Source organism: Psychromonas ossibalaenae ATCC BAA-1528, assembly GCF_000381745.1.
Classification (GTDB): Bacteria; Pseudomonadota; Gammaproteobacteria; order Enterobacterales; family Psychromonadaceae; genus Psychromonas; species Psychromonas ossibalaenae.
On record NZ_KB907005.1, the window covers coordinates 1 to 44,237 of the forward strand.

Here is a 44,237-nt window from a genome sequence, read left to right on the forward strand (position 1 = left end):
CATAAGGCGTACCGTTTGGAAGGATAATATCAAGTTGATTAACCAGTTGGCGCATTGAGTACTTGCGAAATAATGCCATGCCAATAACAGCCCAAACCATTTGTTCCATAGGGAGCTTACGTTTTCTTATCGTAGCCACGCCAGTTTGAGATAGTGAATCAGTAACTAACTCAGGTGCTAATAGCTCGTTAAGGCCAGTAAATTCAGTGAAGTGATTAAGTGATACCTGGGAAAGTGCTGTTGATAGTTGCATAAAAAAATCCGATGTTTTGTGAACATCGGATTTTGATCTTATTCAGTTAAAAATCAATAGATTTTTCTTAACTGATCGGCATTACGCATTGAGCGCTGTTTTTATTTATATGCGCTTATCGAAAAGTTAAAACTTATATTCAACACCTGCCATTAAATCTGTCTGTACGTAGACTTCGCCTTCTAGTTTTACCAGACACTGTCCCTCGCCGCAAAAAAGCGAATTGTTTGAATTAAGCACCGTACCATATATACGCAGATCACTGCGCAGCGCCCATTTGTCATTTAACTGATAACGAATGCCGCCGCTGATATTACCGGAAAGGGCTATTTCATTATCATATTTGCTTTCATCCGGAGTTAGAAATGTGGCGCCGAGACCTAAGCCGACACTACTTGAAAAGGCACTGTCAGGTTTTGTAAATAAAGCCCTGCCGCCAAAATGCAGATAGGTGGTATTAAGTTCCGCTGAACTATTATTTTCACCCGACACTTGTATATCCTGGCTGGCGTTAGAAAACAACAGCTCACCTTCTTTATTTCTGCTGTGGTGCCAGGTGAATGCTAATGTCTGCGCAAAATCGTCACTGGCCTTGACCGGCTCACCTGTTTGATTATCAGTAAGATCCGAACTTATCCGCCCTCCAAGGTAGAGGCTGACTGCAATATAATCATCAATGGGATCCGCAGAACTGCTGAAAGTTATGCTCAGTAAGATTATCAGGGTAAGGAATTTTCTAATAATGCGAATCATTTCATCCATAGTTTCGTCCGTTCATTAATTAGTACAAGTAAAGAACTTAATTAAAACTTAAATTTATTATGACAGTTTAGATATAAAAAGTTAGCGACTTAGTTAACAATTTGATATTTGTTTTATTTTTGTCGCCGTTCGTATTTTGAAAATATGTTTATAGATACTAGTCCAGGTTTTGAACTATGAAGCAGCTGAACGATAAAAAAGTAGTGAAAACGATCAGTCATCGAGTAAAAAATTGTAGCACCAAAGTACTATGGGGAATTTACGGACGGGTTTTTATTAGAAGATAGCAGAGCTGGATCATACTTTTAGGTAGAGTTTATTAAAATGCTGCTGAGCAGCATTGAATATTTTATTTTTTATTGCGGCCGAGCCACTTTCTGGCAACACTAAAACGCCAGAAAGCACGAAACAGCAAGTACCCTAATAGTGCACATGATAAGCCGAGAATAGAGCAGCCTAATAATAATGCGGGCGCAATGGTTTCAAGCATCTGAGCAAGCCACTCAAAGGACAGGTGAAAATGAAAATCAACTAACGGCTCCCCTAATAAAAAAGCGCCTAAACGGTAGGCCGCATAGAACAGCGGAGGCATGGTAATGGGGTTTGAAATCCACACTAAAGCGACAGATAAAGGCAGATTGACAGAAAAAACCATCGCTAGAACGGCGGCTAAGACCATCTGAAACGGGATCGGCATCCAGGCGCAGAATAATCCGACTGCGACGGCACCGGCAGCACTGCGCCTATTTAAATGCCATAAATTGGGATTATGTAAAGCTTCGCCGAAATGCTTGAGGTGAGGGTGTGCTTTTAATGTTTCCGGTTTAGGAGAAAAACGCTGAATGAATTTTTTTGGCATATAATTAAAATTTTATTTAGTGAGTTTGAATGACAATGCGTACCGTTTTGTGGTTATCGATTGCTGTTTTTATTTCAAGCTTATTCTGGCCGCAGCTTCTGAATTATCAGGGCATTATTGTTTGTCTGGTTATTTTTTTACTGCTGCTAACCATCCGCAGTATTCGTATTTTAGCGGTTATTCCATTATCTGCCTTATATTTCACATTCTATGCAAATTTAACTTTAACTGGAAGCCTGCCTTATCCTGTAAATGATATTAATTTGCCTCTATCTAACTCATCTTCATTACAAGAAACAGTTGACGGGCAAGACCATAACATAGTTGTGCAGGTCAGTTCATTAATAAGCCCCCAAAACCAGGGCTATTTTAGGGCTAACTTAATTGAACTTGATGGAAATCACTTAAATTATTCGCCAAGATTAGAGATGCGCTGGTATAAACCGTCAGTGGAGGTGAATGCCGGGCAGAAACACCGCTTTAGAGTCTCGTTTAAGCCTGTTTACGGGCGTGCCAACCCAGGCGGTTTTGACCGTCAGAAATGGTCTTTTTCTGAACATATTGCTTATCAGGTGACTATCAAAGAGCACCTGCAGGAAATATCTTCGGATTTATCCTTTCGCGGACGTTTTTATCAGAAAGTAAAACAGGTTAGCGAGCCGCTTACCCAGCAAGGCATTATTTTAGCACTCTCTTTTGCAGATAAGTCACTGATCACTATTGAGCAGAAAGCGCTAATCACAAAGCTTGGCATATCCCATCTGTTTGCTATCTCCGGCCTGCATATCGGCCTTTTATTCTCATTTGCTTACCTATTGGTACACTTTTTAGTAAATACTGCTTTACCAGGATCCTATCTGGGATGGATAAGCTGGCGCTTAGCGAGTGCGGGCGCATTGGGGGCCGCGCTGTTGTACGCTTATCTTGCTGGGTTCTCACTGCCGACGCAGCGTGCATTTCTGATGCTGTCATTTGCTGTGCTTATTTTATCCATGAAGCGTAAGTGTGCATTTTTTGATTTAATTGCCATGACCCTGTTTGTTATTTTATTATGGGATCCGCTAGCGGTACTGAGTTTAAGTCTGTGGTTGTCTTTTTCTGCCGTGTGCCTGATCGCTGCCGTTTTATGGCGCTTCCCGAAAGCTGGAAACGGACCGTTTAAAAGTAAGCGAAACAAGCTGCTGGATAATACCCTCGGCTACCTGAAGCTGTTGTGTATGATTCAGTTAGGTTTAACTTTGCTGATGATGCCGATACAGTTGTTTAGTTTTTCTGCTTTCAGTGTTTTAACGCCGGTGATTAACCTTATCGCAGTCCCGCTTTTTTCACTGTTGATTATTCCACTGACTTTATTGGGGACGCTGTTTTCTCTTTTCTCTGAGCCGGCTGCACTGTGGTTGTTTTATTGTGCAGATCAACTGATTACTTTTTTCTTTTTTATCTTTGGGCAGGGGGCTTCGGTATATCGGAGTTTTTCACTGCCGCAGTCAAATATGATTATCTTATTTGCTCTGCTGAGCATTGTTTTATCTATGCTTTATTTTCACGGAACGGTACAACGGCGGCTCAGCTTTGTTTGTGCGGTGTTAATGCTGAGTTTTGTTCTGCTTTATGAGTTGCGGACTGAGCGGAAAAATTCGATAAAATGGTTTGTTGAAGTTTTTGATGTCGGGCAGGGATTAGGCGTGCTGGTCAGGAGTGCAGGGCAGAGCTTATTGTATGACAGCGGCCCCCGTTACCCTTCTGGGTTTACAACGGCTTCCGTTGAAATTCAGCCTTATTTGAGTCTGTTAGGCATAAAGCACTTAGATTATTTTATTATCAGTCACAGTGATATTGACCATGCTGGTGGTTTTTCTGTTATTAATCGAGAGTTTAAACCTAAGCACATCCTGCTGGGTGAGCCGTTGTCTGAAAATGAACCGCTGCCGGGGAACAGTCGTCTCTGCCGGGCTGGACAAAAACGGCAGTTAGGCAGTCTGTCGATAGAAGTATTATCGCCGTTTCTAATCACTAAAAAGAATAATAATAACTCCTGTGTACTGCGCATCACGGACGGCTTCAATTCGCTTCTGTTAACCGGTGATATTGAAAAGAAACAAGAACTGTTATTAGTCCGGAAATACGGCGGCCGTTTGCAAAGTGATTTGTTACTGGCCCCGCATCACGGCAGTAAGCATTCCTCCAGTGAAACTTTTATCAAAGCGGTTGCCCCTCAACGGGTAATTTATAGTGCCGGTTTTATGAATCATTGGGGATTTCCTGCACAAGAGGTAAAACTGCGCTATAAAAAACAAGGGGTAATGTCTGTAAACAGCGGTTTAAATGGTTTTATTCGTTTTAATATAGAAAAACAGCACATTAACATGCAAACATATAGAGAAGATCTTGCCTCTTATTGGTATCATCATTCTTTGTCTCTCTCAACATACTAAACAGCTGGGTGATTAAGTTGTTTAATTATTAAAATAATTGGTATTTCCATGGAAAACAATGAACAAAGCAGCTGGCTGGTTTTTAAACGTTTAGTCGGTTATGTAAAAGAGTTTAAGTTAGGTTTATTCGGCGCCATTGTAGGCATGGTAGGTTATGCTGCTGTTGATACTGCTTTCGTATTTTCAATTCAACCGCTAATCGATAAAGGTTTAACCGGCGAAGATCCGAGTATTTTAACTTTTATGCCTATTTTTGTGGTGTTGATTGTTGCAGCTCGCGGGGTTGCCGCTTTTTTAAGTTCCTACTGTATGGCCTGGGTAGGTAATCACATTGTGATGAAATTACAGCGTCAGCTGTTTAACCAGTTAATGGCGCTGCCGATCAGCTTTTTTGATAAAACCAATACCGGCGACCTGCTTTCTAAAATCACCTATGATGCAAGTCAGGTGTCTAATGCCGCCAGTAATGCGCTGGTAAAAATATTCCGCGAAGGCGCAACGGCGATCGGTTTTATTGCCATGATGTTTTACCTTAGCTGGCAGTTGTCATTGGTGTTTTTTGTTATTGGGCCGATTGTTGCAGTTGCTATCAGTATTGTCAGCAGACGTTTCCGTAAAATAGGTAAAGGTATACAGGATGCCATGGGGCTGGTGACAACCTCTTCTGAGCAGATGCTTAAAGGCCATAAAGAAGTATTAATGTTCGGCGGCCAGGATGTTGAGAAAGAGAGATTTGAGCATGTCAGCAATACGGTCCGCTCACAGAATATGAAAATGACCAGTGCTAACGCGATCAGCGTGCCGGTTATTCAGACTATTGCTTCATTTGCTCTGGCATTTGTTCTTTACCTGGCGACTTTCCCGGAAATTATGGATACGCTGACACCGGGTAAATTTACGGTTATTATTACTTATATGATGATGCTGATGAAACCCTTAAAAGCAGTGACCCAGGTCAACGCAGAGATCCAGCGTGGTATCGCCGCCAGCAATAGTTTATTCAGTATTTTAGATATGACCATGGCGAAAGATGAGGGAACAAAAACCGTCAGTCGTGCACAAGGTGAGATAGAGTTAAAAGATATCGTATTTACTTATCCTGAAGCTGAAAAATCGGCTTTAAATAAAGTCAGCTTTAAGGTTGAGGCAGGACAAACCTTTGCTTTAGTCGGACGCTCGGGCAGCGGTAAGTCAACCATTGCTAATTTATTAACGCGTTTTTATGATATTGACAGCGGTGAAATAACCATGGACGGTGTGAATATTGAAGATTACACACTGGCCTCTCTGCGTAGCCAGGTTGCGATTGTTTCGCAGAATGTACATCTGTTTAACGATACCATTGCGAATAATATTGCTTATGCAAGTGAAGATAAATACAGCCGCAAAGATATTATTAAGGCTGCGGAAACGGCGCATGCGATGGAATTTATTAAACGTTTTCCTGAAGGTTTAGACACGGTTATCGGTGAAAACGGTACTATGCTGTCCGGCGGGCAGCGTCAGCGCCTTGCTATTGCACGGGCCTTACTGCGTGATGCGCCGATTTTGATTTTAGATGAAGCAACATCAGCACTTGATACCGAATCTGAACGTCATATTCAGGCTGCTCTTGATGAGCTGCAGAAAAACCGAACTTCACTGGTGATTGCACACCGCCTTTCAACCATTGAACATGCAGATCAGATTCTGGTTATTGATGACGGTAAGGTTGTTGAACGTGGCACACATAATGAACTACTGGCTAAAGAAGCGATTTATCACAGTTTAAACAAATTACAAGCTTCAGGAGAGTTGTAGTGGGCTTCTGGTATCGTCCGTTAACCTGGTGGTGTTGGTTTTTATATCCGTTGTCACTGCTGTTTTTGTGGATAAGCCGCATGCGCCGTCTGTTATTTAAAGCCGGTGTTCTTAAGAGCTTCCGCAGTGAACTGCCGGTGATTGTGGTGGGCAATATTTCTGTCGGCGGCAACGGCAAAACACCTTTTGTTCTCTGGTTATGTGAATTTTTAATTGAACAGGGTTATAAACCCGGCGTTATCAGTCGTGGTTACGGCGGTAAAAGTAGTGCTTATCCGCTTCTGGTTGATGATAACGTTAGTGGTAAAGAGGCCGGTGATGAGCCGCTGTTAATTTACAAACGACTCGGTATTCCTGTTGTGGTGGATCCGGTTCGTGCCGATGCGGCCGCATACTTAGCGAAGCACTGCTCAGTTGATATCATTATTACCGATGACGGCCTGCAGCATTATGCGCTGCAGCGTGATATTGAAATTGTTATTGTTGATGGTGTCCGCCGTTACGGCAATAATCATTTAATTCCTATGGGACCGTTAAGAGAGACATTATCGCGCTTAGACAGTGTTGATTTTGTAATTAATAACGGCGAACAGAAAAATGGTGAAATTACTATGCAGCTGCAGCCGGACACTTGTCTGCGTGTTGACGGCCAGTCGGGTCAATTAGATTTCGGCAGCAGAGTTAATGCCTGTGCCGCTATCGGTTATCCGCAGCGTTTTTTTAATACATTAACCCAGCAGCAGTTTGTTATTAACAACAGCGTCTCTTTTGCTGATCATCACGCTTTCAGCAGTGATGATTTTAAACAGTTCTCTGCACAGCTTCCGCTGCTGATGACAGAAAAAGACGCGGTTAAATGTAGTACTTTTGCTCAGCCTAACTGGTGGTATCTGCCGATAACAGCAGAGCTGCCGTCAGCTTTTAAAGATCAGTTGTTAAGTAAGATTAAGGAAAGAAAATGTTAGACGTTAAATTGTTAGATATTATTGCCTGTCCAGTATGCAAAGGCAAACTCGGTTACAAAAAAGAAACCAATGAACTTATCTGTAAACCAGATCACCTTGCCTATCCGGTTGTTGACGGTATTCCGGCACTGCTGCAGGTTAGGGCGCGTATTATTACGGCTGACGAGGAAATCTAACTATGTCTTTTATCGTTGTTATTCCTGCTCGTTATCATTCAACTCGTTTACCGGCAAAACCTCTGCTGGATATTCTTGGTAAAACCATGATTGAACGGGTTGCAGAGCAGGCATTAAAAAGTGGTGCCTCACGGGTGATTGTAGCAACTGATGATCAGCGCATTAGTGATGTTTTAACGAATGTAGCGAATATTGAAGTATGTATGACTTCAGCTGATCATGAGTCGGGAACTGACCGTTTAGCGGAAGTCTGCCGACAATATCATTTTTCTGAAAATGAAATAATTGTCAATGTGCAGGGGGATGAGCCCTTGATTCCACCGGCGGTGATCAGCCAGGTGGCGGCTAATCTGCATAATAATGACAATGCCAGTGTAGCAACACTCAGTGCGCCGATTACTGACTGTGCAGATGTTTTTAATACTAACGCTGTTAAAGTTGTTACCGACAAAAATAATATGGCGTTATACTTCAGCCGGGCAACGGTTCCATGGGATCGCGATAACTATACCGCTGAAAATCAGCAGCAGCAGTCTGTTGACCCAGGCAGTCTGCAGCGGCATATCGGTATTTATGCATATCGGGTTGATTTTCTTGCACAATATGCGCAGCTGTCCATTTCTCCATTAGAATCAATTGAAAAGCTTGAGCAATTACGCGTGTTATGGCACGGTTATAAAATTCATGTGCAGCAGGCCTGCGAAATACCGCCTGCCGGTATAGATACGCATGATGATCTGCTGCGTGTGATTGACCACTTATCGAATTAGGAAGAGTAATGAAAATTAAAGTATTACTTATTTTTTGCCTGAGTTTCATGTTGGCTGCCTGTGGTGATGACCGGCAGGATCGCATCGATGCGAATGTGAAAACAGCTGATTATCTACTGCAGAATTTAGGATCAAACCTCGACAGTAATTCTATACGTAATGCCATGATATTACGGGAATATGCAAAACTGCTCAGTGAAGAGAAACCGGAACTTAAATCCCTGCTGGGGCAGTTGAGCCGTGATGCGTCTAAAGACGGCCCTATGTTTCAGGGGCTGATGCAGCGTTTAAAAACGGTTAAAGAGCAGCCTCAGGTAATCGGTGATATTGAAGCGCAGTTGTTTGAAACGGAAAATCTCATTGAAGCTTCTGATCCGGCTCTATTTAATGATGCGCTTTCTGATCCAATTAATGTTATTGCAGATATGTCCGATGGTAAACTGGCACGTGTTAATGCAATTAGCAGGCAGCAGAGTTTGACGGCTAACGGCGCTGAAGATAATGGTGCCGGCAGTCAGTTAGTTGGTAATCCGGGTTACGGTCAATGGCAGACCAGCAGTACCGGTGCATCATTCTGGCAGTGGTACGGCATGTATGCGATGTTTTCTGCTTTGTCGCCCCGTCCTGTTTACTATGACCGCTGGTCGTCACGCCGTGACTATAGTTATTACAATGATTATGGACGCAACCGTTATACCTCGCCGCAGCAGGTAAAAACACAGGATAATCTGGCTAAAAAAACTAAGAAACAGTTTGCCGGTAAAGGCGGCTTCAAAAGCCCCTATGCAAAATCAAAAACAGGTGCAAGCCGTATGTCTACTTCTAGTCGTCAGGCTCAAAAAGCAGCGCCTTTTTCTGGTAAATCAAGTTATTCAAAAACAAAATCATCAAGCAGTTTCCGTAATAGTAAATCGACAACTTCACGCGGTATAAGCCGAGGAAAATAAGGTTTAAATATGAATGAATTAATAACAACGTTAGGGCATAACAGTGGTCTGATCGGGTATCTGCTGATCGATATGGCGGTGGCGATTCTTTTATTAGGCGGCATTCGTTATACCATGGGGTTTATTGGTAATGTTGATACCAAAGACGAACTGTCCAAAAAAGATAATTTTGCTTACGGTATCAGTCTGGCTGGTGGTGTAGCGGCTATGGGTATTGCGTTAAGCGGCGCTATTACCGGAGAGTTAGCCGGCTCATACACTATAGAATTAATAGGTATGCTTAGCTACGGCCTTGCTGGTTTAATTATGATTAAAGCCGGACGCTTTATTCATGATAAGTTTGCTCTGCCGGAATTTAATAAACATGAACAGATACTAAAGAGAAATATCTCAGTCGGTATCGTTGATGCCGCCTCGGTTATTGCGACGGCAATTGTGGTCCGTGCCGCTTTGATCTGGGTTGAGGGACTTGATATCAGTACCTTTATTGCACTGGCTTCTGCCTGGATTGTATCACAGATTATGCTGGTGATTATCACCCGTGTATTTGAGTGGCAGTACAGTCGTAATAACGGTGTAAGTTTTCAGGCTACATTGGAAGGCTGTCATACAGCTTTAGCTATTCGTTATTCAGGTTATCTGATTTCGACGGCAATGTCGGTGACTGCCGCTAGTTACTTTATCAGTTATGATGCTCAGAATTTATGGGTAGGTATCAGTCAGTGGGCTGTGATGAGTCTGATATTAATGGCTTCATTAACCCTGTTAACCACGCTGGCGAAATATATTGTGTTATGGGGAATTAACCGCAGAGAAGAGGTTGAAGACCAGCAGAATATCGGGATTGCAACAATTGAGCTAACTACCTCATTTTCAATTGCATTATTGCTGATGGCGTTAATGACATAACCCGAACAGGGTAAATTATCTGATAATAAAAAATAAAAAAACAAATTTAACAGGTCATCATTTGATGGCCTTTTTTTATGTTGTAAATAGAGAAAAGTAATGCGTGATCCGAAAAAACTGAAACTGCTGATTGATGACAGCCTGCTGATATTGATCATGGCGACTCTTGCCTGCTGCGGCATGATTTATGAGTATCTTCTTTCGCATTATTCTGCACGAATTCTGGGCAGTGTGGAAACAGTCATTTATGCAATTATCGGCATTATGATTGTCTCTATGGGATTAGGTGCATTTGCCGCTAAAAAAATAAAAGATGAGTTTCAAGGCTTTGTTATTTTAGAGCTAGTAGTGGCTTTTATCGGATGCAGCTCGACACTGTTTATTGCCTCCGTTATCGCTTTTAATCAGACTTTACCGCAGCTAATTGCAGAAACATATCAAATACCGATGGATGCTCTGCCGCAGGGCGGGTTTCTCGCGCAGCTTAACTGGCTGAGCACGCAGCTTCCCTATCTGTTTGCCTTTATATTAGGTTTTTTTATCGGTATGGAGATCCCGTTAATTGCGCGTATCAGAGAAGCCGTTTACGGACAGCATTTAGCCAATAATGCCGGCACAATTTACGGGGCTGATTATATTGGTGCAGGTGTCGGTGCGGCGATTTGGGTTTTAATTATGCTGCGCATTGAAATAAGCCAGGCGGCCGCCCTGACGGCAACGCTTAATCTTATTGCCGGTTTTATATTTTTGATGCGTTTTAGAAAGTATTTAAAACATGTTAAAACGTTATTATTAGGTCATGCACTGTTAGCAGTGCTGGTAGTGCTGGTTTTTCAATATGGCGGTCACTGGCAGAAACAGATGCAGAATATGCTTTATCTGGACAAAGTGGTTTACCAGACACAAACCCCTTATCAGAATCTGGTATTCACACAGCGTCATTTAGGCGGCGAAATGGAGCCTATTTATAACTTTTATATTAACGGCCGTCTGCAGTTTTCAAGTTTAGATGAACAGATTTACCATGAGTTTTTAGTACACCCGGCAATGCAGGCATCTGCCCGCCAGGACAATATTCTGATTATCGGGGGAGGAGACGGACTGGCACTGCGTGAAGTACTGAAGTGGCAGCCTAAGTCAGTGACCTTAGTGGATCTGGATCCGGATTTAGTCGCTTTGTTTAAAGACCCGCAAAATCAGCTTCCGGATTATTTGGCGGCTAAAGTTGAGCGCTTAACCGGCAATAGTTTTAATGATCCCAGGGTTAATGTGATTAATGATGATGCGTTTATTGCTATTGATAAATTACTGCAGAACAAGCAGACCTTTGATGCGGTTATTGTTGATCTGCCGGATCCGAGTCATCCGGATTTAAATAAACTATACAGTGTTAATTTTTATTACCGCCTGAATCATCTGTTAAACGGCGACGGAGTGATGGTGGTGCAGTCAACCTCGCCATTCCATGCGCAGAATGCCTTTATCTCTGTAGCAAAAACAATGCGGCAGGCTAAATTTACTCAGGTTGAACAGTACCATCAGAATGTTCCTTCCTTTGGTGAATGGGGATGGTCTATTGGCGTTAAAGGTGGTTCAAGTGCTAGTAAACGTTTACAACGCGTTGCAGATCTGGCGGTTGATACATCCTGGTTAACACCACCGTTATTACAAGGGGCATTTGTATTTAATAAAGGTTTTTATGACGATGCAGATAAAGTGAAGGCTAACTATTTAGGCTCAAATCAGCTTTACCAATATCATCAGAAAGCCTGGGAAAGAGAGACAGAGCTTTCACCTTAATATGAACTGTTGTTTATTATTTTTGTGATTGAAGTATATTCATGCTGAAATGGATTTAGATGCTTTTTGCTCTGCAATTGAGTAAAAAGCAAACTATGCAGGATGCGGATTCCTCTTAAGTTAAGGCCGTCTATTTATGCACATCAATGGTTATCAATAGATCCAGTCAATGGTAACAGCTGCTTCAGCGCCTGCTGCTGAAGCAGTAAAAATAAATTCCGCTGCCGAACCCGGAGTGCAGGTCAGTATTTCTGCACAGGCGATGCAGCTTGCTCAGACTGATAACTCATCGGTTACAAATACCAATATAAATAATAAGATTTCAGCCGTGCCTCTGCCCGGCTTGCCGGAAAATCCGCCAACGGGTGATAAACTGCAGCAGTATGCGCAGTTTAAAAAAGCACAGCTTCAGTATCAAGTTCATGTCGATATGGCGAATATGGTTACAGGTAACGGCGAGACTATCTCTGCCCCGACCGCTTATTATTTATCTAACAATGAAGATGCCCGAGAAACTGTTTTACAGCAGCTGGCAATGCAGCAGCAGGCGCAGAATATGCAGATTTATCAAGATACCATACAGTCAGCTGAAGAAAAGTAGTTTTATTGAGCTGTATCAGGAAAAGACAAATGTTTTTTTGAACTTGATCTCAAAACTGTCTATAATTTGCGCCCAACTTTATTGTAGCAATCGTATTCCGAAAATATTTTCGCATACGGCTGGTATTCGCGTTAATTAAGGAATTATAAGCAGTGTTTGAATTTCCCCAGTTCAGTAAGAACAGTGTCAAAAATGATGTGTTATCGGGTTTAACCGTAGCACTTGCATTGGTACCAGAAGCGGTTGCATTTGCATTTGTTGCCGGTGTTGATCCCATGGTCGGTTTGTATGCTGCCTTTATGGTGGGGTTAATTACCGCTGTTTTCGGCGGCCGTCCAGGTATGATTTCAGGTGCAACAGGTGCGATGGCTGTAGTCATGGTATCTTTAGTTTCCGATCACGGTGTGCAGTATCTGTTTGCCGCTGTACTACTGGCTGGTTTGATTCAGGTTATATGCGGGGTATTCCATCTTGGTAAATTTATCCGTATGGTACCGCATTCGGTAATGATCGGTTTTGTAAACGGTCTGGCTATCGTTATTTTCTTAGCGCAGCTTGGACAGTTCAAAGTAAAAAATGCTGCCGGTGAATTTGTATGGATGCAGGGCTCTGCACTATATATTATGCTTGGGTTAGTGCTGCTGACTATGGCTATTATTCATTTTCTGCCGAAATTAACCACTGCAGTGCCGTCAACACTGGCCGCAATTGTTGTTGTAACTCTGCTGGTTTATTTTGTGCCTGCATTAGACACGCGTACTGTTGTTGATTTCCTGCGTACTATGTCAGGTGATGAAACTGCGACCATCGCCGGTTCACTGCCTACCTTTGCTATTCCTGCCGTACCATTCTCATTAGAAACACTACAGATTATTTTACCTTACTCATTAATTCTTGCCGCGGTTGGGCTGATTGAATCTTTATTAACGCTGACAGTTGTTGATGAAATGACTGGTACACGTGGTCGTGCAAATAAAGAATGTATTGCCCAGGGCGCATCAAATATGGTTAACGGCGTATTCGGCGGTATGGGCGGCTGCGCCATGATAGGCCAGTCCATGATTAATATTAACTCCGGCGGTCGAGGCCGTTTATCAGGTATAACTGCCGCTTTAGCATTACTGGCGTTTATCCTGTTTGCGTCGGGTTTAATTGAAGTCGTACCGCTGGCCGCACTGGTTGGTGTTATGTTTATTGTTGTATTAGGTACATTTGAATGGGCTTCATTTAAAATGATGCGCAAGGTGCCTAAAAAAGATGCCTTTGTTATTGTACTGGTAAGCGTAGTAACCGTTCTAACTGATTTAGCGGTTGCTGTATTTGTTGGTGTGATTGTATCGGCATTAGTTTTTGCATGGGAACATGCTCGTCATATTCATGCTGTCACTGAATCAAGTGAAGATGAAAAAGAAAAAACTTATGCGATAACCGGTCCTCTTTTCTTTGGGTCTGTAAGTAATTTCTTAGAACTATTTGATGTGAAAAATGATCCCCGCCATGTGATTGTTGATTTTGCATCATCTCGTGTTGCGGATCATTCTGCAATCGAAGCGATTAGTGTATTAACTGACCGTTATGTTAAGGAAGGTAAAAAAGTACATGTTCGTCATTTAAGCCCAGACTGCCGTAAGCTGCTTCATAAAGCCGGCGTTCTGGTTGAAGTGAATATTATTGAAGATCCGTCTTACAAAGTTGCATCGGATAGGTTAGGTTAAATTGAGGGGCTGTTTCTGCAGGTTTAATTGTAGTACGGTCTGCTGATTGATCTGCTTAATAAAAAACAGGTCCCGGACCTGTTTTTTATTTGCTGGAAACTCTAATAGGGCGGTAAAGCGCATCACATTTAGGGCTGGGAGCATCTGTTTTTGCGTTCCAGACTGAATACCAGATGTGTTTATTACGCAGTGTTCTTTTTTTATTTTTCATTTTTATCTCTCTCTTTTGTTTGAGTATGCTGTAACTGTAAAGTTGGTTTATGACAATCAGATGACAAGACGAAAGACTTATTTCAGATGAACTTGCGAAAGAACAAAGAAAGAAAAAAATTACTGTAAGATAATTCCTATATTGTTAGTAGATTTACCACAATTTAAGCCGTTATTATCTGGGACAGATGATTATTTATGCATTTTATAGAATCTTTATGATCATTTAACCACATGTGCTGAAAAACAGGGTAAACTGCTTTTACTAGGTAACTTAAGTTTTTAAATAATAATAAATAATTAATTAAATAAGAGTTACCGCAGGATTAAAAGGCTGGATAGGTCATTCATAGAGTCTATTTTCAGCGTATAACAATTTGTATATTAACTATTGTCAATTTCTATAATTGGTCGAGGTAGCAAGTGATTAAAAAAATTGGTGTTTTAACAAGTGGTGGCGACGCGCCGGGTATGAACTCTGCTGTACGCGCAGTAGTGCGCTGCTGTATTGCGAATGATATCGAAGTTTACGGTATCTATGACGGATATGCAGGGCTTCACGCTGATAAAATTGAAAAATTAGAGCGTCACTCGGTGTCTGACATTATTAACCGTGGCGGTACTTTTTTAGGCAGTGCGCGTTTTCCTGAATTCAAGGAAGTCAGCGTACGTGAAGAAGCGATTAAAAACCTGGAAAAACACGGTATCGAAGCGCTTATCGTTATCGGTGGTGACGGTTCTTACATGGGTGCTAAAAAGCTGAGTGAAATGGGGTATCCGTGTATTGGTATTCCCGGCACAATTGATAATGATATTGCCGGTACAGACTACACTATTGGTTTCATGACTTGTTTGAATACAATTGTTGATGCCGTTGACCGTTTGCGTGATACATCTTCTTCGCATAACCGTATTTCAATTGTTGAAATCATGGGCCGTTACTGTGGTGATCTTACGCTTTGGGCGGCCATTGCCGGCGGCAGTGAGTACGTCATTGTACCGGAAGCTGAGTTTGATGAAAATGAACTGGTAAATCAGATTCAGCATGGTGAAGATAAAGGTAAAAAGCATGCCATTATTGCGATTACTGAGCATATCACCGATGTAAATGAATTGGCGAAACGTATTGAAGCTAAAACCGGCCGTGAAACACGTGCGACTATTTTAGGTCATATTCAGCGTGGTGGTGCACCAATGGCGTTTGACCGTATTTTAGCAAGCCGTATGGGGGCTTACGGTGTTGAGCTGCTTATGCAGGGAGAAATTGCCCGCTGTATCGGTATTCAGAATGGTGCAATGGTTCACCATGATATCATTGAATGTTTAGAAGATATGAAACGTCCGTTCCGTCAGGACTTATACGATTTATCTCACGCTTTATTCTAAAAGCTGACTGAGTATTAAATCTTTAAAGCCTACCCTCTGGTAGGCTTTTTGTTATTTAAAGGAAACATATAATGGCAGATAAAGCTTATCAACTACTGTTCAATGTTTGTGAAATCCCGGAAATAAAAAAAAATGCACGCGAGTGTAGTGAAATTATAGGGTTTATAACGTCGATTGCAGCTGCGCCTATTCAGATTGAAGTTGAACAGTGGATGCCGTTTTTATGGGCTGAAGATAGCGCGCCGTCATTTAGTGATGAGCAGATGGCGGTTGATTTTGCCGCTTCTACACTGCACTTCTATGAACACTGCTTAAGCTGTTATCAGCAGTCATTGCCTTTATCTCTGCCGACGGATCAATGGCTGGATGAGGGCCTGCAGGTCACAGCTCAAGGTCGTGTTTTTGCCGCTGGTTATCTATCGGCTTTTCAAAGTATCGAAGCGCTTTGGCAAAGTCTGAACCTTCAGCCCGGCAGTGAACCTGAGCAGCTGCTGCAGACCAGTCTGATGCTGCTGAGTAAACTTGCATCGCCTGACAGCGCTGACGCACAGATACAGCTGTTATTTTCGCAGCTGCCGGATATGCCTGAAATTGTCGATTCATTACCGGCACTGCTGGGTCGATTAGGGCACTTTTCAACTCAGGATATCGCTTATGCCTAAAATAGATAGCGCAGAGCTGTCGGTCTACAATGCTTATTTTTCTTTAGTTTTTGAAAACAGCGATTTTGTTGTTATCAATAAACAGGCTGATATCAACTTTCACAGCGAAGACGGTGAGTTTGGTGTGGTAGTGGCTGCAGAAAAAGCACTTGCCTGTAAACTTTATAGTGTGCACCGGCTTGATAAAATGACATCCGGCTTACTGCTGCTGGCTAAATCATCACAAACCGCCGCGCAGCTGGCTGCTTTATTTGCTGAGCGCCGGATTCACAAATATTATCTGGCTTTAAGTGATAAAAAACCGAAAAAGAAACAAGGTCTGATAAAAGGGGGCATGGAGAAGTCCCGGCGTTCAATGTGGAAACTGACCCAGAAAAAGGACAATGTTGCGATCACGCAGTTTTTCAGTTTTTTCTGCTCCGAAGGTATACGTTTATTTATTGTCAAACCGCATAGCGGCAAAACTCATCAGATTCGTGTGGCGCTTAAAAGTATCGGCAGCCCAGTCTGCGGCGATCCCTTATATGCAGAGAAGGCTGCTCAGGAGTCTTTGTATGACCGAGGCTATCTGCATGCCTACCAGCTTGATTTCAGCTTAAATAAGCAAAATTATTCGTTTCAGGCTTTACCGAAGCAGGGACAATTGTTTTTATCTGAGGCGTTTTTGTCAAAAATTCACAGCTTCGGCAGATTAGAAAAACTGCCCTGGCCGAAAACCTAGATTTTACTCACAATTTTTATTTTTGGTTTATAACTCAATAGGTTCATGAGTTTATTGAACATCATAAATGTCATATTCGTACTACACTTTCCTACAGCAGTTTGGTTCAATTTTTACCTTCTGCTGTAAATATGAGGAAGGTAAATGAAGCGCCGCTCTATCTTATTTCGAATTAATGTCATTCTCGGCTTGATCATACTGGTGATGATGTCATTTTCGATTGTGGTTATTTATGTCGGAGAGCAGGTTAACAAGTCGAGCAGTAAAGTCATTAACTATGATATGCCGGCTGCACTAAATACTCTCGCTATGCTTAGTGAATTAGGAAAAATGAATGCTAACCTGCTTGAATACGTAACAGGTGAGCGTGAAGAGCGGCAGGAGTACTATCGAAATTTTGATAAGCTTTTTCGTTTTAAAGAGCTTATTCCTGAAGACAGTGCGCAGAATAATACGATTAAGCAGGTGACTGAAATTATTCTGGCGCATAGAGAAGCTGCTGAGAAAGGTGTCTTTCTGGTTTATGATCCCAGTCTGGAAAAAAAAAGTGCTGAGCAGATTAATGATTTAATTGAGAATGTTGGTAAACCACTCGAAACTCTTTTAAGGCAGATGAAAAACGAAGAAATTTCTGATGCGGGTTCCGGTAGTAACTTTGTTGAGATTGTAAATGATGATCTGCCGGCTGTGCGTTACTACCTTGAGCTTGTTGATCTTGCGGGAGATATGTTAGCTGCTCTGGATCGTTTTATACTGGGACAGTTAGATGCCAAACGCAGTTTTTATACTGACGGCCTGCAGTTTGAATCCTACCTGTCCCTGATAAAACCGCTTGAGCAAAATCTGGATGAAATTATTCGTATCAATGAAATAGAGCGTTTATTTAATGAGCTAAAATCGCGCGGAGAGTTGGTTTTTGATATCTACAGTGCCCGCAGTAAAGTTAAAGCGATGCAGGCCATTGATGAATTAGAGCATCAGAGTTTTAGCGAAGCTGAGCTGATACTAGCAGCCTTATCTTCTGATGCCAGGCAGAATGTTAACGCCTCTATGAATGGTTTAGGTTTGCTGGCAAATAATTTGTCGTGGGTTTTAGGTCTGTCAACAGCCGTTATTATCATCTTAACGGTTTCAATTCTTTTTTATGTAGGGCGGACCGTTATTCTTCCGATTACTCATATAACGATTGCTATAGATAAGTTAAGAAAAGGCGAGCGGGACTTTAAAATGAAAGAGTTCAGCCGCAATGATGAGTTAACGGAGGTTTTAGACAGTTTAAAACAGTTTCAGACTGAACTGTCAGAGCTTGATGCGCTGCGTTTTCGTGAAAGTCAGATGAAAGATGCACTGCTCAGTGAAAAAATCACCGCTGAGCATGCGTTAGAGCAGTTAAAAGAAACCCAGTCGCAGCTTATTGCTACTGAAAAAATGGCTTCATTAGGCGCCCTGGTTGCCGGTGTCGCTCATGAGATAAATACGCCGCTGGGCATTAGTGTCACTATGTCGACTACACTGAATAGAAATCATCGGCGTTTTCTTGATAAGGTAAAATCGGGTGAATTAAAACGTTCTTCATTAGCGCATTTTGAAAACGAGAGTAAAGCGTCATTTAAGCTTCTGACGCTGTCTCTTGCACAGGCTTCTAATCTTATTAATAATTTTAAGCAGGTGGCAACGGATCAGACCAGCTCTAAACGCCGGGTGTTTAATGTATTAGAAACGTTTAATGAAATAATGTCTACACTGCATCACTGCATTAAACGCACCCATATTCAGTTTTTTGTAGAGGGGCCTGATGATATTGAAATGGACAGTTATCCGGGTCCTTTAGGGCAGGTGATCACTAATTTATTTAATAACGCCATGCTTCATGCCTTTGAGGGGCGTGATCAAGGTGAGGTCCATATCAGCTTCTCTATAGTATCCGAGCAGCTGCAGATACTGTTCTCCGATGACGGTATAGGGGTCAAAGAAGAGTTTATTGGTAAGCTTTTTGACCCGTTTTACACTACCAAACTGGGAAGAGGGGGCTCGGGACTCGGATTAAATATTGTCCATAATATTGTCCATAATATTATGGGCGGGGAAATCCGTGTGGAAAGTGAAATAGGGACTACATTTGAAATCAGGCTGCCTCTTATAGCACCAGCGAAAAAGGATGACATTTATGAATGATTTTATGATTAATATTATTGATGATGAGGATACGCAGGCATCTTCGCATGAAGAAGGCAAGGTATGGAAAATTGCCATTATTGATGATGAAGTTGGGGTGCATGATGTGACCCGTTTAGCGATGTCCGGTGCAAAAGTGCAGGGTATGAAATTAAATTTTATCAGTGCATATTCCGGCAAAGAAGGTTTTAAGCTTCTGCAGGATAACCCTGACTGTGCCGCTGTTCTGCTCGATGTGGTGATGGAAAGTTCCGATGCAGGCCTGCTGCTTGCGGATCGAATTCGCACTGAATTAAAATATGAAAACCTGCAGATTATTTTAAGAACGGGGCAGCCTGGATACTCACCCGAAGAAGAAATTATTAATCGTTACGAGATTAATGATTATAAAACAAAAAGTGAATTAACCCGAGATAAGCTGTATACCTCTATTGCTACTGCAATCCGTTCATACAGTCATTTAGTCGCATTAGATGAAAGTAAAGCAGGCTTGGAAAATGTCATAGGGGCGTCTGCCAGCTTGATGAAAGAGCGCTCTGTTCATAAATTTGCCAGTGGTGTATTACAGCAGATTAATGCGTTATTTCATTTGTCTGCACAGGGCATGTTCTGTGTTTCGCAGCGTCCTTTAAAAGGGCCGCACGACTTTGATCATACTAGGACTAAAACTAACTCCTTTTACGTGGTTGCCGCTTCTGATTTGTACAATCAGTATTATGGTAAAGATCTGCAGGAGATAACTGACAATGAGGCAAGTCGACTGGCTTTACAGGCATTAACGGAAAAGAGAAATATCGATAACGACAGGTTGTGCAGTATTTATTTATCAACCCCTTCCGGCTGGGAAGGGGTGGTGGTAATGGATGGTGCATTAAACTTAAATGATATTGATGAAGAATTATTAAAACTATTCTGCTTAAATGTGTCGCTTGGTTTAGAAAATGCTAAGTTTTTCACTCATCTTAACCATGCTGCTTTTTATGATGCGTTAACCGGTTTATATAACCGTGTCGGTTTTATTGATAATGCTGTTGACATTTATCGGCGCAGTAAGCATAAAATCACTCTGTTTATTATCGATATTGATTATTTTCATGAAATTATTGAAAGTCTTGGTTTTGAATTTGGGAATAAAGTGCTGAATGCGATGACCTCTGCTTTGAATCGGGGTTTTGCGTCCTCTGGTATTCTTAGTCGTCTGCATTCGGATGTTTTTGCGTTGTTACTACCCGATACTGACTGGGATTTTAGAGATTTGACCCGTGAATGCTCTAAACCTTTTTTACTGGAGGGCAATTCGCTCCGTTTAGGGGTCACGGTAGGGGAAGCTGAGTGTGATTTAGCGGTTGAAAGATTTGACGTGGAACAGCTGCTGCGTCATGCAGAGATTGCCTTAAAAGTTGCCAAAGAGCATCAGCGCGGTGTAGGGCAGATTTTTGAACCTAAGCTGGAAGATGATAAGCGTGCCCATTTAGATCTTTTAGCTGATCTGCGTAATGGTCTGGCTAAGCATGAGCTGTTTCTGCTGCTGCAGCCTAAGGTGTCGATGACCACTCAAGCAGTTGTCGGTTACGAAGCATTAATCCGCTGGAATCATCCGATAAAAGGCATTATTTCTCCTAATGCATTTATTCCTATTGCTGAACAGTCTGGTTTGTATTTTGATCTCGATATGTATGTGTTCCGCAAGTCTCTTGAGATGATTGAAAACTACCCGCAGATAACAAAACCTATCTCGGTTAATTTTTCAGCTAATTCATTACATCATTGTGATTTTATTGACGAACTGAAAGTGATTATTAATGAAACCGCTGCTGATTTAAGCCGGGTAGAGATAGAAATCACTGAGAATGCCTTAGTACGCAGCGATATGGCGATTCAGCATTTAAAAGAGTTAAAAGAACTCGGCTTTATCTTATGCCTGGACGATTTCGGGGCAGGTTATTCATCTCTTTCTTATCTGCTTAAGCTGCCTTTAGATGTGATCAAGATTGACCGCTCCTTTGTCAGTTATATCTGCAGAGATCCAAAAGCACTTGCAGTTTTATCTGCGATGTTAAAAATCTGTCAGGACTTAGATATGCGGGTAGTCGTTGAAGGGGTAGAAACGCAAGAGCAGGTGGATCTGCTGCTTAAGTTAAATGCTGATGTGGCGCAGGGCTTCTTTTACTTTAAACCGATAACTATTGAAGAAGTGTTAGAAAAGGCTTTATGAAAATCAGGCTCAGCTATCAGCTGAGCCTGCAGCTATTGCTGATTAAGCAAATTCTGTCCAGATCGGCGCATGATCCGAAGGTTTTTCAATGCCCCTAAGCTCATAGTCGATACCGGCATCCAGGGTTTTGTCTGCTAATTTCTGTGTTGCTAAAATCACATCAATACGTAGACCGCGGTTATCATCAAAGCCGCGGGAGCGGTAGTCAAACCAGCTGAACTGATCATCAGCTTCCGGGTTGAGCAGACGGAAGGTATCTGTAAAACCAAAATCCATTAATTTTGCTAACCATTCACGCTCTTCGGGTAAAAAACTGCACTTTAGGGTTTTCAGCCAGCGTTTAGCATTTACCTCGCCAATGCCGATATCTAAATCTGTCGGTGAAATATTAATATCACCCATTACGATCACCTGCTGTTCAGCGCTATGTGATTCATTTAAATAGGTGTTTAAATCCTGGTAGAATTTACGTTTTGCCGGGTACTTTGTTTCATGAGTCTGACTTTCGCCCTGCGGAAAATAACCGTTTAGAATACGAACCGGGGAGCCGTCTTTATCTTCTACCGTGACCATAATCATGCGGCGCTGTGCTTCATCATCATCTGTTGGAAAGCCGTACTGGACATCGAGCGGTTTGTTTTTACATAACATTGCCACGCCGTAATGTGCTTTTTGTCCATGAAAATAAACGTGGTAACCCATTGCTTCTACAGCTTCTACCGGAAAAGCATCATTATGAACTTTAATTTCCTGCAGACCGATCACATCTGGCTGATGTTTGTCAATAATAGCTTGAAGCTGGTGAAGGCGAGCGCGCAGCCCGTTGATGTTGAATGAGATAACTTTCATGGAAGAGAGCCTTAAATAGAGATAAAGGCTGAATGTACCTTGATGAGTTTAATAACTCAACAAGGTAAAGTGATATTAGCTTAAAGTTACTAAAACTCGATGCAGATGATCAACTGTTTCAAAACCGCTGTCAGTAAGGTAACCGCCGTCTGTCTGCGTAATTAGCCCTTTGTCAAATAGAGATTTAGCAGCAGTGATGACGCTTGGGCTGGCATCTTGATGAATCTTAATACCTTCCAGTTGGGATTTTTCAGGGAATTTAGAAAGTAGTTTCATTTCTTCAAATAAAGTATCAGAGTAGTTTTTAATCATTATTATTCACTTCCATTAAATTTGGGAATCTTCATAATAATAACTTAGTGTTAAATTGCAAATAGTAGTGAGTATGAAGGTGGGCTAGATCAAGCTATTGTTATGCTCAGGCACATTACAGGCGGGTTTCGTATAAATAACAGGCATAAAAAAGCGCAAACAGTGTTTGCGCTTCGTAGAGAGCCTCACAGTATAACTTAAACGTTGTGTTTACGAATAACCGTTAACATCTCTTTTAGTAATTTCGGGTTAGCTGCAGCAACGTTGCCTGATTTCATGTAATCATTGCCGCCGTTGAAATCAGTCATAATTGCACCTGATTCTTTAAGCAGCAATTCACCGGCTGCGATATCCCAAGGTTTCAGACCAAATTCCCAGAATCCGTCCATACGACCAGCTGCTACATAAGCAAGATCTAGTGCTGCGCTGCCGCTGCGGCGCATATCGGCAACATCCATAAAGAAATCTTTAAAGATGTCCAGGTATGTTTCAGTAACATGCTTCTGTTTGAAAGGGAAACCTGTTGCTAAAAGTGTACCTGGCAGTTTAGCTACGCTGCTGGTACGAGTACGGTAACCGTTAATCTGTGCGCTCTGGCCTTTAACCGCTGAGAACAGCTCGTTACGAATCGGATCAAATACGATACCAATTTCTGTACGGCCTTTAATTTTTAATGCGATTGAAACAGCAAAATGCGGGATGTTATGAATGAAGTTAGTTGTTCCGTCAAGCGGATCAATAATCCACTGGTAATCCTTATCTTTACCTTCATCAATACCTGACTCTTCAGCAATAATGCTGTGGTCCGGGAATGATTTACGTAATGTACCAATGATTGCAAGTTCCGCTTCTTTATCAACGCTGCTGACATAATCATGTAACGATTTTTCTTCGACTTCGACGGCTTCTAAATTTTCGTAGCCTTTAACAATTACTTTGCCTGCATTACGGGCAGCACGAATCGCAATATTTAACATTGGATGCATTGGATCACCATTAGATTTTAAAAGAACATTGAAGGGAGATTCCTTCGGCGCAAAATTATACAGAGATCACATAAATCTGCAAATAATTAAATACATTTATCGTCTTTTTTTGTGTTTGTTCTTAATTGTATTGAAAAACATTTGCTTAGGGTTATCTACCCGATTAAGCAGCAGGAAAATGTCTGCGTCTATAGTCCATATTTATTATTTTGTTGTGTTTGAGCCGGCCGTCTTTATCGCCAATCTCCCTTATAATCCTTTATTTTCTGCTGGCATGGCTATCAATTAATGCTAAACTTTGCGCTCTTTAATTTTGAATAGACATAAAGGAATACAAATGCTGGAAAATGTACGCATTATACTTATCGGTACTTCTCATCCGGGAAACATCGGCAGTGCGGCAAGAGCAATGAAAACAATGGGGTTAACAAATCTAGTACTGGTTGACCCGGAGTGTGAAGTTGACGGTAAATCAGTTGCACTTTCAGCTGGTGCTACTGATGTATTAAGCAATCATAAAGTGTGTGCAACACTTGATGAAGCGATTGCTGACTGCGGACTGGTGATTGGTGCAAGTGCGCGTCCGCGTACATTAGACTGGCCTATGCTTGATCCGCGTGAGATGGGCGAAAAAGCCGTTATTGAAGGTCAGAAATATCCGATTGCGTTAGTATTTGGACGTGAAAATAGCGGTTTGAGTAATGATGAACTTCAGAAATGCCATTTTCATGTGTTTATTCCGGCAAATCCAGACTACAGCTCTCTGAACTTAGCAATGGCTGTACAGACTTTAAGCTATGAAGTTCGTATGGCATTTTTAGCTTCAAAGGCATATCCGGTGCAGGAAGAAGAATATCCGCTTTCAGAAGAGATTGAAGGCATGTTCAATCATCTAGAAGAAACATTAAAAGATACGCGTTTTATCGTACCTGCTCATCCGGGACTGGTAATGACAAAACTACGCCGTTTCTTTAACCGTGCTCGACCAGAAGTAAAAGAGTTACGTATGTGGCGCGGTATCTTCAGCAGCATTCAAAAATCAGTTATAAGTGCCGGGCAGGATTCTGTTTCTGAAGCTGATTCAGATAAGAAATAGCTGATTATAAATAAAAAATAAAACCTACTAAACCTTGTGGTTTTTTACTTGACTAAAACTGTCAGGTATTTATACTTGCTCATATAAAGTCCATGAAAGGTATGCGATGCACCTCTTTCCCATTATATGAGTGAAGTATTATGAAATTAACTTCAAAGGGCCGTTATGCGGTCACTGCAATGTTAGATGTAGCAATTAAAGAGCATAATGGTCCTGTACCGTTAGCAGATATTTCTGAGCGTCAGGGGATTTCTCTTTCGTATTTAGAGCAGTTATTTTCTAAATTACGCAAAAAAGAGTTAGTCAGTAGTGTGCGCGGTCCCGGCGGTGGTTATAGACTGGGCAAGCAGCGCAGTGAAATATCAGTGGCCATGATTATTGATGCTGTTAATGAGTCCGTAGATGTTCGAAAATGTACAGGCAACAGCGGCTGTAAAGAAGACGGTGTGCAGTGTTTAACCCACTCATTATGGGCACAGCTTAGTGAACGAATTACCACATTTTTGGATGATATTACCCTTGAAGAGTTAATGTCGACTGAGCATGTACAACATATATCTGAAATTCAAAATAATAAATTTAACCAGACTGCTCAACTTAACGTTAAAAGCCAATAAGTTTAACGTTCAGCAGTGGAGACAAAAATGAAATTACCTATTTATCTTGATTATTCTGCAACAACCCCTGTTGATCCGCGCGTTGCAGAGAAAATGATGCAGTTTTTAACCCTTGACGGAGAGTTTGGTAACCCTGCGTCTCGTTCGCATCGTTTTGGCTGGCAGGCAGAAGAAGCGGTTGATATTGCCCGTGAACAAATTGCTGATCTAATCAATGCAGATCCGCGTGAAATTGTCTTCACGTCTGGCGCAACAGAATCAGATAATCTTGCTATTAAAGGTGCTGCGCACTTTTACGGCAAAAAAGGCAAACATATAATTACTGCTAAAACTGAGCATAAAGCGGTTTTAGATACATGTCGTCAGTTAGAGCGTGAAGGTTATGAAGTAACTTATCTGGATCCTCAGGAGGACGGAATCGTTACTCCAGCACAGCTGCAGGAAGCACTGCGTGAAGACACTATTCTTGTTAGTCTGATGCATGTGAATAATGAAATCGGCGTGATTCAGGATATAGCTGCATATGGCGAGTTATGTCGTGCTAACAAGACTATTTTACATGTAGATGCCGCGCAAAGTGCCGGTAAAGTTGAGATTGATATTCAGACTATGAAAGTGGACTTGATTTCATTTTCAGGACATAAAGTATATGGGCCTAAAGGTATCGGCGCGTTATACGTCAGCCGTAAACCGCGTATCCGTTTAGAAGCACAGATGCATGGCGGCGGACATGAACGCGGCATGCGCAGCGGCACGCTGGCAACGCATCAGATAGTTGCTATGGGTGAAGCTTTCAGGATTGCCAAAGAAGAGATGGCATCTGAGAATGAACGTCTTCTGGCACTGCGTACTCGTTTATTAGACGGTTTAAGCGACATGGAAGAAGTTTATGTTAACGGTTCAATGGAGCACCGTGTAGCAGGCAATATCAATATCAGTTTTAACTATGTTGAAGGTGAATCTCTAGTAATGGCGCTTAAAGACTTAGCCGTTTCATCGGGCAGTGCCTGTACTTCAGCAAGCCTTGAACCTTCATATGTTTTACGCGCAATTGGTCGTGATGATGAGCTGGCACACAGTTCAATTCGTTTCAGCATCGGACGTTTTACAACTTTCGAAGAAATTGATTACGCAGTTAAAATTATTCGTGAAAATATTGGTCGTTTACGTGAAATGTCTCCGTTATGGGATATGTACAAAGAAGGCATCGATATCAGCAGCATCGAATGGTCACATCACTGATCTGACTGTTGAACTTTAGCGGAAAAACCGCACTCTTATCTTTATGAGGTGCGGGATTTACCTGGAAGTTAAAGGCAACGATAACAAGCTGAATTTTACGTAATAAATTAAAGAAAAGACAAAAGGATAAATATCATGGCTTATAGCGAAAAAGTAATCGACCATTATGAAAACCCACGTAACGTAGGTTCATTTGATAAAGAAGATAAATCTGTTGCGACAGGTATGGTCGGGGCGCCGGCATGCGGCGATGTTATGAAACTGCAGCTTAAAATCGATGATAACGGTGTGATTGAAGATGCTAAATTCAAAACTTACGGCTGCGGCAGTGCAATTGCATCAAGCTCATTAGTGACTGAATGGGTAAAAGGCAAAACACTGGAAGAAGCGGGCAAAATCAGCAACACCGAAATTTCAGCTGAGCTGGCTCTGCCGCCGGTTAAAATTCACTGTTCAATTCTTGCAGAAGATGCGATCAAAGCCGCGATTGATGATTACAAAAGTAAAAATACGGCTGAATAAAGATATTAGCCTTTTGGTGCAGACCGCTGTATAAAAAGCAGCCTGCATTGAGGCGGATTAACTTATTATTATTTAAAATAATATTAAAAATTGGAGTCGACTTTGGCTATCACAATGACAGAACCAGCAGCAAAACATGTTGCAGCTTTTCTCGCTAATCGCGGTAAAGGAATTGGTTTGCGTTTAGGGGTTAAAACATCGGGCTGTTCGGGCATGGCTTATGTTCTTGAGTTTGTAGATGTACTTAATGATGATGATCAAGTATTCAGCGATAAAGGTGTGAAAATCATCGTTGATGAAAAAAGTTTAGTTTATCTTGACGGTACAGAATTAGATTTTGTTAAAGAAGGCCTTAACGAAGGTTTTGAATTTAATAATCCTAATACCGACGGTGAATGCGGCTGTGGTGAAAGTTTTAGTGTTTAAAGATTGATTTTATACCGTTATTTAATGAAAACACCTTTTACCTTAGTTAAGATAAAGGTGTTTTTATTTTAACATTCACTCCGTTAGGAAACTGTTTTGAACTACTTTGAACTATTCTCCCTGCCTGCTCTCTTTTCTGTTGATCAAATTCGATTATCTGAAACCTATCGTGAACTGCAGAAGCAGTTTCACCCCGATAAATTTGCCATGCATTCAGACAGTGAACGTTTAGCGGCGATGCAGAAAAGCACTGAAATTAACGATGCTTACCAGACTTTAAAAAACAGTTGTTTACGTGCTCAGTATTTACTACTGCTGAATGGCCTTGATATCGCTTTAGAGCAGAGAACTCTGCAGGATACAGACTTCTTAATGCAGCAGATGGAATGGCGGGAAACAATTGCCTCATTTACTGAAAATGATGAAGATAAAATAGAAGATTTTGCTGGAAATATAGAGCAGCAGGTGCAGAATTTAGAGTTATTAATAACATTGCAGTTACAAGAAAAACAACTAGAAGCGGCTGCAGACAGTGTAAGAAAATTAAAATTCATGCTTAAACTTAAAATTGAACTCGATTTGCTCGAAGAAAAATTATTCGACTAAAACTAGTAAACAGGATAATAAACGATGGCATTATTACAAATTGCAGAGCCTGGTTTATCTGCAGCTCCTCATCAGCATAAATTAGCAGCCGGTATCGATTTAGGTACCACTAATTCCCTTGTTGCCAGCGTAAGAAGCGGTGAAGCTTCAACTTTAGTTGACCATAACCAGCAGGATATGCTGCCTTCAGTAGTGCATTACGGAGAGCTGAATGAACAGGGCGAGAGTTCAATTAGTGTGGGTGTCAGCGCGCAGCAGCATCTGTTAACCGATCCGCAGAATACTCTGGTTTCAGTTAAACGGTTAATCGGCAAGGCATTACAGGATTTAGATAAAACCCATCTTCCTTATCAGCTAAGCGCGCACCAAAGCGGTTTAGCGCAGATTGAGACACGCAGCGGTGCGGTTAATGCTGTACAGGCATCAAGTGAAATATTAAAAGTATTAAGCGCACGGGCGGCTGAAACGCTGGAGGGAGAGTTAGACGGTGTGGTTATTACTGTACCGGCTTATTTTGATGATGCCCAGCGTCAGGGCACAAAAGATGCTGCTCGTTTAGCGGGACTGCACGTTTTACGTTTATTAAATGAACCAACAGCGGCCGCTATTGCTTATGGATTAGATTCAGGTCAGGAAGGGCTTATTGCTGTTTATGACTTAGGCGGCGGCACCTTTGATATTTCTATTTTACGCCTGCATAAAGGTGTATTTGAAGTACTTGCTACCGGCGGCGACTCTGCTCTTGGTGGTGATGATTTTGACCTGACTATTGTTAACTGGATCAGGGAACAAGCAGGTATTAGCGGTCAGATAAGCCCTGAACTGCAGCAGGAATTATTACAGGCTGCTCGTAATGCTAAACAAATCTTAAGTGCCGAGCAGCAGGTGAGCATTGAACTGCAGCATATGAGCTGGTCTGGTCTGCTTGACAAAAATACCTTCGAACAGCTGATTGAAAAATTAGTGAAAAAGACATTACGCGCCTGTAAACGTGCCGTTAAAGATGCCGCTGTCAGTCTTGATGAAATTGTAGAAGTGGTGATGGTCGGAGGATCAACTCGAGTTCCTCTAGTGCGTGAAAAAGTCAGTGAGTTCTTTAAGCGTGATTTGTTAACCAGTATTGATCCGGATAAAGTGGTCGCTATCGGCGCTGCTGTACAGGCTGATATCTTAGTGGGTAATAAACCCGATTCAGAAATGCTGCTGCTGGATGTTCTGCCTCTGTCATTAGGCCTGGAAACCATGGGCGAGCTGGTTGAAAAAGTAATTCCGCGTAATACCACTATTCCCGTTGCACGAGCGCAGGAATTTACTACTTTTAAAGATGGTCAGACAGCGATGCTGATTCATGTTTTACAGGGTGAGCGGGAAATGGTTAAGCACTGCCGCTCCCTGGCGCGTTTTGTTTTAACGGACATTCCGCCGATGGCAGCCGGCGCTGCGCATATTCGTGTGACTTTTCAGGTTGATGCGGACGGTTTATTAAGTGTCAGCGCAATGGAAAAATCATCGGGTGTACAGGCACATATTGAAGTGAAACCTTCTTACGGGTTAAGTGATGCTCAGGTAATGGAGATGCTTTCTGATTCAACTGCCTTTGCGCAGCAGGATATTCAGGCGCGTATGCTGATTGAGCAGCAGGTTGAAGTAAAGCGTGTTATCGAAAATCTGGAAGCTGCATTACAAAAAGACGGTGAACAGCTGCTGTCTGAGAATGAGTATCAGCGCATTGTTGAAAATATTAAAGCACTTGCCGAAACCGGCCGTGGTGACGATGTAAATGCGATTAAAGATGCGCTTGAAGCGATTGATAAGTTGACGGACCATTATGCTTCACTGCGTATGGATGCGTCGATTAAGCAGGCCTTGACTGGTCAGTCTGTCGATCAGATTTAACAGTAGTTAAAAGATAAATTAAAAGCATAAGGTGCGATTAAGATGCCAAAAGTAATATTTTTACCCCATGAAGAGTTATGCCCGGAAGGTTTAGTTGTTGAAGCGGCTGAAGGTGACACTATTTTAGATCTTGCTTTGCAGAATGAGATCGGTATTGAACATGCCTGTGAAAAGTCATGTGCCTGTACGACCTGTCATGTGATTGTGCGTGAAGGTTTTGACTCACTTGAAGAGAGTGATGAGTTAGAAGATGATATGCTGGATAAAGCGTGGGGACTTGAGCCTGAGTCGCGTTTAGGCTGTCAGGCTTGTGTAAAAGATGAAGACTTAGTTGTAGAGATTCCAAAATACACCGTTAATATTGTTTCTGAGAATCATTAAACCTTAATTCAGCAGAATATTTAAAGCAGCATAAACTCAGTTAGCAATAAGATAAGACTGGAGGATAAGATGATTTTAAAATGGCTGGACTCTCAGGAATTAGCATTGGCTTTAATGGATATCTATCCGGATCAGGATCCGGCTCAAATTCGTTTTACTGATTTACGTGAATGGATTTTGAATCTTGAAGAGTTTGATGATGATCCTAAGCACTGCAGTGAACGTATATTAGAAGCCGTGCAGCAGTGCTGGATTGAAGAAATGTAATTTTTATTCCTTAGAATATTGTAAACGCAGGCACTAGCCTGCGTTTTTGTTTTTGATAAAAGGTAAGAATATGACCGACTTTTTTTTTGTTTCATTATCATCGGATACGGCGCATCCCAGCTGGGGAAAAAATGCGCTGCTGAGTTTCTCTGAAGCGCATGCTCAGATTCATATTGACGAGTCGGCCGCTGCATTTTCTGTGGTGCAGAGTGCCGCCAGAAAACTGGACGGTATGGGTATTGAAAAGGTAAAACTTCAGGGAGAACTTTGGACTACCGAACTGCGCTGGGCATTCAGCCAAGGCTTTTACAATGCAAAAAATGGTGCTCAGGTGCATTTTGGTGACATTGAGGGGAATGAAGCCGAAGTTCTGACATCACGTAAATTAATTATGGAGTGGGTTCGTAAAACAATTAACTTAGGGCCGCAAGCCTTATCTCCAGAAGTTTTATGCGATAAAGCTGTTGCTTTAATAAAGCATGTTTTACCTGAAAGTATGCATATTGAGCATGACATTATCTCGGGTGACAGTCTGTTAGAGCATGGCTTTCAGGGGATTTACCAGGTTGGTAAAGGCAGTTCGCGTCCGCCATGCATGCTGCAGCTGGATTATAATCCAACAGGAGATGTCCATGCCCCCGTTGCATATGCATTAGTGGGTAAGGGCATTACCTTTGACTCCGGCGGCTACAGTCTGAAACCAAGTAGTGGTATGGCCGCTATGAAAAGTGATATGGGCGGTGCTGCAACGCTCACCGGGGCACTGGCATTAGCGATTGTAAACGGTTTGAATAAACGTGTTAAACTATATTTATGCTGTGCTGAAAATCTGATCAGCGGCAATGCGCTTAAATTAGGTGACGTGATCACTTATAAAAACGGCGTAACGGTTGAGGTTTTAAACAGTGATGCGGAAGGACGTCTGGTATTAGCAGACGGGCTTATTGCCGCCCAGGAAGATAAAGCTTTAGCTATTATTGATGCGGCTACATTGACCGGATCCGCTAAAATGGCGGTCGGGCGTGATTATAATACAGTGTTAAGCATGGATGAACAGCTGGTAACTCTTGCTTCAAACTGTGCTGCTCAAGAAAATGAAAAACTTTGGCGTTTACCCTTTGAAGAGTTTCATCTGCAGCAGATCAGCTCTCCCTTTGCTGATATTGCCAATATTCATAGCGGTGAAGGTATGGCCGGCGCTTCAACTGCGGCTGCATTTTTAGCTAAGTTTGTACAGCAGCCGAAAACAGGCTGGATTCATTTTGATCTGTCGGGCAGCTATCAGGTCAGTGCAAACGGTTTGTGGGCAGCTGGCGGTAAAGGCCACGGTGTTCGCACTATCAGTAGGATGTTATTTGCTTAAATTGTTTTCAGTTTAGTCTTACATTAAGCAATAAAAGGCTGTGTTTATCCGCGACCTTTTTTATGCGGGAAGTAATAGTTTTGCTGTCCACTCCACCCTGTAAAAGCTAGTATGACAGGCTTTATCTAATTGAGATTTAATTATGAACACTTCTGATAAATTTTCACAAGCTGCAGCCGAATTACTGAAGCGCCGCGCTGCGGGTACAAAAGCTCCCTGTCTTAACAGCGAACTGCAGCCGCATTGTATTGATGATGCATTGTCTGTCCAGGAGCAGATGATAAAACAGCGTAATAATGCTGTCGACGGCTGGAAATGCCTGTTACCAATAGCGGATAACCAGCTGGTGGTTGCACCGATTTTTTCACAGACGGTGCAGCAGGGCGATCTATGTAGACTGTTTGCGGATAATCAGACAGTACGCATTGAACCTGAAATCGCTTTTGTATTAGGTCAAGATTTACCTGCTCAACAGCAGGATTACAGTGAAGCGCAGATAGATGAAGCGGTTGCTTCCTGTCATATGGCGCTGGAGTTAATGCAGGACAGGTTTGCAGAAAACAGTGCAGTGACTTTTTATGAGAAGCTGGCCGACTGTTTAGTTAACCAGGGACTGTTTATTGGTCCGCAGATAGAAAAATCACAAGCGTATGCGGCATCTGAAATATCTATCAAGGTAACACAGGCAGGTAAGACACAAACTTTTTCCGGCAGGCACCCAAATCAACTGCCTCAAGAGCCTTTATACTGGTTAATTAATTTTATGACTAAGCGTGGTGTCTGCTTTAAAGCCGGACAGGCTATTATCACTGGCTCTTATGCTGGAATAGTAGAAGTGGAATTTGATCGCTGTACTGAAATCGAATACGCAGGGTTAGGGAAATACACGGTAGAGTTTAAGGCTTTGTCTTAAAGAGGAATGAGGTATTTTCAAGGTAGCAAAGTGACGGATAATTAGTATCCGTCACTTTCAGTTCATCAGTCGCTGTTTTTAAGTGCTTCGATAAAAGTCTCTCTGGCATTTTTAAAACCAGCTTCTTCTGCGTCATCCACAATTGTTAGCGCTTTATCAATCTCTTTTGCTGCAACAGCCTGAACAATAGCCTGATTAAACTCTACTTCCGTAGTCAGTACTTTTTTCTCATTCTGCATCGAAATTCCTGCTGGTATAGCTTCTGGAATATAACTGTTTTCAACATCAGCTTTGGTTCCTTGAATATCAACTTTAAGCTGGATTAAACCCATTGCTGAATGCGGGATAACAGGATCGGCAATATCAGGGGGGACTGTACCGTGTGCTATTGCAAAACTTTTTGCCGGGTGGAGTACCGTTGTACTACCTGCCGCCGCTTTCTCTGTTGTATAAAAAAGCAGATAAGTTTCATTTGCCATATTATCAGCTTGTGCTCTAAATATTGTCAGATCTGTAGATAACAGATCGCCGTCTAGCATACTGGGTTCTTTATATAAAAAATGTTTTGTTGAAATAGTACGGGTAACATTAAAATCAGCATCTAACAGGGTCAGCTGAGGTGCAAGCGCCGTATCTTTGATCAGCGAGCTTACCGTCAGCTTCAGTTTGTTGGCTTTAATGGTTAATTTATACGCCTGAACAAAACTCTTGCCCTCAGGAAATGCAAAAACTTGAGCGTCGCTGGTTAGCGGAATATAAAGCGTATCGTCATTGGTGATTTCTTTATACTGCAGCTGACTAAAGTCTTGGCAGCACGGTTGAGTTTTGGCTAGTGTCTGGCTTGCTTGAGCCGGTGCTGTGTATGCATCACTATGTTTATCAGTGGGTGACTGTAACACTGAATTTGAACAACCGGCAAGCGTTAAGCCTGCAAGTAAAATGAGTGAGGATTGTTTGATAATCATATTAAAAACCCGAGTTGGAAGAATATTCTCGACTATAACCCGATTAAATCAAAAATGCAGTAGCCACAATAGGCATTAACTCACATCTTTAGCACATTGATATTACACGCCGCTAAATGATACAAAATGTTACGTTTTCTCTCTTGTGTCATTCTTTCTACCTATGTAGTTGTATTTAACAAAACGAATTATCTACTGTATTTATTAGGAAACAGTTCAGCAGCATTGAACTGCTTTAAAGTGAGCAGTAGTATGTGGTTGAGAGTGATTATCATTACCCTGGCAGTAAAGGAGCGGATTGTTATACAGATGAATATTTTTGTTAAATAATCATCGTTTTCAGTTAATAAGCACTGGATTGTCTAATTGGTTTGTTTATAATCGACGAATTGATTTAAATCAATTTCTAATACCGTTTTCATCTTAAGGATTTTTACCATGAATGTTGATCAACATATTAAAGTAGCACAATGGCACCTAGAACAAGCTCGTTTACACGCAACAAGTGAACATGCTTGCGGCTGTCCTGCAAATGCACACGATCAAAAAGCAATCGATGCAATTGAAGCTGGTATCGTTAAAGAAGAAAAAACTTGTACGATTAACCGTGACTAATTAATCGACAAGCCTGAGGTTATACCTGACAGGTTATAAATACAGATTCTTTATTTAAAAATAATGAATCTGCTAAAAAAGCAGAGAACTTATTCTCTGCTTTTTGCTTTTTGCTTTCTGTAATTAGATAAGATCATTCTTTTACGGCATCTCCCACTATTCGCTTTAATTTCGACTAACTTATCTGTACCTCTTTTATCAGTGTATTAACCGTGTAAAATGTTTTTATTATAATGAAGAAATGATTTTCATTTCTCACAGCCACCCGAAGCATAGAATTTAAAAGGGATAATATGAACCTGGCAATTATTAAGAACGAATTATTAGAAGCAGAAAAGGTATTACAGGACTTTTTAGCCGATGAAACGAATTTACAGAATATTGAAAAAGCAGCCTCATTAATCGCGGCTTCACTTAAACAGGAAGGAAAAGTACTTTCCTGCGGTAACGGCGGCTCGCATTGCGACGCAATGCATTTTGCTGAAGAGTTAACCGGGCGCTACCGTGAAAATCGTCCTTCATATGCGGCGATTGCTATTTCAGATCCGAGTCATATCTCATGTGTTGGTAATGACTACGGCTATGAGTATATTTTCGCGCGTTATCTTGAAGGTGTCGGCCGCAGTGGTGATGTACTGTTTTGTTTATCAACCAGCGGCAACTCGGCAAATATCTTAAAAGCGGTTGAAGTTGCAAAAGCAAAAGGGATTTCGGTTGTTGCTTTAACCGGTAAAGACGGCGGTAAAATGGCAGGGCTGGCAGATGTTGAAATCCGCGTGCCTCATTTTGGTTTTGCTGATCGTATTCAGGAAATTCATATTAAAATTATTCATATTCTGATTTATTTAATTGAACAAAAAATGGCTTAATTTTAAAAAAAAGGCTTAAGATGTGTGAGTTACTAGGTATGAGCGCGAATGTGCCCACTGATATCTGTTTTAGTTTCAGCGGGCTGGTTAAGCGTGGTGGTGAAACCGGCCCTCATAAAGACGGCTGGGGTATTACTTTTTACGAAGGTAAAGGCTGCCGAAGTTTTAAAGATCCCAAACCAAGCTGTGATTCTCGCGTTGCCCAGCTGGTGAAAAACTATCCGATTAAAAGTAAATCGGTGATCAGTCATATCCGCCAGGCAAATCGTGGTGGTGTCTCCTTAGAGAATACCCATCCGTTTATTCGCGAGTTATGGGGGAAAAACTGGACTTATGCGCATAACGGTCAGTTAACCGGCTATGAAGTTTTACCTATGGGTTATGCGCACCCTGTCGGCCAGACGGATAGTGAACGTGCTTTCTGCTGGATCATTGATCAGCTGCATCAGAATTATGCTGGTGAGCCGGAAGATATTTTACAGATGTTCAAAAGGATTGCCGGTTACGCTGACAGTTTACGGGCAATGGGCGTTTTTAATATGCTCCTGAGTAACGGTGAATATGTAATGTGTTACTGCACCAATAACCTGCACTGGATAACCCGTCGAGCACCGTTTGGCAAAGCGCAGCTGATTGATGAAGATATGGTGGTCGATTTTCAGAAGGAAACTTCTGACAGTGATGTGGTGAGCGTGATCGCTACTCGTCCGCTGACTAAAGATGAAACCTGGAATAAAATGCAGGAAGGAGAATTCTGTGTTTTCCATTATGGTGAGCGAGTACTTTAATTAAAGCTTATTTCGGGATGTATAATGGCTGAACTGTTAAAACATGTTTATACGACTGACTTTATCGCTTCAGTTTCCCGTAAAATTGCAGAAATTCATCCTGAGTTCGCTCAGGATGAATTTAATAAAACTATTTTTGACCGGCACTGGCCCGATAAAGAGCTCAAAGCGCGTTTAACTTTTATCGCACAAACCTTATATCAGTTTCTACCCGCAGATTTTACAAAAAGTACTGCAATACTAAAGCAGGCCGCACCGTTTTTTGGTGGTTATGAAGCGATGTTTTTCCCTGCTTTTGTGGAGTTATACGGGCTGGATGATTATCACACTTCAATTGACACACTTGAGCATCTGACTCAATACTCCAGTTCAGAATTTGCTGTTCGTCCGTTTATTAATAAATATCCTGAGCAGATGATGGCGCAGATGGCTGTTTGGACTCTCTCGAATAATGAACATGTACGAAGGCTCGCCTCTGAAGGCTGCCGCCCGCGTCTTCCCTGGGCGAATGCCTTAGCTGAGTTTAAAAAAGACCCTCAGGAAGTTATAAAAATACTCGAACTTTTAAAAGATGACAGCAGCCTTTATGTGCGCAGAAGTGTAGCGAATAACCTTAATGATATTAGTAAAGACAATCCGCAGCTGGTGGTGAATATTGCCCGGGAATGGATTGGGAAAAATAAACACCGAGACTGGATTGTTAAGCATGCCTGCCGGGGATTGTTAAAGCAGGGGCATCCGGAGGTTTTAGCTTTATTCGGGTTTGCTGTGCCTGAACACATTAATGTTATTTCTTTTAAAGCGGATAAAAGGGTAAAAATAGGAGAGACTTTAGATTTTTCATTTTCTCTAAACAGCAGCAGACCGTTAGGAAAACTTCGTATTGAGTTTGTTCTCGGTTTTATGAAAAAAAATGGTAAAAGAGCCGAAAAAATTTTTAAAATATCAGAATCAGTCCTAAATACAAACACTAAAAAGGTGACTAAGCAGTTCAGTTTTAAAAGAATTTCTACCCGAAAATATTATTCTGGAGAACATCATCTGACTATTGTGGTAAACGGTGCCGCTATGTGTAAAAGCAGTTTTTACCTAGAAGAATAAGAAAGGTCACTGCAGATTTAAATAAATATAAATATTATTGTTTTGGTGATGTTGGTTATGTTTTTTTATTTTAAAACTGCTGCGTTGTAGACATTTTATTAAAAATAACTTAAGTTTTACCACTAATTAGTTACCCTCAGTGGATCAGGATGCCCGTCAAAGCTGTTCAAGGAAGAGGTAAATAACCAGCCTGAAACAGGCTATTGAAAATACCTCAATCAATCTCAATGGATCTACTCCTAAATATATCCATATATATTTCAGATCTTTCTTATTGCACCGACAGGCTGTTAACCGGCTCGGTTATTATTTAAGTATTTAATATGCTTACTGTTAGTGCTTTTGTACGCGCTCTGTTTGTTAGCGGGTATAGACCACCAATTGAAAAGGAAAATGTACAGTTCAATAATTTAAAGCACTGCATTGCATTAGGCCTTGCAGTAAATATTATTATTTTAAGGGTTATTTATGACTGAAGTTAAACAAAAAATGTCACTAACAAAACGAGTTCTTCTCGGCATGTTTATTGGTATTGCGACAGGTTTTCTTATACGGACTTTTTTTTCGGATATCAGTTTTGTAAACGATTATATTGTTCATGGCGTTTTTGACGTCGGCGGCGCAATTTTTGTTGCCAGCCTGAAAATGCTGGTGGTACCGCTTATTTTTGTATCGTTAGTCTGTGGAACAAGTTCATTAAAAGATATTACAACGTTAGGCCGGTTAGGCGGTAAGACGATTTCTTTTTATCTGGCAACTACTGCCATTGCAATTACTCTGGCTATTTTAATGGCTAATATTTTCCAGCCAGGTGTCGGTGCAGATCTTTCTGCCGCATCGTCTTTCAAATCTTCGGATGCTCCTTCTTTAGGCTCGGTGATCATTAATATGTTCCCGACTAATCCGATCAACTCTATGGCTCAGGGTAATACACTGCAGATTATTGTATTTGCAATCTTATTCGGTATCGCGGTTAGCTCTGCAGGTAAAGCCGGGGAACGTGTGGCATTGGTCTTTGCGGATCTTAACGAAGTTATTATGAAGTTAGTGGTGATGCTGATGAACATTGCCCCTTACGGTGTATTCTTCCTGATGGCGAAACTATTTACTGAAATCGGTTTAGAGGCTATCGGCAATTTACTGGGTTACTTTCTAGTACTTTCAGGCACATTGCTGCTGCATGGTTTTGTCACCTACGGCTTATTCTTTAAAGTATTTACCGGCCTTAATCCGTTAACATTTATCAAGAAAATGGAAACTGCCATTACTTTTGCATTTTCAACTGCCTCTTCAAGTGCAACGATTCCGGTGACTCTGGAAACGGCCACTAAACATCTGGGAGTAAAAAATAAGATAGCATCATTTACCGTTCCTTTAGGGGCGACGGTAAATATGGACGGGACTGCGATTATGCAGGGCGTTGCAACGGTATTTATCGCACAGGCGTTTAATATTGATTTATCACTGGCTGATTACGGCGCTGTTATTTTAACTGCAACTTTAGCATCAGTGGGTACTGCCGGTGTGCCGGGGGTTGGTTTGATTATGCTGGCGATGGTGCTTAATCAGGTTGGTTTACCCGTTGAAGGTATTGCAATGATCATGGGAGTCGACAGACTGCTGGATATGATCCGTACTGCCGTTAATATTACTGGTGACAGTGTGGTGACCTGTATTGTTGCTAAATCAGAAGATGAAATGGATGTTGATGTATTTAACGATCCTAAAGCCGGAGATAAGGAAGAAGAACTGCACCTTCATACACTCAGAGGGGCGGACGCACAGCCGGCTAAGGCTGACACCTCCGTTTAAACTGAGTTGTTGTTAATATAAAGCCCTTGCGCTCCAGCAGCGCAAGGGCTTTTTTATTTTATAAAAGCATCAATTATCGGGCATTCTGCTTTTGAATTGCCGTGACACTGCTTGGTGAGTGCTTTTAAACTGTTTAACAAGACCTGCTGCTGATCTATTCTTGCTTGTAATTCCTCTATTTTCTGCTGCGCAATTATTTTCACATCGGCACTGCTGCGCTCTTTATTTTCACACAGTAAAAGCAGTTCTTTACACTCTTTCAAGTTAAAGCCGGCATCTTTGGTGCTTTTAATAAAATGCAGCTGCCGGATCATGGCCTCTGGGTAATAGCGATAGTCATTTTCACCACGAGGCGGTGATTGAATTAGTCCGATCTGTTCATAGTGGCGGATTGACTTGATCGATAACCCGGTTGTCTTGGCCGCCTGGCTGATTGATAACATAATAGATACCTTACTTTTTTGTTTTAAAACGTTTTAATAATAATGAGTTAGTTAATACCGTAATACTTGATAACGCCATTGCGCCTCCGGCAATCGCCGGGCTTAAATAACCCATTGCGGCAGCCGGAATCGCCGCGGTATTGAAAATAAATGCCCAGAACAGATTCTGCTGTATTTTATGCCAGGTTGCCTTGGAAATATCAACAGCCAGTGCCACTAAGCGCGGATCATTACGCATTAAGGTGATTGATGCACTTTCTTTTGCTGCGTCACTGCCGGTGCCCATAGCAATGCTTACATCGGCCTGCGCAAGTGCCGGAGCATCATTAACACCGTCTCCAACCATAGCGACGTGTTTGTTTTTCTGCAGTTCGATTAATTTATTGAGTTTCTGTTCCGGTTTCAGCTCACTATAGCAGCTGCCGATCTGCAGCTGCTGGCTGATATGTTTAACTACACTGTCTTTATCACCGCTTAACATCACCGTTTTCAGGCCGCGTTTGTGCAGCTGTATTATCGCTTCACTGCTTTCACTGCGGAGCTGGTCATTAATACTGATATAACCCAAAAGTGCCTGTTCCGAAGCAATATAAATGTAACTGTCGCTCTGATTTAACATTGTATCGAATACTTGCTGCGGCACTTTAATGTTAAAACGCTTCATCATGGCTAAGTTACCCGCAGCCAGGAAATCACCATCAACTAAGCCTTTAATACCTTCGCCGTTAACGGCCTGGACATGATCGTTATGATTTGCTGTTATCTGATTGGCTAAGCAGTAGCTCTTAACTGCATTGGCAATCGGGTGGCGGCTGCCGCTTTGTAATGCGTAGAGTTTAGCAAGCAGACTTTTGTTATCACCATTAAAGCTGAATATTTCGTTTAACTGGCCTTTACCCTGGGTTAATGTGCCGGTTTTATCGAAGATAATGGTCTGCAGTTTATAAGCCTGCTGCAGGGTTTTAATGTCCTTAATTAAGATCCCCTGTTGCGCAGCCACTCCCGTACCGACAACAACCGCTGTTGGTGTCGCTAACCCTAAAGCACATGGGCAGGCAATCACTAAAACAGCAACTGCACTGATTAATGCATGCTGAAAATCACCCGTTAACAAATACCAGGATAAAAATGTTGCTAGGGCAATAAGTAAAACAACGGGTACAAAAACAGCGCTGATTTTGTCAACCAGCTGCATAATTGGGGCTTTACTCATCTGCGCATTTTCAACTAATGAGATGATTTTACTTAAGCTGGTGGACTCACCGACAGCTGTGGTTTTAATTAATAAAACGCCCTCACCATTAATACTGCCGGCAATCACAGGGTCGTTATTGTTTTTTAAAATCGGTTTACTTTCACCGGTTAATAATGATTCATCTAAATAACTTTTCCCCTGCACGACTAAGCCGTCAACCGGGACTTTCTCACCGATAGCAACCTGTACGAGGTCATCGACTTGTACATTTTCAATTTTCACATCGACATAAACCTTACCTTTTTTGACCTTAGCGGTATCAGGGCGAAGCGCCATCAGGGCATTAATCGCACTGCTGGTACTTTGTTTAGCGCGATGCTCCAGATATTTACCCAGAGTTACCAGAGTAATCACTAAAGCGCTTGATTCGAAGTACAGCGGCTGGTCTAAGCCGAACAGAAGAATATACAAGCTGTAAAAATAAGCTGCACTGGTGCCTAGGGCCACTAATAAATCCATATTGGCAGATCCGTTTTTCAGACTCAGCCAGGCGCCTCTATAAAAGCGTGCGCCGATGATAAACTGCAGGGGCGTTGCTAAAGTAAACTCCAGCCAGCCGGGTAATAAACTATGTTCATTATTTATAAGCATATTGAGCATGGTTAATAGAAACGGCAGGCTCAGTATGACAGCCGCTGCTAAGGTGGCTAATGCTTTCCTATCGCGCTTTTTATGCTCAGCTGCTTTTAAGGCGTTTTGAGTTTTTAGATCCTGTTTGGATTCAATAGTCAGCTGATAAGGCATTTGGGCTGCCAGCTGCTTAATATCTGTCTCAGATAACGCCCCCTGAATAGTTCTCAGCTGTAGTTTTTCAGTGGCAAAATTAGCCTGTGTATCAATAATCAGGGGCGATGCATTAAGAATGCTGGTGGTTTTATTAGCACAGCTGATGCAGCTCCAGCCGCTTACTGAAATGAGAATAGTTTCGCTGTCGGTCTGATAGCCCTTTTTTTCCAGTACAGCTAAAATTAGATTAAGTGTTTCACTATGATCTGCCTGCGGTGCAAAGCATAGCAAAGCACTTTCTAATGCAAAATTGACTTCAGCTGTTACAGCAGGGATTTCATTTAATGCGCTTTGTAACCGGCCAGCGCAGCCTGCACAGTTCATACCATAAACGGGTAGTTTTAATTTTGATACGGTAGACATGTTAATTCCTTAACCATAACTAAGCTCAGATAACATTAGCATAACCTTTACCCTTAGGGTAAAGTCAAAGGCAGTTAGAAAATAAATTTATACTTGCTATTTATTTAAAACAGCACAAAATAAAGACTGTCTAAAAAAACAGGTGTTAATTGTGACTGATACAAATTCTTCCCCACAACGAAAAATAATTCATATTGATATGGATTGTTTTTATGCGGCTGTAGAGATGCGGGATAATCCGCAGTATCAGAATATAGCGCTTGCAATAGGCGGTCATAGTGAACGCCGCGGTGTGCTTTCAACCTGCAATTATAAAGCGCGGCAGTTTGGTGTACGCTCGGCGATGCCCAGCTTTAAAGCCAAAGCTTTGTGCCCGGATCTGGTGATTATTCCAGGACGTATGCAGGTTTATGTCGAGGTTTCTAAAAAGATAAAAGAGATATTTTTCCGCTATACGGATCTGGTGGAGCCTTTGTCTTTAGATGAAGCATTTTTAGATGTCAGCGAATGTACTCTGTTTAAAGGTTCTGCAACTTATATTGCTCAGGATATCCGCCGTGCAATTTTTGAAGAGCTGCATTTAACCGCTTCAGCGGGCGTCGCCCCTTGTAAGTTTCTGGCAAAAATAGCATCAGATGAAAATAAACCTAATGGTCAATGTGTTATCCCACCTAATAAAGTGGCTGAATTTGTAGAAACACTGGCGCTTAAAAAAATTCCCGGGGTGGGTAAAGTTGCGCAGCAGAAACTGGCGCTAAAAGGGCTGTTCAGCTGCGGAGATGTACAGCAGTATGACAGTGAAAAGCTGCTGTTAGAGTTTGGAAAATTAGGCGGTGCGCTGCTGAATTTCAGCCGCGGTATTGATAACCGGGTGGTTGAACCTAATCGTGAGCGAAAATCATTAGCGGTTGAACGTACTTTTGAGAAAGACTTATTAGATGAGTCTGCCTGTCTGCAGCATTTAGATGCTTTTTATGATGAACTTAACCGCCGTTTACAAAAAGTATTAAAAGAAAAAATGATAACAAAAGTTGGCGTAAAAATTAAATTTGGGGATTTTACGGTAAAAAGTGCCGAGCGGAAATCAGCTGAATTATCATTATCTTTGTTCAAAATATTACTGCACCATCTGTTAGAGCAGACACCGGATAAATCGATCCGTCTGCTGGGGATTTCAGTTGGATTAGAGAAGCGTATCAGTGATAATCAATCGGCGGTTCAGCTTAGTCTTTTAGATTAAGATTTTTAGTTAAGGTGAATATGAAACAGTATGTATTAATTACCGGTGCCAGTGCCGGACTTGGTGAAGAGTTTGCCTATCAGCTTGCGAAACAGGGATTTCCATTGTTATTAGTGGCAAGACGCTTCGATAGATTAGAGCAGGTTCAGAAAAACATTAAAGGTTTATATCCAGATTTAGAAGTGCGCTGCTGCAGTGCGGATTTAAGTGAAACGGCTGGGCTTCAAGCCGTGAGTGATTATATTGATAAAGAATCACTGAGTTTAGTCGGGCTGATAAATAATGCCGGCCTGGGGCAGAGAGGTTTGTTTTCAGACAGCGAATTAAGTAGGCAGATGCAGCTGCTGCAGGTGAATATCAGCGCGTTAGTGGCGTTAACGCACCTGTGCATACCGCTGCTTAGCGGCCAGAAAAACAGCTTTATTATTAATGTCGCGTCAACGGCAGCTTTTCAGGCCGGACCTAATCTGGCGGTTTATTACGCCAGTAAAGCGTTTGTTTTATCTTTCAGTGAAGCACTGCATGAAGAGCTGAAAGGGCAGGGGATCAGGGTGAGTACATTATGCCCGGGCGCGACTAAAACGGAGTTTGCACAGGTTGCAGATATGTCGGATTCACTGGTTTATAAAATGCGTGTAATGGATAAGCAGCCGGTGGTCAGTTATGCACTTGCTAATTTAAATAAAGCCGTTGTTATTCCGGGAATAGTTAATAAATTTGGAGCATGGACAGCGCAGCTTGCTCCGAGAACTGTGGCGCGGAAAATAGCTTATCTAATTCAGAAATAATACCAATTCCATTAATTAAATGATCTATTTAGGCGTAGGGAAAATGGATGAAAGCAAGGCGTTGATTGCAGTAACTAGTGCCTTTTCCAATTAATTTTGATTAGTTGACTTTATAAGTTTGCCGTACGCTTTGTTAAGTTTTGAACGTGCGGCATCTACATCGAACATCCAGTTTATCGTTTCTTTTTTCTCATTGCGTTTAAGCGCCCAAGCGGATAACTCCCGTTTTAATGTATCCATGTCCGGTATGCGCCTGTCCAGACACTGTTTACTCATAACTCCAATCTCTATTTCCGCCATATTCAGCCAGCTGGCATGCTTCGGAGTGTAATGAAATTCCAGTTTGTTAAGTATTCTTCGCGCTTCTTCCGGCGG

At 41.8% G+C, this 44,237-nt stretch carries 44 protein-coding genes; 33 read left to right on the forward strand and 11 right to left on the reverse strand.

Going from position 1 to position 44,237, the window contains the following annotated elements; translation table 11 throughout:
- From G327_RS0116630 to G327_RS0116640, 3 genes are all read right to left on the reverse strand, one after another.
- The coding region (locus tag G327_RS0116630; protein WP_019615934.1) for a transposase domain-containing protein at positions 1 to 253 on the reverse strand (253 nt) is incomplete at its 3' end.
- Positions 254 to 379: 126 nt separating this feature from the next.
- Positions 380 to 1,015 carry a porin family protein gene (locus G327_RS0116635; protein ID WP_019615935.1) on the reverse strand — a complete coding sequence of 212 codons (636 nt, stop codon included), beginning with the start codon at positions 1,013 to 1,015 and terminating at the stop codon, positions 380 to 382.
- Between the two features lie 349 nt (positions 1,016 to 1,364).
- Positions 1,365 to 1,874 (reverse strand): DUF2062 domain-containing protein, encoded by a 510-nt coding sequence (locus G327_RS0116640; RefSeq protein WP_019615936.1) that lies wholly within the window; start codon positions 1,872 to 1,874, stop codon positions 1,365 to 1,367.
- A 29-nt stretch (positions 1,875 to 1,903) separates the two neighbouring features.
- Between G327_RS0116640 and G327_RS0116645 the strand changes: the two genes are divergently transcribed.
- From G327_RS0116645 to G327_RS0116690, 10 genes are all read left to right on the forward strand, one after another.
- Complete coding sequence (locus G327_RS0116645; protein WP_019615937.1) at positions 1,904 to 4,309, forward strand: DNA internalization-related competence protein ComEC/Rec2; 2,406 nt, start codon at positions 1,904 to 1,906, stop codon at positions 4,307 to 4,309.
- Between the two features lie 48 nt (positions 4,310 to 4,357).
- The gene (gene msbA, locus G327_RS0116650; RefSeq protein WP_019615938.1) at positions 4,358 to 6,109 is read left to right on the forward strand and encodes a lipid A ABC transporter ATP-binding protein/permease MsbA; all 1,752 of its coding nucleotides are present in this window, start codon (positions 4,358 to 4,360) and stop codon (positions 6,107 to 6,109) included.
- The gene (gene lpxK / locus G327_RS0116655; RefSeq protein WP_019615939.1) at positions 6,109 to 7,074 is read left to right on the forward strand and encodes a tetraacyldisaccharide 4'-kinase; all 966 of its coding nucleotides are present in this window, start codon (positions 6,109 to 6,111) and stop codon (positions 7,072 to 7,074) included. Before msbA ends, lpxK begins: the two co-directional genes overlap by 1 nt.
- Positions 7,068 to 7,250 carry a Trm112 family protein gene (locus tag G327_RS0116660; RefSeq protein ID WP_019615940.1) on the forward strand — a complete coding sequence of 61 codons (183 nt, stop codon included), beginning with the start codon at positions 7,068 to 7,070 and terminating at the stop codon, positions 7,248 to 7,250. Before lpxK ends, G327_RS0116660 begins: the two co-directional genes overlap by 7 nt.
- A gap of 2 nt (positions 7,251 to 7,252) precedes the next feature.
- Positions 7,253 to 8,020, forward strand: coding sequence for a 3-deoxy-manno-octulosonate cytidylyltransferase (gene kdsB, locus G327_RS0116665; RefSeq protein ID WP_019615941.1), 768 nt, complete (start codon positions 7,253 to 7,255; stop codon positions 8,018 to 8,020).
- An 8-nt stretch (positions 8,021 to 8,028) separates the two neighbouring features.
- A complete protein-coding gene (locus tag G327_RS0116670; RefSeq protein ID WP_019615942.1) occupies positions 8,029 to 8,967 on the forward strand; it encodes a hypothetical protein in 939 nt (312 codons plus the stop codon).
- Positions 8,968 to 8,976: 9 nt separating this feature from the next.
- The gene (locus G327_RS0116675) at positions 8,977 to 9,876 is read left to right on the forward strand and encodes a DUF350 domain-containing protein (protein ID WP_019615943.1); all 900 of its coding nucleotides are present in this window, start codon (positions 8,977 to 8,979) and stop codon (positions 9,874 to 9,876) included.
- A 99-nt stretch (positions 9,877 to 9,975) separates the two neighbouring features.
- Complete coding sequence (locus G327_RS0116680) at positions 9,976 to 11,676, forward strand: polyamine aminopropyltransferase (RefSeq protein ID WP_019615944.1); 1,701 nt, start codon at positions 9,976 to 9,978, stop codon at positions 11,674 to 11,676.
- A gap of 169 nt (positions 11,677 to 11,845) precedes the next feature.
- Complete coding sequence (locus G327_RS26175) at positions 11,846 to 12,277, forward strand: hypothetical protein (RefSeq protein WP_019615945.1); 432 nt, start codon at positions 11,846 to 11,848, stop codon at positions 12,275 to 12,277.
- 152 nt (positions 12,278 to 12,429) lie between these two features.
- Entirely contained in the window at positions 12,430 to 13,992 is a 1,563-nt protein-coding gene (locus tag G327_RS0116690) for a SulP family inorganic anion transporter (protein WP_019615946.1), read from the forward strand.
- Positions 13,993 to 14,077: 85 nt separating this feature from the next.
- Here G327_RS0116690 and G327_RS27565 read toward each other — a convergent pair whose 3' ends face one another.
- Positions 14,078 to 14,203: a hypothetical protein gene (locus tag G327_RS27565; protein WP_281167239.1), complete on the reverse strand. Its 126-nt coding sequence runs from the start codon at positions 14,201 to 14,203 to the stop codon at positions 14,078 to 14,080.
- A 422-nt stretch (positions 14,204 to 14,625) separates the two neighbouring features.
- Between G327_RS27565 and pfkA the strand changes: the two genes are divergently transcribed.
- The 5 genes from pfkA to G327_RS0116720 all read left to right on the forward strand — a co-directional run bounded on the left by pfkA (position 14,626) and on the right by G327_RS0116720 (position 21,361).
- A complete protein-coding gene (gene pfkA, locus G327_RS0116700; RefSeq protein WP_019615948.1) occupies positions 14,626 to 15,588 on the forward strand; it encodes a 6-phosphofructokinase in 963 nt (320 codons plus the stop codon).
- A gap of 71 nt (positions 15,589 to 15,659) precedes the next feature.
- Complete coding sequence (locus tag G327_RS0116705; protein WP_019615949.1) at positions 15,660 to 16,250, forward strand: UPF0149 family protein; 591 nt, start codon at positions 15,660 to 15,662, stop codon at positions 16,248 to 16,250.
- Entirely contained in the window at positions 16,243 to 16,971 is a 729-nt protein-coding gene (locus tag G327_RS0116710) for a TIGR01621 family pseudouridine synthase (protein ID WP_019615950.1), read from the forward strand. The genes G327_RS0116705 and G327_RS0116710 overlap by 8 nt, the downstream gene beginning before the upstream one ends.
- A gap of 144 nt (positions 16,972 to 17,115) precedes the next feature.
- Positions 17,116 to 19,146, forward strand: a complete 2,031-nt coding sequence (locus G327_RS26180; RefSeq protein ID WP_019615951.1) for a sensor histidine kinase — start codon at positions 17,116 to 17,118, stop codon at positions 19,144 to 19,146.
- The gene (locus G327_RS0116720) at positions 19,139 to 21,361 is read left to right on the forward strand and encodes an EAL domain-containing protein (RefSeq protein WP_019615952.1); all 2,223 of its coding nucleotides are present in this window, start codon (positions 19,139 to 19,141) and stop codon (positions 21,359 to 21,361) included. The genes G327_RS26180 and G327_RS0116720 overlap by 8 nt, the downstream gene beginning before the upstream one ends.
- Positions 21,362 to 21,403: 42 nt before the next feature.
- Here G327_RS0116720 and xthA read toward each other — a convergent pair whose 3' ends face one another.
- The 3 genes from xthA to suhB form a co-directional block, all read right to left on the reverse strand.
- Positions 21,404 to 22,210, reverse strand: coding sequence for an exodeoxyribonuclease III (gene xthA, locus G327_RS0116725; RefSeq protein WP_019615953.1), 807 nt, complete (start codon positions 22,208 to 22,210; stop codon positions 21,404 to 21,406).
- A gap of 75 nt (positions 22,211 to 22,285) precedes the next feature.
- Entirely contained in the window at positions 22,286 to 22,522 is a 237-nt protein-coding gene (locus tag G327_RS0116730; protein WP_019615954.1) for a TIGR02647 family protein, read from the reverse strand.
- A gap of 197 nt (positions 22,523 to 22,719) precedes the next feature.
- Positions 22,720 to 23,508, reverse strand: a complete 789-nt coding sequence (suhB, locus tag G327_RS0116735; protein WP_019615955.1) for an inositol-1-monophosphatase — start codon at positions 23,506 to 23,508, stop codon at positions 22,720 to 22,722.
- A 337-nt stretch (positions 23,509 to 23,845) separates the two neighbouring features.
- Between suhB and trmJ the strand changes: the two genes are divergently transcribed.
- The 11 genes from trmJ to G327_RS0116795 all read left to right on the forward strand — a co-directional run bounded on the left by trmJ (position 23,846) and on the right by G327_RS0116795 (position 32,837).
- The gene (trmJ, locus tag G327_RS24975; protein WP_019615957.1) at positions 23,846 to 24,604 is read left to right on the forward strand and encodes a tRNA (cytosine(32)/uridine(32)-2'-O)-methyltransferase TrmJ; all 759 of its coding nucleotides are present in this window, start codon (positions 23,846 to 23,848) and stop codon (positions 24,602 to 24,604) included.
- 140 nt (positions 24,605 to 24,744) lie between these two features.
- A complete protein-coding gene (iscR, locus tag G327_RS0116750; RefSeq protein ID WP_019615958.1) occupies positions 24,745 to 25,221 on the forward strand; it encodes a Fe-S cluster assembly transcriptional regulator IscR in 477 nt (158 codons plus the stop codon).
- A 27-nt stretch (positions 25,222 to 25,248) separates the two neighbouring features.
- The gene (locus tag G327_RS0116755) at positions 25,249 to 26,463 is read left to right on the forward strand and encodes an IscS subfamily cysteine desulfurase (RefSeq protein ID WP_019615959.1); all 1,215 of its coding nucleotides are present in this window, start codon (positions 25,249 to 25,251) and stop codon (positions 26,461 to 26,463) included.
- A 135-nt stretch (positions 26,464 to 26,598) separates the two neighbouring features.
- A complete protein-coding gene (gene iscU, locus G327_RS0116760) occupies positions 26,599 to 26,985 on the forward strand; it encodes a Fe-S cluster assembly scaffold IscU (RefSeq protein ID WP_019615960.1) in 387 nt (128 codons plus the stop codon).
- A gap of 102 nt (positions 26,986 to 27,087) precedes the next feature.
- On the forward strand, positions 27,088 to 27,411 hold the full coding sequence (iscA, locus tag G327_RS0116765; RefSeq protein WP_019615961.1) for an iron-sulfur cluster assembly protein IscA: 324 nt from the start codon (positions 27,088 to 27,090) through the stop codon (positions 27,409 to 27,411).
- 96 nt (positions 27,412 to 27,507) lie between these two features.
- Positions 27,508 to 28,017, forward strand: coding sequence for a co-chaperone HscB (hscB, locus tag G327_RS0116770; protein ID WP_019615962.1), 510 nt, complete (start codon positions 27,508 to 27,510; stop codon positions 28,015 to 28,017).
- A gap of 24 nt (positions 28,018 to 28,041) precedes the next feature.
- A complete protein-coding gene (gene hscA / locus G327_RS0116775; RefSeq protein WP_019615963.1) occupies positions 28,042 to 29,913 on the forward strand; it encodes a Fe-S protein assembly chaperone HscA in 1,872 nt (623 codons plus the stop codon).
- 42 nt (positions 29,914 to 29,955) lie between these two features.
- Positions 29,956 to 30,294 carry an ISC system 2Fe-2S type ferredoxin gene (gene fdx, locus G327_RS0116780; RefSeq protein ID WP_019615964.1) on the forward strand — a complete coding sequence of 113 codons (339 nt, stop codon included), beginning with the start codon at positions 29,956 to 29,958 and terminating at the stop codon, positions 30,292 to 30,294.
- Positions 30,295 to 30,363: 69 nt separating this feature from the next.
- Complete coding sequence (gene iscX, locus G327_RS0116785) at positions 30,364 to 30,561, forward strand: Fe-S cluster assembly protein IscX (RefSeq protein ID WP_019615965.1); 198 nt, start codon at positions 30,364 to 30,366, stop codon at positions 30,559 to 30,561.
- Positions 30,562 to 30,631: 70 nt separating this feature from the next.
- The gene (pepB, locus tag G327_RS0116790) at positions 30,632 to 31,924 is read left to right on the forward strand and encodes an aminopeptidase PepB (RefSeq protein WP_019615966.1); all 1,293 of its coding nucleotides are present in this window, start codon (positions 30,632 to 30,634) and stop codon (positions 31,922 to 31,924) included.
- Positions 31,925 to 32,066: 142 nt separating this feature from the next.
- Positions 32,067 to 32,837, forward strand: a complete 771-nt coding sequence (locus G327_RS0116795; protein WP_019615967.1) for a hypothetical protein — start codon at positions 32,067 to 32,069, stop codon at positions 32,835 to 32,837.
- A 65-nt stretch (positions 32,838 to 32,902) separates the two neighbouring features.
- Here G327_RS0116795 and G327_RS0116800 read toward each other — a convergent pair whose 3' ends face one another.
- Positions 32,903 to 33,802, reverse strand: a complete 900-nt coding sequence (locus tag G327_RS0116800) for a MalM family protein (RefSeq protein WP_019615968.1) — start codon at positions 33,800 to 33,802, stop codon at positions 32,903 to 32,905.
- A 438-nt stretch (positions 33,803 to 34,240) separates the two neighbouring features.
- Between G327_RS0116800 and G327_RS27085 the strand changes: the two genes are divergently transcribed.
- From G327_RS27085 to G327_RS0116830, 5 genes are all read left to right on the forward strand, one after another.
- The gene (locus G327_RS27085; protein ID WP_019615969.1) at positions 34,241 to 34,417 is read left to right on the forward strand and encodes a hypothetical protein; all 177 of its coding nucleotides are present in this window, start codon (positions 34,241 to 34,243) and stop codon (positions 34,415 to 34,417) included.
- 293 nt (positions 34,418 to 34,710) lie between these two features.
- Positions 34,711 to 35,286 (forward strand): D-sedoheptulose 7-phosphate isomerase, encoded by a 576-nt coding sequence (lpcA, locus tag G327_RS0116810; RefSeq protein WP_019615970.1) that lies wholly within the window; start codon positions 34,711 to 34,713, stop codon positions 35,284 to 35,286.
- Between the two features lie 20 nt (positions 35,287 to 35,306).
- Positions 35,307 to 36,074, forward strand: coding sequence for a class II glutamine amidotransferase (locus tag G327_RS0116815; protein WP_019615971.1), 768 nt, complete (start codon positions 35,307 to 35,309; stop codon positions 36,072 to 36,074).
- Positions 36,075 to 36,098: 24 nt separating this feature from the next.
- Positions 36,099 to 37,175, forward strand: coding sequence for a DNA alkylation repair protein (locus G327_RS0116820; RefSeq protein WP_019615972.1), 1,077 nt, complete (start codon positions 36,099 to 36,101; stop codon positions 37,173 to 37,175).
- 468 nt (positions 37,176 to 37,643) lie between these two features.
- Positions 37,644 to 38,987 carry a dicarboxylate/amino acid:cation symporter gene (locus tag G327_RS0116830; RefSeq protein WP_019615974.1) on the forward strand — a complete coding sequence of 448 codons (1,344 nt, stop codon included), beginning with the start codon at positions 37,644 to 37,646 and terminating at the stop codon, positions 38,985 to 38,987.
- A gap of 53 nt (positions 38,988 to 39,040) precedes the next feature.
- Here the strand turns inward: G327_RS0116830 and G327_RS0116835 are convergent, their stop codons facing one another.
- Positions 39,041 to 39,430: a MerR family transcriptional regulator gene (locus G327_RS0116835; protein ID WP_019615975.1), complete on the reverse strand. Its 390-nt coding sequence runs from the start codon at positions 39,428 to 39,430 to the stop codon at positions 39,041 to 39,043.
- 10 nt (positions 39,431 to 39,440) lie between these two features.
- Positions 39,441 to 41,834, reverse strand: a complete 2,394-nt coding sequence (locus G327_RS0116840; protein ID WP_019615976.1) for a heavy metal translocating P-type ATPase — start codon at positions 41,832 to 41,834, stop codon at positions 39,441 to 39,443.
- A gap of 151 nt (positions 41,835 to 41,985) precedes the next feature.
- On the opposite strand from G327_RS0116840, the gene dinB reads away from it, so the two are divergent.
- Positions 41,986 to 43,074 (forward strand): DNA polymerase IV, encoded by a 1,089-nt coding sequence (gene dinB, locus G327_RS0116845; protein WP_019615977.1) that lies wholly within the window; start codon positions 41,986 to 41,988, stop codon positions 43,072 to 43,074.
- Positions 43,075 to 43,094: 20 nt separating this feature from the next.
- Positions 43,095 to 43,862 carry an SDR family NAD(P)-dependent oxidoreductase gene (locus tag G327_RS0116850; protein ID WP_019615978.1) on the forward strand — a complete coding sequence of 256 codons (768 nt, stop codon included), beginning with the start codon at positions 43,095 to 43,097 and terminating at the stop codon, positions 43,860 to 43,862.
- 90 nt (positions 43,863 to 43,952) lie between these two features.
- On the opposite strand, the gene G327_RS0116855 is transcribed toward G327_RS0116850, so the two are convergent.
- The coding region (locus tag G327_RS0116855; RefSeq protein WP_019615979.1) for a transposase at positions 43,953 to 44,237 on the reverse strand (285 nt) is incomplete at its 5' end.

Bases quoted from the DNA above. Each gene is read 5' to 3' on its own strand.
- G327_RS0116660 (WP_019615940.1), top strand. From the start codon at position 7,068: ATGTTAGACGTTAAATTGTTAGATATTATTGCCTGTCCAGTATGCAAA.
- iscU (WP_019615960.1), top strand. From the start codon at position 26,599: ATGGCTTATAGCGAAAAAGTAATCGACCATTATGAAAACCCACGTAAC.
- suhB (WP_019615955.1), bottom strand. From the start codon at position 23,508: ATGCATCCAATGTTAAATATTGCGATTCGTGCTGCCCGTAATGCAGGC.
- hscA (WP_019615963.1), top strand. From the start codon at position 28,042: ATGGCATTATTACAAATTGCAGAGCCTGGTTTATCTGCAGCTCCTCAT.
- G327_RS0116720 (WP_019615952.1), top strand. From the start codon at position 19,139: ATGAATGATTTTATGATTAATATTATTGATGATGAGGATACGCAGGCA.
- G327_RS0116830 (WP_019615974.1), top strand. From the start codon at position 37,644: ATGACTGAAGTTAAACAAAAAATGTCACTAACAAAACGAGTTCTTCTC.
- G327_RS0116670 (WP_019615942.1), top strand. From the start codon at position 8,029: ATGAAAATTAAAGTATTACTTATTTTTTGCCTGAGTTTCATGTTGGCT.
- G327_RS0116795 (WP_019615967.1), top strand. From the start codon at position 32,067: ATGAACACTTCTGATAAATTTTCACAAGCTGCAGCCGAATTACTGAAG.
- msbA (WP_019615938.1), top strand. From the start codon at position 4,358: ATGGAAAACAATGAACAAAGCAGCTGGCTGGTTTTTAAACGTTTAGTC.
- G327_RS0116835 (WP_019615975.1), bottom strand. From the start codon at position 39,430: ATGTTATCAATCAGCCAGGCGGCCAAGACAACCGGGTTATCGATCAAG.
- G327_RS0116635 (WP_019615935.1), bottom strand. From the start codon at position 1,015: ATGGATGAAATGATTCGCATTATTAGAAAATTCCTTACCCTGATAATC.
- G327_RS0116730 (WP_019615954.1), bottom strand. From the start codon at position 22,522: ATGATTAAAAACTACTCTGATACTTTATTTGAAGAAATGAAACTACTT.
- G327_RS26175 (WP_019615945.1), top strand. From the start codon at position 11,846: ATGGTAACAGCTGCTTCAGCGCCTGCTGCTGAAGCAGTAAAAATAAAT.
- G327_RS0116820 (WP_019615972.1), top strand. From the start codon at position 36,099: ATGGCTGAACTGTTAAAACATGTTTATACGACTGACTTTATCGCTTCA.
- G327_RS0116850 (WP_019615978.1), top strand. From the start codon at position 43,095: ATGAAACAGTATGTATTAATTACCGGTGCCAGTGCCGGACTTGGTGAA.
- G327_RS26180 (WP_019615951.1), top strand. From the start codon at position 17,116: ATGAAGCGCCGCTCTATCTTATTTCGAATTAATGTCATTCTCGGCTTG.
- lpcA (WP_019615970.1), top strand. From the start codon at position 34,711: ATGAACCTGGCAATTATTAAGAACGAATTATTAGAAGCAGAAAAGGTA.
- kdsB (WP_019615941.1), top strand. From the start codon at position 7,253: ATGTCTTTTATCGTTGTTATTCCTGCTCGTTATCATTCAACTCGTTTA.
- G327_RS0116755 (WP_019615959.1), top strand. From the start codon at position 25,249: ATGAAATTACCTATTTATCTTGATTATTCTGCAACAACCCCTGTTGAT.
- G327_RS0116645 (WP_019615937.1), top strand. From the start codon at position 1,904: ATGACAATGCGTACCGTTTTGTGGTTATCGATTGCTGTTTTTATTTCA.
- G327_RS0116705 (WP_019615949.1), top strand. From the start codon at position 15,660: ATGGCAGATAAAGCTTATCAACTACTGTTCAATGTTTGTGAAATCCCG.
- G327_RS0116815 (WP_019615971.1), top strand. From the start codon at position 35,307: ATGTGTGAGTTACTAGGTATGAGCGCGAATGTGCCCACTGATATCTGT.
- G327_RS0116800 (WP_019615968.1), bottom strand. From the start codon at position 33,802: ATGATTATCAAACAATCCTCACTCATTTTACTTGCAGGCTTAACGCTT.
- G327_RS0116675 (WP_019615943.1), top strand. From the start codon at position 8,977: ATGAATGAATTAATAACAACGTTAGGGCATAACAGTGGTCTGATCGGG.
- trmJ (WP_019615957.1), top strand. From the start codon at position 23,846: ATGCTGGAAAATGTACGCATTATACTTATCGGTACTTCTCATCCGGGA.
- G327_RS0116840 (WP_019615976.1), bottom strand. From the start codon at position 41,834: ATGTCTACCGTATCAAAATTAAAACTACCCGTTTATGGTATGAACTGT.
- fdx (WP_019615964.1), top strand. From the start codon at position 29,956: ATGCCAAAAGTAATATTTTTACCCCATGAAGAGTTATGCCCGGAAGGT.
- iscR (WP_019615958.1), top strand. From the start codon at position 24,745: ATGAAATTAACTTCAAAGGGCCGTTATGCGGTCACTGCAATGTTAGAT.
- G327_RS0116680 (WP_019615944.1), top strand. From the start codon at position 9,976: ATGCGTGATCCGAAAAAACTGAAACTGCTGATTGATGACAGCCTGCTG.
- xthA (WP_019615953.1), bottom strand. From the start codon at position 22,210: ATGAAAGTTATCTCATTCAACATCAACGGGCTGCGCGCTCGCCTTCAC.
- iscX (WP_019615965.1), top strand. From the start codon at position 30,364: ATGATTTTAAAATGGCTGGACTCTCAGGAATTAGCATTGGCTTTAATG.
- G327_RS27565 (WP_281167239.1), bottom strand. From the start codon at position 14,203: ATGAAAAATAAAAAAAGAACACTGCGTAATAAACACATCTGGTATTCA.
- G327_RS0116640 (WP_019615936.1), bottom strand. From the start codon at position 1,874: ATGCCAAAAAAATTCATTCAGCGTTTTTCTCCTAAACCGGAAACATTA.
- pepB (WP_019615966.1), top strand. From the start codon at position 30,632: ATGACCGACTTTTTTTTTGTTTCATTATCATCGGATACGGCGCATCCC.
- G327_RS0116710 (WP_019615950.1), top strand. From the start codon at position 16,243: ATGCCTAAAATAGATAGCGCAGAGCTGTCGGTCTACAATGCTTATTTT.
- G327_RS27085 (WP_019615969.1), top strand. From the start codon at position 34,241: ATGAATGTTGATCAACATATTAAAGTAGCACAATGGCACCTAGAACAA.